The sequence below is a fragment of the Firmicutes bacterium HGW-Firmicutes-1 genome, from assembly GCA_002841625.1.
In the GTDB taxonomy this organism is placed as follows: domain Bacteria; phylum Bacillota; class Clostridia; order Lachnospirales; family Vallitaleaceae; genus HGW-1.
Window position 1 is genome coordinate 1 of record PHAG01000005.1, and the last position, 57,671, is coordinate 57,671.

Below are 57,671 nucleotides of genomic sequence, written 5' to 3' on the forward strand. Positions count from 1 at the left end.
CATGTGGAGACCTGTTGTCTGTTGAAACGTTTATAAACACTGGAGTTGAGTTGGTACGCAGTATTACGATTTCAAGGGTTCGGAAACATAAATAAAGAATGCATCCTTACTCAGTGAGGCAAGGATACGTTCTTTTTTTTGAGACGCTTTCGTTAGTTTTTATCATTAAAAAGAGGCTTTAACTTTTGATATTATTGTTGGTGTGATATAATTTTAGATATAGAAAACGTTAGTTGAGAGGTAGTCATGAAAGGGGGAAGTTAATGATGAAATTTTTGAATGATGAGATAATTTATCTGAATATTAAACAAGCTGTTGAATCTGCTCAACAAAAAGTATATGCTACAGTTAATTTTGTTATGGTAGTAACATATTGGAACATTGGTAAACAGATTTACGAAGCACAGGGAGAAAATGAGCGAGCGGAGTATGGAATAGGGTTATTGAAATACTTATCAGAAAAATTGACTGAGGAATTTGGGAAAGGTTATAATGTGACAAACCTAAAATATATGAGGCAGTTTTATAGTGCTTTTCAAAATTGTCACGCACTGAGTGACCAATTAAGTTGGACTCATTATAGATTAATACTAAAGGTTGAAGATGAAGTAGCACGTGCATTCTATTTGGATGAATGTGTAATATCAAATTGGAGTACCAGACAATTAGGAAAAAATGTTTTTGTAGTTGTCTGACTATGAGGTATACATTAATGGATATAAACAGCAATTTTAACTAATTTTTTATTAGAGGGGAGTAAATAATGAATGAGATTAGAAGTATCAGGAAAATAATAACAGGAAAAAATGGAATGGACTGCGCAGGTGTTAGACTTGTCAGAGTGTTAGGAAATAATGATGTTTCTGACTTTGACCCGTTTCTTTTGATGGATGCATTTGACGAGCACAGTTAGAATAAGGCGTGAGAGCGATGCTTTCACGTCTTTTATAGATAGGAAAAAATTCGATGGACAACCCATTCTTTATAAATGAGGAAGGTATTAATAGTTTTATAATGCTTGACAATTAGATTGGGATATGATATACATATCGTACAATACGAACTACGTAATATACGAAAGGAGAAATAATGAGCATAAAAGAAAGTGTACTGATAAGAAAATCGGTCAGAAGGTATAAGGATACATGTATAGAAAGTAATATTCTAATAGAAATACAGAAGGATAAGGTATAAGGATACATGTATAGAAAGTAATATTCTAATAGAAATACAGAAGGATTTGGAGAAATACACACCTAAATTCGGCACTTCTAGGGTGAGATTTGAAGTCTTGACGGCTGAAGATGAAACAGAAGTTGCTAAACTAGGTTTTTTATGGGGAGTTGGTAAGATTAACGCACCATATTGCATAATCGGAATATGTGAAGATGACCAAGGAATGCAAGAACTAGGATTTGCATTGGAACCTGAAGTGCTGAAACTTACATCAGCTGGATATGGAACTTGCTGGATAGGTACTTTTGACAGAAAGGCATTGAATTTAAAAATTAATATTAAGGAAAATGAACGGATTGGTGTAGCAATAGCATTTGGCGTAGCGCAGAATGAAGGATTTTTAAATAACAATTTTAGAAAGATAGCTGGAAGCACAAAAAGGAAAGATATTAAAGAAATCTGTATGAATTACCCTGAAGTGAAAGCGGATGAAGAAATTGCCGTTTTAGTAAAAATGTCTATTTTGGCACCGTCATCCAATAATGGACAACCAGTAAGAATTATTATTAAAGAGAAAAGAGCAGATTTTTTTCTGGTAGGTAACAGTAGAATTGATGCTGGAATTTTTATGTCGCATTTCTATCTATGTGCAAGTGAAATCAGTGATACTGTCGATATTTCGATTGAGAGCCACCCTCTTGAATGTTATAATCAAGAAAAAGCAACAAAATATATAGCAAGTATATTTTTTTAGAAAGGAAAAAGTATGATAAGTAAAAACGAGAATTCGGAGCAGTTGGCACAGTTATGGCACAAGATAATGATAAGTGGCGATATAACGGTGTGTACAGAGAAATTAAAAGGTGCATCGATAATTGATGTAAATATACTTAGATTATTGGAAGAAAATGAAACAATGATATTGAGAGATATTGGAACTAAGCTTTCTGTTAGCCCAAGTACATTGAGTAGTGCAATTAAGAGAATGGAAAAGAACGGACTGATTGAGAGAGTTATCTGTAAGGAAGATTTAAGATCTTTTTCTATAACATTGACAGATGATGGTAAGCAGACAATTAATGAGCATTATGAACTAGAACTAAAGATCATGGATATGTTGTTAGGTCGTTTGGATTCGGAAAACGAGAGAAAAGAATTTCTAAAGATGTTGAAAAAGCTAATAGGATAGAAAATACTTCTCCGCTAAGGCCCTGCCAGGTTCAACTGTCATCTTTTTTGTATCCTCAAGGCATTGTGAGACGGTGGTTAAGCTGGAAAGACTTTAGCGAGCAATACCAAATGATAAAAGCCCTTGAGTGACTTTAATGCGCTCAAGGGCTTTTTGAATTTGGGGACATATCTACGGGATATAGTAAGTCGATAGCTTTTATCCATAATACATTTATTTAGATAGGGACTAAAAAGTGCAATTTTCGGTCTGATTTATAGGACATTCTATAGATGACTTCTTGTCGCTACAATGAAATGGCTATTTCAATGCGTTCGTAAATAGATTAAAGCTAAATTTTAAGAATTCATCCTCATCCATCGAAAGAGCCTGCCAAATGCTTTTATCCGTGAAGGCGACGGTAAAAAGCAGACTGAAAGCAGAAAAGAAACCGAAAAACATCGCTTTCTGCATGTCCAGGTTTGGGTTAATACTGCCGTCAGATAAAGCAGCTTCACTCAGAGAAGCGAGAGATCTCATCCGAGCGGCATCTATCTGCTTGATCTCCTGATAATGAGGGCTGGCTTCGATGTTTTGTTGGTTGGCCGGCAGGTAGTTCAAAATGCGAAATGAGTCCGGATACTCCTTGTAAAAGGAAAGATGGGCGAGATTGGCTAGGTGAATCTTATCCCTCACATTTTCGCCGCGTTCAAGGGCATCGAAGGAGGCCTTGGCAAGCAGACGTGCACCACTTAGCGCAACGGCGTAGTAGAGATCTTCCTTGCTCTGAAAATATTGATACAGTGTACGTTTTGTAAGACCGGCTTTTTTAACCACCTCATCAATAGAAGTGTTTTCAAAGCCCTTTTCTGCAAATAACTTTTCTGCCGCGTCAAGAAAGGTTTCTTTTTTATGGATTTTATTCGCTTCACGCTTCGATAAATTTTCTTTCATTTTTTAAATTCTCCTATTGACACAAAAGTAAACTGGCGTTATACTAATCTCAAAAGTAAACTGGCGGTATACTAATCGAATATAGAATACCATAGTTTAACGAAAATGTATAGGGGATTTGTATATGGAAATCGCAATAATATCATACTCACCGACAGGCAATAACGAAGCCTTGGCAGGCCGTGTCGCCACTTAGGGCGTCATTTCGGTGAGTTGAAGGCGAAATACTTGAAATATGCGTATGTGTCGATCAGCGGAGTGGCGCGTCAGGTACCTAGCAGAACTGCAACCAAAACGGCCGAGACCGACCATAAAGGATACAAGCACTTACCGCGTAACGTTCCCTGCAATGATCGCAGGAGCGTCTATTCCATTGTCACCATGATGCTGTTTGTTGTTTTTGGCGTATTGGCTGGAATGGAACAACCCAACTATGAATTAAACCTACCGACACCAATGATGGGCATTTTTGAGCGCATTAATATTTACGGATACATGTTATGGATTATAGTATTCTCCAAAGCACAATTACAGTTGAGTAAGAGTAAATTATGAGCATGGTGAATTTATAAAAAATGCATAGACATTTCATTAATTAAGCTTTTATGGAGGTGAATTTACGATGAAAAATGAAAGAGTTGCTTCTCAAACGGCCATGCTTATTGCCTCTCTGCGAGCACTGGCTTGTTATGAGGAAGACGCGAAGATCCGGGGCGGAGACACTCTGGCTGAGCTGTTCTTGCCAGACGATAAACGTAAGCCGCTTCAATTCCGCGATCTTCGTAACCAGATCAAAAAGATGATTCCCGAAGGTTTGTATGAGTATGTCATAGCGCGAACAAAATATTTTGACGAATTATTTCAGCTATGCCTGTGTGACGGATTTTCTCAAATCGTGCTACTGGGCGCGGGATATGACAGCCGTGCTTATCGGTTTGCCGGTCTGAGCTGTGGCGCCGTCATTTTCGATACGGACACAGTCATAACGCAGCAGGAAAAGTGCTGGAAGCTGATGGAAGGCAACGTGACAATTCCAGAAAATGTAATTTTTGTCCCAATCGATTTCAATCATGATGACCTGTTCGAAATACTTGGTAAAGCAGGATATGACGAGGCTTTACCAACGCTGTTTATCTGGGAAGGCGTAACTTTTTACTTGAATCCGCAAGCAGTAGATACAATGCTTAAGACAATCAGCAATCACGCCAGTCGCGGAAGTCTGCTCAGCTTCGACTTCCAGCACACGGATAGGGAATACACACTTATCGACACGCAGCTAAAAGACGAGCAGATTAAATTTGGTATGGATACTGAAAGGTGTGCCGAGTATCTGGGCGGGTTTGGCTTCACTTTGCGGGAAAAGCTGGATGCACAGAGCTTGGAAAGCCGTTATCTTATAACATCGGGTGGCATTCCGTTTGGGAAAATCAATCCGATCATGCATCTAGTTACAGCAGAACTATAACACTAAAAATCAAAAAAGATTATAGAATTCGATATGATCCACTTGCCAGTCTGGATGAAAAATCTGTATTTCATTATATTGGGATCGTGATGGTATAAATGAGTTCATCGTAAACATTGTTTATAGGTAAAGTAAACAATGATTATTCGAATTGTTGAAGGGAGTATGATTATGAATAACATAAGCGTCGTTTATGCAACAAAAACACAACATTCAAAAAAGCTTGCAGAGGCAATAGGGAAAGAATTAAACATTGAAGCAAAAAACATCTCTGAATATCCTCAGCTCCAAAAGGCTAGCCTGTTCTTTCTTGTCGGGGGTATTTATGCCGGCAAGAGTAATTCCGAGCTTTTATCTTACGCCGAAAAGCTTGATGCTTCCATTGCCAGCAAGGTTGTACTTGTGACTAGTAGCGTGTCAACCAGCCATCGTACTCAAAGAGATATTCGTGCACTGCTTGTAGAAAAAGGCATCGACGTTGTCGATGAGATAACATGCACAGGCGCATTACTGTTTGTCAAATTAGGCCATCCGAATAAGAAAGAGATCCAAGCCGTTGCAGAAAGAGCTAAAGATATATCGAAAAGAGTGATGGAAGTATAGATTTCAAGGAGTTTCGGAATTCCAAGAGTTCTGTTGTATCGAAGGGTATTTGGCAAGTGACATCTTTTTTGTAGGGGACTCAGCAGGTGCAGGTATAGAGTTGGCAACAATGTTGAAAATCAAAGATGAAGGGGGCATGCTACCAGCTGGATGTGTAGCCTTTTCCCCGTGTACAGATATGACACTCTCCAGCGATTCACTTAGAACAAGAGCTAAGGCAGACCCATGTACGCCCAAAGGGGCAAATGAAACGTATACAAGCTATTATGTGGGTGATGGGGATTCAACGCATCCATATGCCTCCCCACTTTTTGGAGATCTAAACGGGCTACCACCAATCATGATTCATGTTGGAAATGATGAGACGCTTTTAGACGATTCGGTAAGATTTGCAGAAAAGGCGAGTAAAGCTGGCGTTGAGATGCATTTAAAGGTATGGAAAGGGATGTTTCATTGTTTCCCATTGCTTGCACCGATGTTTGTAGAAGCGACAAAGGCGCTCGATGAGGCCTGCCTGTTTATAAGAGAAAAAATGTTTTATGAAGAAAGAATGTAACCAGATTGTATATATTCCAAAGCAAAGGGACAACAGCCAGCGCTTCCCAGAGGTCAAGAACTGGTAGTATCTTCCTTGATTTGTTAGATATCAAACCTTTGTAAACCTACAAAAAGCTCACGTCAGTCTATTTTTAGTGTGTAGAGTTAATTCACCCACTTTTGTTCTACGCATCTATTAAAATATAATTTAGCTGAGAGTTGCGCTCGAATAAATTGAAAATAAAAATTAAGTGAGTAATATAAAGAAAATTAGAAAATATTAAGGGGGTAAAAAATGGAGTTTACAGAGGTAATAAGCAAGAGAAGAACCGTTAGAGATTTTTTACAGGAGAAAGTAACACCTGAGATCATTGAAAAGGCACTAGAGGCTGGACTTAAAGCTCCAAGTTATAATCATCTTAAAGAATGGGATTTTATTTTAGTAAAAGACGTTAATACACGTTTTACTTTGATTCAAACAGAGAAGATGATTGAAGAGGCTACAGATGAGCTAAAGCAAAATCTTCAGGGTTATGAAGCACTTGTTAAGAGTATGTATATGGATGCGGTGCCAAAGCAAAAAAAGATGATATTAAGTGCACCTGAATTACTGGTAGTGGTATACAAACCCAAAACACTAGTGAGTGTTAGCGAGAAGGTGTATGATTTGAATTGCCTTGCTTCTGTATGGTGCTGTATTGAAAATATCCTACTAAGTCTTGCTGATAGCGAAGTGTACGGCGTTACATTTATTCCTCAGAACACTTGTGAGATAAAGAAAATTTTAAATGTTCCAGAGGAACTAGAGGTAGCGGCGATCATTCCATTTGGATATAAGGCAATAGATGCTAAAATTTATCCTCAGAAGGAAGTTAAGTTAGTTGATAGGCTACATGTTGACACCTGGTAAGATTTCTATTTGCCACAGTTCAATAATGCAAACGCCATCTTTTCAATGTCTGCGAGGTTTTTCAACCTTTCAACTATTGGCGACGATAACATTAGTGATTCAGTTGTGAAAATTGACTGGGTCATTAGTTTTGAAGAAATATTATGAAAGTCAAGGCGCGAGGGAACCACTTTTCGGCGTTACAACAGGTGACTTGAAGCCAATTGCTAAAAGAATAAAGAAAAACCAACAACTTGTTGAGGAACTATATGCAACTGGAAACTATGATGCGATGTATCTAGCTGGAATGTTAGCAGACCCTAAAAAGATGACTCCCGTAGATTTTGATTATTGGATTGATAAGGCGTACTATCATATGATTTCAGACTTTATTGTCGATGTAACACTTGCTGAAACCGATTTTGCTCAGGAGGTAGCGGATAAATTTATTGCAAGCGGGGATGAATTAATTATGTCTGCAGGATGGAGCTGTTACGAATGGTTGATCGGCTCTTATGACTATTTAATGATTTCTAACTGCTTCGCTTGTAGGATTGCATCCAAAGCGTTATTTACCTCTAATTTCTTATAGATAAGTTTGGTGTGGGTTCTGATAGTGTTTAAACTAAGACCTGTAAGTTCAACTATTTCAGCGTTATTATAACCTTTGGCAAGGAGCTCTAAAACATATTTTTGCTTGGGAGAAAGTGAAACCTTAACGAAATCAGTGCTATGGGTTAGTCCCTTAAAATATTTTGATTGTTCGTAGGCCACTATGTATACCTTTTTCACATATTTATGCAGGTCGTCTGGTTGCCCCGGTTCCTTTTCCAATTTTTTTGTAATGGAGGAAAGAATAGGCAAAACGGCATTACCTTCATTGGCAATCACACGTATAAAGCCATATGGTTGCAAAGATTCCAATACTTGACGAAGCCTATTTTGGGCTTCTTTCTTTTTGCCTGTCACCCAATCTATTATGGACAACAGAACATCAGCTTCTGCAATGTCAAGAAGCCTGCTATATTTTTCAGAAAGCGCCTTGAGTTGATGTAATGCGTTGTATGCTTTATCCATTTGGTTAAGCACTATATAAGCTCTAACAGTTGTGTAATTGCGATATATCTTGTAAAACTCATTAAAAGAATGGTCATTAATATAATAACATTTCAGCCAATGATCAGCGGCTGCTTTTTCACCGTTTAATAGAGCTCTTCTCGATTCGTACGCGGATAAATTTTTTAAAAGGTATTGGCTGGAACTTATCGAAATATATCCCTTTACTTCCTTCATAGTGGTTTCGTATTTCGCCTGTTTGTTTTGCAATAAATAAAGCTCAGCAATTAAAACATAAATGGCATATACAAACTCAGGACTCATACTATCGTTGATTGTGCTTTTTAAATAAAGGGCAAGATCAAGTGCTTCATGCAGTTCGTTTTTTTCCATCAAAAGTCCTGATTCAGCACCTTTAAACATAATTTCTAGATTTTCCTTTATTATGTTTTCTGAAAAGGTACTTACATTATTCATAGCATGAGGATCTAATATTTCATAAAAATCCCTGGCGCATCTGTGCAAAAACGGAAGCTGAAAGGTAAAGGTGGGAGATTGTAAAGAGGTATGCGTATGTTGAACTGTTGGGATTTTTGCAATGTACTTATCTAGTTCGGAAAGCTTTATTCGGCAATCCATCAAAAGGATACTTGTAGCATTTTCCAAGGATTCAGGATATTTCTCTGCAATTAACGTAAGTAAAGGAAAGAGCTTGTCAAACAAATGTTTTAAAACATCGACATCCCCATTTAAGTATGCAAAAAATATTCGTGCGAGGTAGAGTAAGGGCGCTTTATCACAAATCACATCTGGAATGTTATGTAAGTTATATAGCTTGTGGAAGTCCACATATTCATCGAGTGAAAAAGTCTTTATACTGTAAAAGCTACGAATTGTCTGTGAAATGGTCAACATATCACCACTTTTCATGGCATAATTCTTAGCTGCCAAGAAATCACCTGTATTCAAATAGTAATCAGCTACCTTTTTATTAAGCGTGGCCTTATCCAAGTTGCTTTGACTTAATTTATCGCGTAGGAAGTCTAGAAATAGGTTATGGTATCTGAACTGTGAGCCCATAAGCGAAATATGGGCGTTATCGCTCACTAAAACATCCAGTGTTTCTTTACAATGATCGGCCTCTGTCAAATATTCACAAAGTTCTAAAGAAAATCTATCAGGAACAGATGTTTTCACTAAAAAGTTGCGCATAGGATCATCCAAACGGGCCCATATATTTTCAAAAAAGCTATTAATGGATAATTTCTGGCTTTCATGTGATACGTCAATGATACCGCTCATTGCCATCGTGTTAATTGCAATTACCCAACCTTCTGTATACTCCTTAATGCCCATCGACTCATCCTTGGTTATAAACCTACCGTAGCTCGCAAAATGTTTTCTAATCTCATCGTCTGAAAAGGATAATTCATGGATTCCAATCTGAGAAATATTTTCTTGTCCATACAAAGAAATCTCAGCTTCTGGAAGATTCTTTCTACTTAAAATGACAGCCGTAAAAACAATGGGAAGTCGCTTTAAGATATAAGGTAGCGATTTTTTTATTTCTTCGTTTTGTATGAAATGAAAATCATCCAGTATAAGGGCATATTTTTGGCCTTCATATAAAAGCTGTGACATCAAATCAATGGTACATTCAATCGGCGTTGCGTTAAAGGCAGGTGATTTTAAAAGATTGGAAACTTCCTGGTCATATGGAATAACGTTTAGCAAGCTCATGCAAAAAAGCTTATAAAACAATAAAGGTGTGTTATCATAAGTATCCAGTGAAATCCAGATGGTTTTACAATCAGTTTTTTTAAGCCATAAAAGTGTCGAAATGGTTTTCCCGTAGCCGGCAGGAGCCTGAACATATATGTACTTATTTTTAGCTGCTCGCTCAAAAGTGCGTAACAATTCGGGGCGAGGGGCACAAATTTCCGGCAGGGATGCCGGTGTTTGTTTGGATGTCTGTAAATGATTCATATTGGTTCCACCTCCATCATTACTTACAATATATCATTTAAAATTCAAATTAACAATAATAATGTGCCATTTTATTGAATATTTACTTGTTTTCCTGTCATAAGCGCTTCGCATAACAAAAAATATTTTTCTAAACATCACATCGATGGGATTGTGGTTTTTAAGTAAACATATAGAATAGAATAAAGATTAATTAGGAGAGGAGCATCCTTTATGAATGAACTTTTAGCTAAAGCCTTCGATTTTGGGATACGCATTGTTGAACTATCTAATTATCTCGATGAAGAAAAGAAGCAATTCCCTTTAATCGAGAGACTGCTAGAATGTGGTACAAGCATTGGTGTTCATCTGCGTATATCAAAAGAATATGCTAAAAACCAGACGGGAAGCTATGTAACAGCTTATGAGTTGTCACTAGAAACGGAGTATTTACTAGAATTGCTTGTAAAAACAGGTTTTCTCCACGAGAACCAAAGCATACCCATACTAAATGATTGTAAATTGATTAAGGATGAAACTGCAAAACTATTAACAAAAAACCAAATAAGGAGTGAATGAAATGAAAAAAATTAAGTTAAGAAGGGGTTCAATGTTATTCGCATTACTAATGGTATTTAGTTTACTTATTCCGATGGCTACTCCTGTTACTGCCGAATCGACGCCTCCAACGACAATCAGTGCACCGGAAAACTTTGCCGCTTCTAATTACAGGGGCACATCTGTTTATTGCACCTTGAGTGCTCCAGATGATTTACGAGAGCTCATTAACAAGACCAATGCGGAACGTGGATATGGTATGAAAATACTGGCTCAGGTAGATTTTAAGACGGATAGTGGAAACTGGCATTATGCTTCAGATTGGGATGATGGGGCTACATTTACAAAATATACACTGAATTACTACAATAGTTTGACAGGTGGTGATAAAGGTTTTTATTTAGGACATCAACAACTTGCCTTCAAAAACATGTTTCCTACTGATACAAATGTACCAGTTGAAGCGGCATTTACTAGTTGGGATTGGTATAAAAGCCACTCAATGACGCTTAGATCCCGATTTGCAATTGATTTTGGTAATAATAACATAGTATTTTCCGATTGGTCGAATGAATATGTCTTGTCTAATGGCAATAAAATGGACTACATGAAAATTTTAAATCAAAATGCACCCAAAATTCTGTCCTCCAAAATAGAAACATTGGGAGTCAATAAGGTTCCTTGGGTTATACTACAGCTTGATCAACATCCTGATGCAATACAAATGTTTAATGCTGCCTCGGGTAATTCCATGTGGACTGAAATCTGGCTTAGAAAAAAGGGGGATCAGGAGTTCAAAAATATTGGGACTGCCTCCTTTACACAGGAAAATATCTATCTAGATGTAAGCGCTTATTTTGAGAAAAAATTAGACAATTATGACGCTCAGGCTTATGAAGTCAAGGTACGCTACAAAATTGATGAACGAGCATATCAGCAATCGGGAGCAACTGAATACAAGTTGCTGTACAGTCCATTCTCCAACATCCTTTCCTACGGTATGCCTGAGTGGAGTGGTAACTCAACCTGGGCAACACCAGAGTTAGAAAAAGCTTCAAAGTTAGGGTTGATTCCAGATATCCTTAAAGGTGCTGACATGACGAAAAACATCACTCGGGAAGAATTTGCTGAAGTTGCTCTTTTAATGTATGAAAAGGCATCAGGTATAACCACTACTACACCTATTTCACCAAATCCATTTGTTGATACGACCAACCCTCAGATATTGAAAGCGTTTCAGTTGGGTATTGTAAAGGGTTATAATGACACCGAGTTTAGACCTAAGGAATTTATCAACAGAGAGCAAGTAGCATCTATGCTAACACGCGCCATAAAATTGATTGCACCGAACGCAGACTATTCTATTGAAGGAGCACCTATATTTACTGACAATAAGGATATTTCAGGATGGGCATTAAACGACTGTCTATATATTGCTAAGACCGGTATAATAAAGGGTTCGGATGGCAAGTTTATGCCAAGAGCTATAACTGATGCTCAAAAAGCAGTAGGTTATGCAAACAACTCCAGAGAGCAGGCTCTGGCAATGAGTGTTCGTACAGTTGAGGAATTAGCTGGTCAAAAATAATACAAATGAAAAATCCTTTCTGGGTATAAGTGATTTTTTCCAGAAAGGATTTTTTTACCCTTTTACATAATTTCTGTGTACACAGCCAGGTTAGCATAGCTCGAGAGGGGTATAGTGAGAAGAATATTCCCTAAATTATGCGAACAAATAGTTTCTGTGACTCCACACCCCACACATGTGGAAGGTGTTTTGAGACTGGTAAAAGTACATTTATAAACGGCATCAGTGGCTGAGTATTGCTTGTAAGAATACCCCTCACATTCTGATTTGTAGGGCTGCTTAGAACTATTTAAAGACTTATTATTATATAGCTATAAAAACTGATTTCAACTCTTGAGATCAGTTTTTCTTAAGGTGTCACTGTTCATATGAATCTGTTCCTTAAAAGTTTTTGAGTTCATAAAGAAACTCACTTGACAATAACTTCCACAGGTGATAAAATTAAATCACAACAGACCGACCGTCGGTCTTCGTGAATTCAAACTAAGAATAGGTGATTGTATGACATTAAAAGATAAGATTGTAGATGCAGCTTATGAATTATTTGGATTAAAAGGATACGAGCATACGTCAGTAGCAGAGATTATTGAGAAAGCTGGTGCTTCTAAAGGTGGTTTCTATCATCATTTTAAGTCAAAAGAGGAAATTCTTGAGACCATTACATTCAATTATATTGACATGATTAGAGTTCAATATGATGGTATACTTGCAGATCGGACGTTGACGGTGATAGAGAAATTTGTGGAATCTTACTATCGATTGAACGCAATGAAAGTTGAATCTGTCAAAGATTGGGATAAGATCAGGAACCTCTATACATTTAAAGACAACCATATCTTATTAAAAAAAATGGGTGAGGCATTTGAGAAAGAAACGGCTAGATACTTTAAGGCATTGATTGAACAAGGTAATAAACTGGGGGTCTTTGATGTAACATCACCTAAAGCGTTGGCTGCATTATGGGCAAGAGAAGTCATTAGATTCCAACAGATGACTAGATATGTCCTGTTTCGTAAGAATCTTACAGAGGAAGACTATTTTGAAACATTGGTGTTTAATGAACAATTGATTAATCATCAACTTGGCTTAGAGAAAAATACCATTCAGTTAAGAGCGATGGCAGATTCTTTTCTCGCTTCAATGAAGGAGCAAATGGAAGGTAAGGTGAAATAGATGATTAAGTGGTTTGAGGAAATACGAGAAGAGGATTTTCAATTAGTTGGTGGTAAAGGTGCCAACTTGGCCAAAATGTACCAGACTGGATTAAATGTACCCAATGGCTTTGTTATCCTTTCATCTAGTTATGATCAATATATAGAGGACAACCAACTGGGTAAGTTAATCAATGAGATTATGGCACAAGATATATCGATCAAAGAAAAATCAAGTCAAATTCAGAGTCGGTTCAATATTGATAAAACATCAGAAGAACTTATAGCACAGATTAAACATGGATTTGCATTAATCGAAAGTGGTAGAGTTGCCGTTAGAAGTAGCTCAACAGCAGAAGATTTACCGGGTATGAGTTTTGCAGGTCAGTATAGTTCATATCTGAATGTTACTGAAGAGGATTTGCTAGAGAAAGTAATCTTATGCTGGCAATCACTATGGCATGTACGCGCCATGGATTACAGAGATAGACAAGGCATTACGAGAGATTTTAGCCATGGCGTTGTTGTCCAAGAGATGGTCAATAGCCATATTTCAGGGGTCGTGTTCACAGCCAATCCTATAAATGGTCTACGCAATCAAATGGTGGTGAATGCTTCTTGGGGACTTGGAGAAGCGATAGTTAGTGGTGAAGTAAATCCAGATCAATATGTGGTTGACCGAGTGACTGGTGAAGTGATTGATGAGCAGATTCAAGATAAATTGATTCAATATAGATATGGACAGGAAGGTATAGAGAAAGTTGAGTTATCAAGGGAAGTATCAAACATAACGTCATTGAACAAAACTCAACTTGAACGTTTACTTAAGGTATGTGATGAAGCAGAGAACTATTTTGGAACACCTCAAGACATGGAGTTTGCCATTGACGAAGAAGGGGTGCTATATGTAGTACAGTCTAGAGATATCACAACTTTATATCCTATTGAGAATCTAGTTCACGATGGGAAACTAAGACCTTATATGAGTGCTAGTACAGTATTACTTGGTGTGAGAGAACCTTTTACACCACTTGGTTTTGATTTGATGAGTCAGATGTTTCCAACGATTATTAACGTTATGACTGCTAGAAAGAAGAAGCCCTTAACAAATAGTTTTGTTGCTTACTCAGGTCAAAGAATATACGTGGACATGTCCTATCTTTTATCTAATAGTCTAGTAGCAAAACAATTTGCAAATGCGTTCTCCGGTAATGACTTGCCTCTTAAAGGTGTCATGTTACAGCTGATTGAGGATTATGGCAGACAGCTGAGAAAACAAGGCATACGATTTAAGCTACCACTGGGCTTTGTTAAATATGGTTTATCCATTACATCTAAGATGAGGGCTATTGGTAAAATACCAAACAGCCAACGTTATGATGCTATGAAGCTTGAAGGGGACCGCTGGTTTGCTAAGATTGTTAAAGATTATGAACGAGCTGACACAACCGAGGAAAGGCTAGAATTTGCAAATAAAGCTCTTGTAGAAGCATTTAAGTTATCTCAAGTAGAAGCATTTTATTGTATTGATGTAAACAATTATATCAAGATTGAGAAGATACTGAAGAAGCATTTTGGTAATACCTATAAGGTGGAAACATTGGCTCAGTCATTGCCAGGATGCTTTACACAAACAATGACAATACGACTGAATGAATACGCTAAATCCTGCACAGTTAAGGGTATTGAACCCTCAGTTGATGACCCTGACTTTCAAGATCTAGTTAAAGATTATGGACATCGTGCCAACATAGAATTAGACTTTGGTACAGTAAGATGGCGTGAAGATCCTACCTATCTATTAGACTTAGTTAAGAGTTATATGGTGGATGATATGTTTGAACGTAATCTACAAGACCATAAAGATAAACGACAAGAAGCTGAAGATATGATTGAGGAAGTGGCGGAGAAGTTATCATCTATCATTGGCAAAAATCGAGCAGAAAAATTCAGAACGTATATGATCAACTATCGATATGGTGCGGCTATGAGAGAATATCCTAAATCAGATATAGTAAGGTTTATAGAACTTGCTAGAAAATCAGTTCAAGTTATTGGTCAACGGCTAGTTGAAGAAGGTAAGTTAGACTACCCAGAAGATGTATTCTATCTACGTCATGACGAAATCTTTAGAGGTGTTAACCTTAAAGAGCTTGTAATTAAAGCCAAAGAGGCATACAACAAAGAAATGAACAGAAAAAGCATACCTAGAATGTTATTGAACAATGGGCACACGTACTATTCAACAACGAAAGTAACGCCAGGTGCCAATACATTAGTTGGATTACCGTTATCTGCGGGTGTATACGAAGGTGTGATAAAGGTGGTATATGATCCTCTGAATCATACCCTAAAAGAAGGGGAGATTATGGTGACCGAAAGCACCAATCCATCCTGGACACCACTTTTTGCCACAGCAGGTGCACTGATTATGGAGTATGGTGGACCAATGAGTCATGGTGGAATTGTTGCAAGAGAATATGGGATTCCAGCAGTAGTTGGGATTTCTGCAGCGATGGATGTGCTTAAAGATGGTCAACACGTAAGAGTCAATGGTGAATCAGGTGTTATTGAGTTATTAGAATAATAGAAGATCAATAAGGAGTAGTGGCGAATACACACTGCTTTTTCTACGCCTTTATTGTAAAAATAGAGTGAAGTATTCACTTACGGCTATATGGAAATACATTATCTATCAATTTATTTTGGTCTTACAAATACATGGTGAACCGTATCATAAATGAATTTGTCAGCCACACAAATTGAGAGTTGACAGCGTAACAAAATAATTGTTTTCTCTGACTTCGGTCAGAGACAAGCTACCTAGAAGTTAAACTTTTTATTCTGAAAAGTGCTTCTAGTCCCTTGCTTCGCAAGAAAAATCAAAAGAATTTTGTCATCAAAAATAAAAAAATGAATAAATAGTTTTTCACAAACCCTCTATTCGGCGTCTGAGTAGAGGGCTTTTTTTGCTTGAAAATATTTAACATTCATATAAAAATGTGCGGAAAAACTTGGACAGCACCCCTTTATTTTGCCTTAAGAAGTAGAGGGGTGTTTTTGTGCATAAACCACGTTGCTCACACTTTTAAATCGGTTTAATGCATGAGAAGACGGATGTCATTTTAAAAATGTAATACAAAGCGACGAATAGAAATATTACAGTTTCATTACAAATTGTCAAAAAGTTCGTCCACCTACCCCTGTTTTTCGGCTTATAAGTAAGAGGAGTTTTACTTAACTGGTTAATTTGCAAAATAAGGAGTGTGCAGACATGGGATTTTTGAACGCGGAACATGAAAACAAGTTAATGGAATTAATTCAGAGGGATGGAACACATCCCAAGGATAAAGAAAGAATTTCTCTTTTCTATAATCTGTCTGGTAATGCTGATCTGTATGCAAAATCTGACTTTATCTATGATTTTAAGAATCACCAGATTGAACTGGATTGTTTGCTGGACAGTAGAGTTGATTTTTACAGTAGTTCCAGAGCATTGATTAGGCTTGCCTATAACCTGTACAACGGTTATCAAGATGATATGACAACACCTATTGATCTATTATCAGGTTTAGATGCTGACAATTATCTGTTGGCACTTGAAAGTATTGATATCCGATTGGGCTATTCAAAGCAAGTACAAGCGTCGCTAGATGATGAGGAATTGGAACTTTGAAAGGAAGGTGAAGATTATGAGAGATGAATATATTGGATTTAAAGTGACACAGCAGGAGAATGAACACATAAGAAAAAAGGCAGTTAAGGCAAAGATGATGTTATCCGAATATGTTCGAGTGTCCGCACTGGAAAAGACATTAAGGTCATTGATGGTTTGCGTGAGATGATTACTGAGCTGAATGCCATTGGCAACAACCTGAATCAGGTGACTGTCATGCTTCGCTTGGGTCATATTCATAATCCTAATCTTGATCACATCAAGAAACAATTTGTTGAGTTTGTAGATGCTGCCAAGTCTGCTTTGGAAGGTAAGTGATCTAATGGCAATTATTAAAATGCAAAGTGTAAAGGCAGGTAAGCCATACGGTTTAAAAGCGGTTGTAGATTATATCCAGAACCCTGATAAAACTGAAAAAGGAAGATTGATATCAGCTAAGGATTGCTTGTTGGAAAGTGCCTATGAACAAATGCACATGGTAAAGCAGGAATATCAGCAGATAAAAGGACGGCAGTATGTCCATATCATTCAATCCTTTAGTTTGTCTGATGATTTGACCGGTGAGACAGCCAGTGAAATCGGGCAGATGTTGTTGGCAACTTTTGATGGCTTTCAAGGCGTTGTAGCAACCCATACGGATCGGCAGCATATCCATAACCATATAGTGCTGAATTCAGTGAATTATAAGACCGGTCTGAAATGGCAGCAGTCAAAGAAAGACCTTCAGTTGTTGAAGGATAAATCAGATCAGCAATGTCGTGATTATGGTCTGTCCGTCATAGAAAAAGGCAACGGTTGGAAGAGTATGGTGAAAATCGAGCGAATTTTTCTGGTGGCAGTTGGAAGAGAAGCCTAGTTGAAACGATTGCTGAAGTCATTGGAAAAAGTAATACCAGAGAAGAATTTATTCATTATCTCAATACCGAAGGTATTGAAGCTAACTTTCTTTCAAATAAGGTTTTATTTACATTAAATGACGGCAAAAAATGCGGCAGTGACAAGTTACTGGCTTATGGGGATTTCACCAAAGAAAACATGAATAATGTCATTCGGTATAATGACTTAACCTTCAGGGATGCTCACAATAATCCAAGATTGATGTATGAGGCTGTACTACTTGCGGTTGATTTACTGGACTATGAGGATAAGAGTGATTTTGAAAGAAAGTACCTTCATCATATACCACTATCAGCACTAGAAGGTGAAGCGCTGAAAAAGGCCATCAAAGAACTGAAAAAAGGTGGCGTTTATACACCAAATAAAACAATGCCAGATAATCATAAATCAAACAAACAACCGTATCTATTGATGACCGTAGAAACAGCATTAGAGGTGTTGCTGGAAGAAAAAAGCCGTGAAAGACAGTATGAATTGTTAAGACAACAATATATGGATGAAGAAGAATTAGAAATGTAGGAAAGGAGGTTGCAAGATGGAGAATTCATATAAACAACAGCCAATTGAAACTAAAGAAAATCAAGCAATAACAAAGCAAAGTGAAACTAAGATTGAAAATAATCTCTATCTTGTGACTTCACATTATTTAGGGACTAGCACCCTTGAAGAATCAATACTTCACGCCATCAATCGTGAAGCAGTGAATACGGAAACTCATAAAACAGATGAAAAACCGTCATGTTTAGGTTATAATGGTAACAGCAATATTTACAGTCGCTGATATTGCTGTTGGAAAGGATTTATATGCAATTAGAATATAGAAATTTACAACAAGACTATGCAGCGGCAGTTTATTGTAGGTTATCCAGAGACGACGGGACGGAAAGCGAAAGCAATAGTATTCAGACACAAAAGCAAATGTTAAGAAGATATGCCAGTGAGAATGGCTTCTCGATCTATGATGAGTATGTAGATGACGGTTACAGTGGTACAACCTTTGGAAAGACCAGAATTTAAGCGTATGATGCATGATATAGAGCAAGGGCGCATTAATGTCATACTTACCAAGGATTTATCAAGGCTTGGTAGAAACAATGCATTGATAGCCCATTACACGGAAATCTTCTTCCCTGAAAATGATGTAAGGTACATTGCGGTCAACGACGGTATTGATACCTTCTGTGGCGACAATGAGATTATGCCTTTCAAAAGCATTGTGAATGAGTACTATGCCAAGGATATCTCCAAGAAGATAAGGTCTTCTTTTGTTACTAAATCACAGAACGGAGAATTCATTGGTAGTAAACCGCCCTATGGTTACCAGAAAGATCAAAATAATAAGAATAGACTGATTCCAGATGAAATTACTTCTGTTCATGCTAAAGCAATCTTTGAAATGATTGTATCAGGGCATAGTCCTTATTCAATAACCAAGTATTTCTTGAAGAATAAGGTATTAAAGCCAAGATGCTATGATGATATCAAAGAAGGAAGAAAAGTTCTTGAAGAACTTATTAATCCCTATAAGTGGCATGAATCTAGTGTCGTAAAAATAGTGAAGAATCCAGTTTATTTAGGTCATATGGTCAATCATAAAAACGTCACTCGGTCCTACAAGATTAAGAAACGAATTGATATACCCATTGAAAACCAAATCGTTGTTGAGAACACTCATGAACCGTTGGTTGATACTTCTACTTTTGAAATAGCAGGTAAAATGGTGAAAGTCAAAAAGAAGAAAGATAAAACCGGTCAGGTACATATATTCACAGGATTACTAAAATGTGATACTTGTGGAAAGAGTATGGCTTTTACCAATCCAAGGTCAGAGAAGAATCCCCATGCCTTCTATGCTTGTTCCAATGCAAAAAGGAATGGCAAAGATGCCTGTACCTATCACTACACAAGGTATGATCACTTGTATGAACTGGTGGTGGATGATATTAGGAAGCAAGTGAAACTAGCAAAGCTTGGTGATGAGGAGTTTATTCAGTATCTGACGAAAGCCAATCAGCAAAGGCAAAATACCAAGGTCAAGAAGATGACCATGGAAAGAGCCAAAAGCAACAAACGATTTGTAGAGCTTGATCTAATCATCAAAAGGCTTTATGAAGACAATGTATTGGGTAAAATCTCTGATGAACGGTTTATGACTTTGACTAAGAGTTATGAAAAAGAGCAAAGTGATTTAAAGGAAACACTTGAAAATCTAGATGAGCAATTGGCGGAGATAGAGATTCAGAACTTGAATTCTTCCCAGTTCACCAAGCTAATCAGGAAGTATGCCGAAATCACAGAGCTAACTGCTCCATTGCTCGAGGAACTCATAGACAAGATTGTCATTCATCAAGTAGAGAAGATTAATGGGAAACGTACACAACGAATTGATATTTATTACAGATTCATCGGCACGATATAGTGCCGAGAATCTGTCTCAAAAAATACTCCACCCATGTGGAGACGGTGGTACTGCTATATCGCGAGCAAAATTAAGAAGATTATATTAAGTCTTTCATTGAATGGAAGGCTTTTTATATTAGTGAAATTTGTGATATATTGGTGAAAAGTGGGATGAGAACGCAAGTTTTAAGAAGGAGGAGAATATGGGGAAGTGGAAATTTTTTTATGATGAATCGTTTCATGATCGAGCAATATCAGACATATAGAAGACCAACGTTTTTTAATAAACTCTTTTCATATGATTATGAACCTGAGGAAATAAAAGAAGAACTAATAAATATGCTAAGTAGTGTAATTGATAACACAGATAATGTGAAGAAAAAGAAATATGAGAGAATTGCACTTATTAGCATGAGAGATGTTTTGAACTCAGTAAAGTTAAAAGAAAATCGAAAAGAGAAATATCTTTGGGAGTATGATAATATTTTCGAGGGGTTTGATTTGTTTTTAGATGATTTGAACATTAATGCGTATGATGTAAAGATCTTTATTGACAACGATGAACAAACATACGCGACAGCAAAAAAAGAAATAAGTATAAGGTATTCAATATTGATTCAAAAGAGTCAATGGGAATTAGAATATCGGACTTTTTAGCTAATTTAATCGGCAGATTAGTGAAGAAAACTGGCTTTCGAATTCATCTACTGACATATCTCAATATCGAGTAGCGGTTTCTCGATTGATATTTAGTTGTTTAGCTGTTTTGGATTTGGAAAAACCAAGTTCTTTCAGCTGTCTTATTTGTCTATACATCTTAAACCCCTTCATGACTTTCATACCTTCCTGTATTTTTGATAACGAAATTGTATACTAACAGATGAAAGGAAATAGATGATTGTTAAACTTTTGTTTAGGATTTGTTTAATACTTTTCCATTTATTATTTATCCACGTGAGTTAAGCTTGGTAATATCAACATAACAATAAACAATTTCAAAAACAAACGGAGGTAATTATGTGAGAAAAATTAAGAAAGAAGGTTTTACAGATGAACATTAAAAAATTGTCTGTGGAGTTTTGAAAATGGATTTATTTTTAATGTTATCTCAGGAATCATGTTGTATAATAATTTTAATAACAAGTTATCAACAGAAAAAGAAGAAAGTTAAAAGAGTGTGTTTCACAGGGAAGAAACATTGACGATTTTCTCTGTGACACCTATTACGAGGAGGAGGACGATGAATAAGGAAAAGCAGACTGTGAAACGCAGAATTTTTATTTCTAATACCAGAATGGTACTTGTAACTTTAAGTCTATTTCTTTTCGTTAATATGTTTGTAATAAATTTATATGAGAGCACATATAAAAAGAGCATGATTGGTTCGTCTGAGTTAGCAGATAATACCGAACAAATAAGAAATATCCTGACAGATTGGAATCCATCCCCAAAAGAAGAGGCGATAAACAATCTTGCAACAAAACTGAATAGGTATGGATTTTCTATTTGCGTTGAAATAGATAGTGAAGTGATTTACTCAAATACTGATTTTCCTGTGAGTGAGCTTATAAATGAAATTGGAGATTATTTGGAAACAGATGGAAAGGTGCATATTTATGTACAAGACTATATGACTGTGCTAACACAAAATGATACGAATGAGAAAATAAAAGTGTTTGCAATTGCAGGAGAATATCATGAATTCTGGTCTCGAAAAAATAGTTTGACTACTATGCTTATACTATTGCTGATTGATGGTATATTTTGCATAGGTGCCTTACTCATAATTAGTCAGATTTTTACTAAGAGACTTATAGAACATATCACAAATCCTTTAGATGCATTGTCAGAAGGAGCAAAAAGAATGAAAGAAGGAAATTTTTCTGAACCTGTTAAATACAAGGGAGATATTGAATTTGAATATGTCTGTGACGCATTTAATGAAATGCAGGAACATATAACGGAAGCTAATGCGGAAAAGGAGTCTTATGAAAAGGTGAGAGTTGAAATGGTGGCGGGAATTTCTCATGACTTAAGGACTCCATTAACGGCAATTAGAGGAACAATAAAAGGTCTCAAGGATGGGGTTGCTACAACACCTGAATCAAGAGAAAAATTTCTTGATACAGCTTATAGACGAACGATAGAAATGGATCGGCTCTTGGAAAGGTTATTTTATTTCTCAAAACTTGAAACAGGTAATATGCCACTGTTTTTTGAAAAGACAGAGTGGAGTGAGTATCTGGAAGCCTATGTGAAAAGATACGAATTATTGATAGAGAATGAATCTATAAAAATTAAAATAAAAGATGTAAAAAAAGGTTTGTTTTCAAATGTTGACCGAGAACAAATGAAACGAATACTTGATAATATACTGGAAAACAGTAAAAAATATGCAGAAACAGATAAGCTTGAAATTACCATTAATATTTTTGAAGAACATGCATATGTAGTTCTTGAGATCTCTGATAATGGCTGTGGAGTTTCAGAAGATAAGATTCCCCATATTTTTGAACAGTTTTTTCGAGGTGATGAGTCAAGGAATATAAAAGAAGGGAATGGTCTAGGTCTTTATATTGTAAAATATCTAGTGGATGCTATGGGAGGCTCAGTTGATGCAGAAAACAGCAACGGTCTTACTATTCGAATAAGACTACCAATTTTGTATGAATGAGGTGATTTAGATGAATGCAAAATATAGAATTCTAATTGTCGAAGACGATGATGATATCAGTATGATAGAACAGGCTTATCTGGAAGCTAGTGGGTTTGAAACATTCATTGTAAGTGATGGAGATAAAGTACTTCCACTTCTGCATGTGGAAAAATTTGACTTAATACTACTGGATCTTATGCTTCCCGGGAAGAATGGTTATGAGATATGCAAAGAGATAAGAGGTGAACTTAATATTCCGATTCTCATGGTAACGGCAAGGACGGAATCTGTTGATAAAATTCGTGGTCTGGGACTTGGTGCAGATGATTATATTGCTAAACCTTTTGATCCCGCTGAGCTTGTAGCAAGAGTAAATGCAAATATAAGACAGTATAGTCGATTAACAGAAGCCAATCAGATAGAGTTGGATGAGAAGGGCGATGAGATACTAATAGGTAATATTCGAGTTCTTCTGCATGGATGGAAGGTCTATAAGGGTGAGCAAGAAATTCGTTTTCCTAACCGAGAATTTCAATTATTAAAATTTATGGCTGAAAATCCTAATATTGTTTTCTCGAAGGAACAATTGTTTGAAAAAATATGGGGATATGATTATGTTGGGGATAGCGCGACGGTTATGGTGCATATCAATCGTATTCGTGAAAAAATTGAGGATGACAGTAAAACCCCAAAAATCTTAGAGACAGTATGGGGTGCGGGATACCGGTTGAATAGATAAGATAAAATTATATGGTTATCAGGTTATTCAATGGAAGATAGAGGCTTCGATAAGTATCCTCTTGAAAAAAAATAAGGAAGATAGCAGTAAAAGCTCGAAATGCTTGTTAGAGTAGCAAATTATAATTATTAATTAAATTGAAAAAGAAAGAGTTTAGGATTTGTTTAATTTTTACCTCCTGTTTGTTTAATGTGATTTGATATTATTATCACATAAATAAACAGGAGGTATTTTTGTGAAGATTTTAATTACTACAGATTGGTATTATCCTGCAATAAATGAAACGGATATCGGGATAAAACCTTTCTGGCAACCAAAAGCCCCATATGGATTATCACCCAGCATGCTGATTGCAACAACTATACTGAAATCGGTAGATGTAAACCAAACCAAATATACGGAGGTCATGTAATGAATATTAATACTAAGAAATTAGCAAAAACGACCATTCCTTTTTTTCTAATAATATTCCCGATTGTTTTTAGTTACCTTATTGAGGAGACTTTCGAAAATGCAGTTCAATTTAGCATTATGGCAGTTCTAATAATATTTATTTTGTTTGCCATTATCTTCAAAAGAAGCTTTTGTGGTTTTTTGTGCATGGTGGGGGCGCTGCAAAGGGTTATTGGATATATAGGATTCAAGCTATTAAAAAAAAGGGTCACAGTTCCTGCAACACTCGATAAATATCTTAGAGCAGCGAAATACATCATACTTACAGGTATTGTAGCATTATCCATTGCAAGCGGCAAGTTTCTGCTACTAGTCAGTGTTGACGATGTGTTTGAGCAATATAGCATAATATTGCCTGGATTAGCCTGGATAAGTATAATGTTGATGTTTGTAACAATTATTGGCTCATTCTTTATTGATAATTTCTTCTGCAAATATATCTGCATACAGGGTGCAATCGCCGGAGTTGCAGGTCGGTTTAGCCCCAGTGGTATCGTCCGATGCGAAGATAAGTGCATCAATTGCACGTTATGTACAAAGATATGTCCCTCAAATATAGAGGTGCATAAAATGAAGAAGGTAATATCGGCTGAATGTTTTAACTGCCAAAACTGCATTGTTGTATGTCCAAAGAAAGGGGCGTTAACTAATAGTTTTGCAGGCAGAAAAATCCCGTTAGTTTTATTTGTAGCAATGGCAGGAATGTTTTACATATTGTTAACCTTTTTAATACCGCTATTTTTATAGATGGTGCTATGTGCAGGTGTCGACCTATTTCTTTAACAATTAAGAATGATAGAAGCAAAAGGACTAAAACCACGAGGGTTCGAGCCAACCTCTTCACTTGACCCGGAAATGGTAGGTAAGGTTCTAGACCTTATTAAGCAAGTTATCGTAACTCATGAAATGGGATTTGCAAAAGAAGTTGCTACAAGAGTTTTATTTATGGATGAAGGAAAGATTCTGGAAGAAAACATACCGGAGGAAATCTTCTTACGTCCTAAAAACGCCAGAACCAAAGAATTTTTATCAAAAGTATTATAAATAATTAATAATTGTTTCTATCATTATAAATATGATTCGGGTCATTAAGGCAGTACAAATGTCTGCTACTCCCACTCCACGCATGTGGAGACATGTTGTCTATTGAAACGCCTATAAATACTGGGGATATTGGTTATTGTATACCGTACTGTATATTTAGATAATGGTTAAATTGCAAATTACAATAGCAAAAATGGAGCGCGGCACCCTCTAAATACTCCGTGAATATACTATATAAAAACTCGATGGAGTTATCAAAACATGATTGTGACATTTTTTATAGATTTATTACGCGTTATGCTTTTCAATCTACTACTTAGCATAGATAACATCAGTATAATCGCATTATCTGTAAAAGACTTTCCAGATAAAATGGCAAAAAGAATATCTTTAATAAGCATGAGCATTGGTATAGTACTTAAAATATTCATTTCCACATTATTAATTAATATTTTTATGATTAGCTGGCTTCCCGTCCGTCTTATAGGTGGTATCATTTTGCTCGTCATTACTTGGAATCTACTAAGAACTCAAGACCATACTAATTCGATTTCCGAGACCAAGAAGCAGCCCTTAATTACTATTTGGAAAGCACTGATATATACTGTACTAGCAGATATGGGCATGAGTTTTGAAAATTTGTTAGCTATTACAGTTACCGCTAATGGTAAAATATCCATTATCATTTTAGCCCTTGTACTTAGTCTCCCAATTTTGCTTTTTGGTTGTTGTATCATTGAATACTTAATGAAGAAGTATAATATTATTGTCTATTTGGGCATTGCAGTCCTTGCATATACCTCCCTCATAATGGTATTAGAGGATAAATTTATTGTAGATTATATCCCAACAATAATCTCTAATTTGATCTCCATTGCAATAGCAGCTCTTGTAGTTATCTATGGTATTTACTCTATAGAAACAACTGCTTCAAAGGCAAAAGGCAGTGAAATCCAATAGATATATCATGTTATTGCCTAATGTATAAACAACGCTATCTAGACATAAGTATATTGTAATTACATAATAGCGTGGTATTACAAATGCTCATATCCTATATTCTTTTTGCTCTAGGCCTCATATTTATGATTAAAGGAGGAGATTTTTTTGTAGATGAAGCTACATGGTTTGCTAGGCTAACAGGATTACCTGAAGTACTTATTGGTGCTACGATTGTAAGTTTAGCTACTACTTCTCCTGAAACTACGGTATCTATTCTAGCAACATTACAAAACTATCCCTCAGTAGCAATCGGTAATGCTATAGGTTCCATTATATGCAATACGGGTTTAATTCTGGGCTTATACCATTTAATAAGACCCAATCGTATTGATTCACGTATTTTTAAATATAAAGGTTTGATGATGCTAGGGTATATCTGTTTTTTTTGGTTGTCTGCTAGGAAAGGTTATATAGACCATCTATCTGGTCTTGGATTACTCCTGTTGCTTATTGTCTATATAATATTTAATTTAGCAATAGTGAAGTATAAAAGATCAAAAAAAAGAAAGGTAAGAATACCTTCAAAATATTCTAAGAAAGAAGCCAGCAAACATTTTCTTCTATTTGTATTTGGTGTGGGTCTTATTCTTATAGGGGCAAATCTTTTAGTTACTTATGGTGTAAAAATTGCAAATAGTTGGGGTGTACCAGAAGCAGTGATCAGCTTGTCTATGATTGCTTTAGGCACATCACTTCCTGAATTAACGACAGCAATAACTGCGTTAGTTAAAGGACACGACGAACTTGCTCTTGGAAATGTTTTAGGTGCTAACATATTAAATATCGCTATGGTCATTGGTTTATCCGCCAGTATTCGACCACTGATCATACAACCGAATATCTTTTTAATTGATATACCAGTCGCACTCGTTTTAGGAAGCATACTTGTTGTTCCAACGATTATAACAAAACGTATTAATCGTATTCAAGCATTTCTACTTCTGAGTGGTTATGCGGCCTATATTCTAGCACTATTTCTCTTTATTAAATATTAGGATCTTTAATATGCCATTTATACGCTAGGAAAGTAGGAGAGCTTGCAGTTAATCCGCATGAAAGAAAGACAGGCGCATTAGCTGCAGCAACTTCACCGAATCCATTTACTGATACAATTTTTGTTGATCTTTAAATATATAGCTAATGATATGCATATTGCAGTTATTTTATCTATTGACGTCCATTATTATAGGCATAATTAATGGATTTCTTTTGATCTCTTTCCATAAAAATTCACTCATATCATCTTTTATCGTATTCTTAATCTTACTCCAATCCAATGTGTTTTTCTCAACACATTTCTCAACACTTTTTCTAGCTACTTGCTTGACTTTTAACATTAATTCATCGGATTCCCTCACATAAACAAACCCTCTAGAGACAACGTCTGGCCCGGAAACAACTCGATTACTCGATTTTTCAATTCCAACAATTACTATAATTAACCCGTTTTCTGATAAGATTTGTCTATCTCTAATAACGATATTACCAACATCACCAACACCTAGACCATCTACAAAGATTTCTCTTGCTTTGACTTGTCCCACAATTCCACCTTTTTTTTCTGATAATTCCAATACGTTTCCAGCCTTTAATACGAAAATGTTTTTCTTTTCTATTCCCATAGATTCTGCTAGTTTTTCTTGTGCTTTAAGGTGCTTGAATTCTCCGTGAACAGGAATTACATATTGTGGTTTAACCAATGAATAAATGAGTTTTAATTCTTCTTGGCAAGCGTGACCAGAAACATGCGTATCTTGATAAATAACTTCCGCACCTTTCATAGATAACTCATTGATCACTTTCGAAATGGCTTTCTCATTGCCTGGTATTGGAGTTGAACTAAAAACAATTTTATCTCCAGGGTTAATAGAAATACTCCTATGAGTAGAATCTGCCATTCTCGAAAGTGCTGCCATAGATTCTCCCTGACTACCTGTTGTAATGAGGACTAGTTTTTGATCTGGATAATTCTTCATTTGTTCAACTTCAATGATAGTATCCTCTGGTATTTTGATATATCCTAGTTCAGAAGCAACATTAATAACATTCACCATACTCCTACCTTGAATGACTACCTTTCTTTCAAATTTAAATGCAGTATTAATAATTTGCTGAACCCGATCCACATTAGAAGCAAAGGTAGCAACAATCATTCTGTTTGTATTATTTTCTGAAAAAAGAGTATCAAAAGTACGTGCTACTAATTTTTCGGACACCGTAAATCCTGGTCGTTGTGCATTCGTACTATCACACATAAGAGCTAAAACACCCCTTTTACCAAGTTCAGCAAACCTTGGCAAATCTATCGTATCTCCAAATAAAGGTGTATAGTCTATTTTAAAATCCCCTGTATGAATGATAATTCCCGCAGGTGAATAAATTGCTAAAGCTGACGCATCTGCAATACTATGATTGGTTTTTATAAACTCTATTTGAAAAGCACCAAGGGTTATATATTGCCCGTGCTTTACCACTTTTCTTTTTGTTTTATCTAATAAATTATGTTCCTTTAATTTTAGATCGATTAATCCTTGTGTTAACTGAGTGGCATATACTGGTACATTCAAATCTTTCAATACATAGGGCAATGCTCCAATATGATCTTCATGTCCATGCGTAATAAAAAACCCTTTTACCTTAGTAATATTGTCCATTAAATAGGAAACATCCGGGATCACTAAATCTATGCCAAGCATATCGTCTTCGGGAAAAGATATGCCACAATCTACAACAATAATACTGTCTTCATATTCAAAAGCAGTAATGTTCATGCCGATTTTTTCCAGTCCTCCAAGTGGAATAATCTTAACTTTCTTATCATTTAAATCTTTTCTTTCTTTCATTTAAAGCCTTCCTTTCTGCGCATTTTGCGCTTTATCTTGTCATTTTAGTTTGTATCTTTTTTGAAATGAATACTTTTTAACTGTATATTAAACGCTAACTAGAAAAACGGTTAAATCTTTTTTTCATAATCGTTACCGTATTGGTATGCTAAATCCACGAAACATACAACTATTTATATTATAGCATATTTTGTAATGCTTGGAAATTTTCAAGCTGTGCAACGCTATATATTCATAAATATATGCATTATAAACTAAATAACTTTCTTTGGCAACAATTATGTCAACTTTTTTTATGGTGTTTATGATGTTGAGTTATATTCAGCCATAATAAGCATTGATTAATTATAAATAATACTGTATACTTCATGCTGAGTAATAATTAGGAACAGCTTAATCTTAGGAGGGTAAACAGTCAAATGAATTCAAATCATTCAAATCAAGATGAAATTATGACAATTGCTGAGGTCGCTGAATATTTAAAAATCAGTGAAATTACAACATATAAATTTGTACAGGAAGGTAAAATACCTGGTTTTAAAATAGGACGACATTGGCGTGTGAAAAGAGAAGATCTTGTGAACTTAATTGAACAATTAAAAAAGGGAGAACGCATATAAGCTTATTAGCATTATCCTAAAGAGTTAATTGGTCAAAAATAGAATTACAACATAGAATGATGAAAGGGAAAGTCATGGCAATTATAAAACATAAAGATTATAAACACGAGGTAAATAATCTCAAATATACAATTGATTATATGAGTGAAGTGATAGAAACAACAGAGGCTAATATGCTGACTTATAAGGATAATATAAAAGAAGCGTTTGTTAACTTAGATTATCTAGATAGTAGTAATAGTTATATCGAAATCATTATGAATACAAATTATATGGAAGTAGCTATGAAAAATCATAATAGCTATAAAAAGTCCATTAAGAAACCTTATTTTTCAAGGATTGATATTAAGTTCCAAGATGAAAGTAGTGGGGAAATTCACACTTTTTATATTGGGAAAACATCATTACTTAGAAAAGAAGATAAGCATCCTCTTATTCTCGACTGGAGGTCACCGCTTGCATCTGTTTATTATGACGGTAGACTGGGAAATGTAACCTATGAAACAGTTATAGGGGAGCAATCAGTGGATCTTTTGTTAAAAAGACAGTTTACAATAGACAACCAAGAACTTATTCATTTCATAGATGTGGACATCACTACAAATGATAGTTTTTTACAGGCATCTTTAGAAGCTACTGCTGATGATAAGTTAAAAGATATTGCCTCAACAATACAATTAGAGCAAAATAACATCATAAGAGCAGAGTTGGCAAAACCACTCATTGTTCAAGGTGTTGCAGGTAGTGGGAAGACGACAATTGCGCTTCATCGATTAGCCTACTTAATTTACACGTATGAAGAAACATTTGATCCTGATAATTTTATCGTTATTGCACCAAATAAAATGTTTGTCAGTTATATTTCTAATGTGCTACCAGAACTTGGAGTAGAAGAAGTTAAGCAAACGACCTTTGTTGATTTGATGACAGAGCTGATTGGAACTGTATATAAACAAGAAAGCCTTGTTATGAATATGAAACGATTCATACAAAAACAAAAAGATGATGATGAAGCCTTACTAAGATGGCTGCTGTCCTATAAAGGGTCTATCGAATGTAAAGAAATGATCGATCGATATTTAGAAGACATTGAAAAAAGTTTTATTCCGAACATCGATTTTTGTTTACAAGAACATGTAATCATGACTTCAGAAGAAATAGAACAAATCTTTTTGAAGGATTTATTTTTCCTTCCATTTCATAAAAGGATTGATGAAATACAAAAAAATCTAAAACTCAAAATAAAAAATTCTAAAGATAAAATTCTAAAAAGTGTAGAAGCGCAATACGATAAAAAGTTAGAATACCTTCGGAGCTCTGTTGAAAATTCAGAAGAACGACAATTAAAGTTAGTAAACCTAATGGACGAACGAGATGAGAAACTAAAGAGTTTGAAAAGAGATGTGACTACAGTTGTCAAAAAATATATCAAACAATTGCCACAAAAAAAGCTATTTGAGTATTACTCAGATCTATTCGCTGAGGAAAAGAAAATCCTCCACTATGGACGTTTATCTGATCAAAAAGCTCTTTATCTAACACAGCATACGAAGCAAAAAATAAGTCATAAAGTATTAGATTTAGAAGATTATACAGCATTGGTTTATTTAAGATATGCGCTTTTTGGATTCGACCAAAAGCTCAATATCAAAAATGTCGTAATTGATGAAGCTCAGGACTATAGCACATTTCAATTGATTACCTTAAAAAAGATTTTCAATACAAACATGTTTACCCTTTTGGGAGATCTATCTCAAGGCATCTATGCGTATAGAGGTATTCGTTCATGGGACAAAATGATTAAAGAAGTTTTTCCGGATACGACCTGTAATTATATGACATTGGTTCAGAGTTACCGTACCACAATTGAAATTATGAACCTTGCCAATAAAGTCATTCAATATTTAGACGAACCGGTTGACTTAGCTATACCTGTTATTCGTCATGGAACGCAGCCATATATAGAAAGTTTTGACGATGAGAAAGCATTATTAGATACGGTAAAAGATCAATTAGATGTATTGCAAGAAAAAAATTACAGTTCAATAGCCATCATCTGTAAAACAACAGAAGAATGTCAAATAATCAGAAAAAGTCTAGAGAGTAGAGCTGTTAAAGATGTTACCATACTTGAAGAAAACCAAGAGTCTTATGGAGCAGGTATTATTTTAGTACCTTCCTATTTAGCTAAGGGATTGGAATTTGATGCTGTCATTATAGTTGCACTAAAAAATAAATATACTATGGATTCGATGGATATAAAACTTCTTTATGTAGCCATGACAAGAGCTCTTCATCGTTTGATTATCTGCTATAAAAAAGGGCACATTTTACAATTAGATTAAAATAGTAAAATTGTTATTAACAATATAAACCGCTTAATGAGCACCATTAAACATGCTGATTCAGCAATGTACTCGCTTATTGCCAATGGTAGGACAGGAGAATTAGTATGAATAACATATGTAAGATATGTGGCGCAAATACAAGAGAGATGATACATGTACGCTTTGACTTAAAGTATTATTATTGCGATCTCTGCGAATTTGTTTCAAAAGATGAGAAGTCTATTATAACGGCAGTAGAAGAATTGGAAGGGTACAATACCCATAATAATTCAATTGAAGACCCACGTTATGTGGCTTATTTTATGAAGTTTATAGAAAATGCAGTCTTAAAGTATTGTGATCGAAACATAAGCGGACTTGACTTTGGAAGTGGACCATCGCCTGTGCTAGCTATGATTTTTGAAAGAGATTATAATATTTCTATGGATATTTATGATTTATATTATTCCCCAAATAAAATTTATGAGAATAAAAAATATGGCATCATTACTTCTACTGAGGTTGTGGAGCATTTAAAAAATCCGCTGGGGTATTTTAGATTATTTAAGGTGTTGCTTGAAGAAGAAGGCATATTGTCGATCATGACTTTATTCCATTCTAAAAAGGAAGCTGAATTTTTAGAATGGCACTATATAAGAGACATGAGCCACATCTCATTTTATACACCTAAAACAATGAAAATCATAGCAGAGAAAGTTGGATTAAAAGTCATTTATTCAGATGATAATCGATATACAACTTTTAGAAATTTATCTTAATAAGCCGCTGGCAGCAATAAATGCGCCTGTAAAGAGTAGATTCGTTGTTGACGCTGTAGTTACTCAAAAGGGAGATTAAAGTGAAAAGAAAACAATAATGCTACCGCCCATAAACACAAAAGTTACTTATATCATCGATTTCATTATAATACCTGCAAACATAAACCTGAATTTTACTAAAAGTTGATTAGCAAGGCCAGGAACAACAATGACCTTTTTACTTTTTAAAGCGGTAATTGACTCATCTACTAGTTCACCAGTTGTCATAGTGAATATTTTGGGATAGTTATTCTTTACTCCTTTGAATTCTTCTGTAGAATGAAAATTTGTAATAGTATATCCGGGATTTAGTGCTTGAACTTTGATGTTTTTACCTTTCAATTCCATCTGAAGATTTTGTGAAAACCTATTTAAATATGCTTTTGTAGCGTAATGTACAACATTACTATTCAACGTCATTAAAGACAGTAATGAGGAAACATTAATAATAATCCCTCTGTTATTTATAATCATTTTGGGAATTGCTGCACGAGTTAAGCGAGTACTCGCTACAATATGTACTTGAATCATAGATAATTGTTTTAGAGGGTCCTGTTTGACAAATTGATTTCTTAAAGCAAACCCGGCACAATTAACAAGGACTGTCAAATTATCTTTATAGAATACCTTGTGATAGATGAAGATGATGGTAATTTACCTTGGGAGGAAGAGCCTGAGGTTGTACTAATATAAAATTGAGTAGCAATGGAAGCGAATTAGAATTTATTGGAATTAAAATATGAAGATGTTTTAAAGTGCATTTTATTTGTTCTTTTTTAAAAAATGGTCAGTGTAAGGCGTAAATAAGGTGTATAATACAATTAGGACAACAAATAATTAGGAGGATTTTTTATGAACATGATGCAGTTAGAACGAATGAAAAATGATAATGGTTTTATTGCAGCACTTGATCAAAGCGGAGGCAGCACACCCAAAGCGCTGGCAATTTATGGAATTCCAAAAGAAGCTTATGCGGATGAAGCTGAGATGTTTCAATTGGTTCACGAAATGAGATCAAGGATTATGAAAAGCCCGTCTTTTACCAAAGAAAGAATTCTTGCTGCTATCCTATTTGAAAATACAATGGATTTAAAAGTGGATGGGAAATACACGGCAGATTATCTTTGGGAAACGAAAGGAATTTTATCAGTTCTAAAAGTGGATAGGGGGTTAATGGATTTAGATAATGGTGTTCAATTGATGAAACCTATTCCTAATCTTGATGAATTGCTAGTCCGTGCAAAAAAACGTCATATCTTTGGTACTAAAATGCGTTCAGTAATAAAAGAGGTAAATGAACTAGGAATAAAAGCAATTGTTGACCAACAGTTTGAAATTGGTAAAGCAATCGCAGCGGCAGGATTTGTTCCTATTATAGAACCTGAGGTAGATATTAATATACCAAATAAGCAAGCTGCAGAAGTGATTCTCAAACAAGAGCTACTAGAGCACTTGAAAACATTGGACACTAACTGTCAAATAATGCTTAAACTTACCATTCCAAATGTTGATAATTTCTATGAAGAGATCATAAAGCATCCTAATGTAGTAAGAGTTGTTGCTTTATCGGGAGGATATTCCAGAAAAGAGGCAAATGAAAAACTAGCCAGGAATCATAAACTGATTGCAAGTTTCTCAAGAGCACTTACGGAAGGGCTAAATGTTAACCAAAGTGAAGCAGAGTTTAACAACATGTTAGATGAATCTATACAGTCAATTTGTGAGGCATCAATAACATAAAAACCCGTTACTTTAGTGAAAAAATCAAGGGTTTTCGAGTGTTGAGTCTATTTAACCAGTTAGTGGTTGATGGATGAAATGTTTGGAGATCCTTTTTTTGCGGTTGAGAAACATATCGAAGAGGTGAAAAATGATAGGGTTGAGGAGACAATTTAGATAACGGCAATTTTTTATAGATTGAGGAGACAGAATAGATATTTTGAGAAAAAGGAAAGGCACCTATATCGTAGCGAATTTGTGTTGATACCTAGCTGACGTGAGATATCGATAGGTCTTAATGCCAGTTACAACCCCTCTCAATTTCGATACAACATTATACCTTATAGCTAAGTCTTATTCAGCCACAAAAATGTTTTGATGACCTGTGTTGTAGACATATGATAATTTGAAGGATAAATATTTATAAAATTAATTTTATATGATAGACTATGTGGAAGAGTGAAAAAGGAGATAAATATATGGAACATGAGTATATTAAAATAATAGGTGCGCGTGCCAATAACTTAAAGAATATCAGTTTGAAGATACCTAAAAAGAAGATAACTATTTTTACCGGTGTATCGGGGTCAGGGAAATCATCTATCGTTTTTGAAACCATAGCTCAAGAAGCGGGACGACAGTTGAATGAGACCTTCAGCAAATTTATACAAGGATTTATGCCTAAATATAGTCATCCAGATGTGGATGCCATTGAAAATTTATCGTTGGGTATTATCGTTGATCAAAAGAGGATCGGCGGTAACTCGCGCTCCACACTTGGCACAATAACGGATATTAACCCATTAATCAGACTTTTGTTTTCACGAATTGGACAACCCCATATAGGTCCTTCCCATTATTTTTCGTTTAATGACCCAAACGGCATGTGTAAAACTTGCGAAGGTATTGGCAGGATTGTTACATTGGATATGGACAAGACTTTGGATAAAGAAAAATCATTGAACGAGGGTGCAATTTTACTCCCGGGTTTTAAAGTAGGAGGTTGGCAGTGGAAAGGGTATGCTTCAACAGGGTTTTTTGATTGTGATAAAAAAATTAAAGATTATACGAAAGAGGAATACGACAAGCTCGTATTTTGCAAAGAAGAAAAAATAAAATCCGCTTTAATTGAGGACATGAATACGACCTATTTAGGTCTAGTTGAGCGATTTATCAGGCAAAACATTAAAACTGGGTTTGAGAAGTCAGAAGCATCCAAAGAGAAAATTGCCCCTTTTACAACGGAAGAACAATGCCATGATTGTTGTGGAAAAAGATATAATGAAACGGTATTGTCATCGAAAATTATGGGATATAACATTGCAGATTTGACTGCTATGCAAGTGGACTCCCTCCTTGAATTTGTACAAAAGCTTCAGGATAAAAATATAAAACCAATTATTCACAACCTTTCTGAGAGATTGAACGATTTAATTCACATCGGGCTTGATTATGTAAGCTTAGATAGAGAAACTTCGACGTTATCTGGTGGAGAGTCGCAACGTGTAAAAATGGTTAAGCACCTTACAAGTAGCTTGATGGATGTTATGTATATATTTGATGAACCAAGCATCGGCTTACATCCTAGAGATGTTCATAGGCTTAATGAATTGTTGATCAAGTTAAGAGATAAAAGCAATACAGTCATTGTAGTTGAGCATGACCCTGATGTTATAAAGATTGCTGATTATATCGTTGACGTTGGACCGAAGGCGGGAAATAAGGGTGGAAGTATTGTGTTTGAGGGCTCTTATGGCGATCTTTTAAAATCAAACACAATAACAGGAGAATATATAGGTAGGAGCTTGCCAATCAAGAGTAGTCCAAGGACTTGGAATGATTGTTATGAAACTAGGAAGAGTAGCTTGCATAATTTGAAAAATGTCAGTTTAAAAATACCTAAGGGCATCTTTACTGTTGTTACAGGCGTAGCCGGATCCGGTAAATCTTCGCTTGTTAATGGGGTATTTGCCAAGGAATACAAAGATGCCATCATTATCGACCAGTCAGCAGTCAGTGCAAACTTACGATCTAATCCTGCAACCTTTACTGGCATCATGGATGTAATTAGAAAATTGTTTGCTAATGAAAACAAGGTAAGTATAGGGTTGTTCAGCTATAATTCTGAAGGTGCATGTGAGGCATGTAAAGGAAGAGGCTATATTGAAACCGATCTTTCCTTTATGGATGCTGTCGAAACCATTTGTGATGAATGTGGTGGTAAAAGGTTTAAGAGCGAGGTGCTAGAGTACCTTTATAATGGTAAGTCGATTGTAGAGGTGCTTGCAATGACAGTAGCAGAAGCTGTTGACTTTTTTACACAAAAGGAAATAATTAATAAGCTGAAGCATATCGCAGATGTCGGTCTTCATTATATGACACTGGGACAACCCTTAGATACCTTATCTGGTGGAGAATGTCAGCGCTTAAAGCTTGCTAAAGAATTAAGTAAAAAGGGTAATATCTATATAATGGATGAGCCTACTACGGGACTCCATATGTCGGATATTACGAGCATTTTGACAATCATAAACCATCTTGTAGAGAAGGGTAACACGGTGATTGTCATAGAACACAACCTCGATGTCATTCGTAACGCTGATTGGATTATTGATGTGGGTGTTGAGGGAGGCAGTGGCGGTGGTGAAATTCTTTTTGAAGGAACTCCGGACAACTTAAGAAAATGCAAGGAGTCAATTACTGCAAAATACTTGTAAAGATCAATACAGTTAGACTACCTGCCGAATGTGCTCGACGAAATGATGAAAGCATTTAAATTATAACAATAGCAGAAAAGGACGATAATGGAGGTTACTTAAATAGTAATCTTAGAACGCGGACAAATTAGATAGCATAAAAACACGTGAGGTGAATAAAATTGGCAAATAGAATAAATAGAACTAAAAAAACAACGAATAAAAGATCTACAAAAAATTCATCTGGTTTATGTATAGACTGTGGAAAACCACATCAGACGGGTTATTTAAGATGTTCAGATTGTCTAGATATACAAGCTGAGATAGCTAGGCAGAAAAGATTAAATAGTTAATTCTGGATCTACATATCAGGTATTGGCAATCCTGGAAGATTTGAATCGTGATGGAATGACGATTATGACAGTTACTCATGATCAGCGTGTTGCTGCCAAGGCAAGGAAAGTACTCTATATCTTAGATGGACTGATTGCCGCCTGTAAGGAATTCTCGGTGAGTGCAGACCGCGAAATGGAACTGGATGAGTGGTTAAAAGGATTTCAATTAAAGGCATAACATCATTATTACTACCTTTTGTCTGCCACTCCCAGTCGTGAGGTGACAATTTAGATAACGGATATTTTTGACGTGGAGTTAATATAGCAGTTTTGAGAAAAGAAAAGGTACCTACGATCGGTACCTTTATGAGAATGATTTCTTAATTTCAAGTTAGGGAATGCATTCTTTTTTGTTCGTTAGACCGAACAAGAATATTATACTAAAATCTGTAGTAGACAAAAGATTTGTTGCAACACTCATTCTAAATTCCTACATATTTAGAGGATACATTAATAGGTGCTACAATAGATATAGCATGCAAGACTCGATGGATGTTGAAAACAAATGTTATGCTGGCTTCATTAATTGGAGCGATACTTAGTGGAATTATAGTAATTGGTATTCTAACACAGGAGCTGTAGAGGATAAAACTTTTGTTATATCATTTAATACTATATCCCGCTATTATTTCATTTACAGAATTCTTGACGGAGAGATATAAATTTGCTATAGAAGGCTCAGATACTAACGAACCGATTAGATAAATATTACTAACCTTTTGTCTTTCGCCAATGTCCTGATAAAAATTTTGGGTCAGATTATATTCCTTCAAATGTGGAAATATATGCCATTGTTTAGTTGTTATCAAATGTTTTACATGGATTCCTAATTTTTGAATATCATCTGTTATTCCATTAATTAAATCCTTTTGGACGGTTCCGTATGCATAGGCGACAAGTATGATTCTGTTGTTTTGTTTAAAAGTATGGAAAAACTGGATTTTATCTTTTTTGCCTAGATTGGTTTTATAATAAGTTGTTACTAAGTTTTTATTGCTTACTTCATATACACATGTGAAATATGGATTTGTATCAATTTTCTTCATATATTGATTATATAAATCATCCTTAATGACATCTCTTGGCAGTTTTGTAGTAATAAGCACTTTGTCGTAATGGTCAGAACCAAAGGTAGTTTCAACTTTTACTTTGTTACCTATCACTTCTACGTTATTCACTTCAATAGAATACCTTATATCAGAAATATTTTGACTAAGATTTTTAATGAGTTCTGAGGTACCTTTTTTAATGAACAAAAGCTTATCTCCTTGAATAAAAGAGTATATGGTATCTGCGCTAAAAACCTTAAAGGCATAATAAGTCTGGATATTACATATATCTCCAAACCCATAGGAGGAGAGGTGAGGTGCAATGACCTGACTGATAATATTCAGATTATGATTTTTGAGGAATGTGCTTAATGGAATCATTAAATCCTCATGAATATATCCGTAATTTACAGTATGAAGTGATGCGGAGTATCTTTCTAAAATCACTTTAAGCTTAGCCAGTTCATCCATTAGTAGGTTCACATCTTCGCTTGACATATGTTCTACATTATTAAAATTTTCATCAACAAAGTTTCTATAAGTAAAACGTTCCGTATAGTCAACTTGTAGTTCGATTAATAACTCCTTAATTTGATTCGAGAAAGAGAAAACAGTTCCAAGTTCAGTGTATACGTCTTTGCTTACAAGCGTTCTACAATGACCGCCGATATATTCCAGTTTTTCATATAAAGTAACGTCTATTCCGTTTTTTTCTAATAAATATGCTGCAAGCATTCCGCTAAAACCGGCTCCAATAATTGCTACCTTCATATAATCTCCTTTAGTATTGCCGATCAATATATGCCCATAAAGGCAAGATAAGTTGATTATTCGTTAACTTGTTATGATATTCAACAGGAGAACATATTTCATGATCATATGTTATTTTACGACTTATATTGTATGCTCTCATGTTTTTTTGGAACTGTATTTTAAGGTCCTTAAATGAAATACCTTCATGAATTAGGGGCATTAGAAATGATAGACAACCTTCTGTATATTGCTTTCTTAATTCATCAATCTTAGGGAAAGGATCATTTGATTTAAGAATATGTATTTTTACATCAAGTCCATTATCTTGAACTATTTTACTAATCGTTGAGTTCAAGTTATTTATGGTTTGTTTTGTGATTTTTGAATCTTGAAAAAAGCATAAATACTTCGTGCTAAAGTTTAGCGTTTGTGCTACTGGTAGAGCTACAGCAGTTAACAGATTTTCAAAAATAGTAAAAGATATATCATGATACAACCTTGTACACGCTATTCTACTCTTAAAATCAAAAATCGTATATTCATAGATGTTACCTATGTTTTCAAAATATCCATAATCTGTTATCCAGAATATCCAGCATTCTCCGCTGTTTAGTTCACTTAAAGGAGGAAGGATGGCAGTGATATTATTCTCCTTCTTTTTTGAAAATCTAAGTCTACTTTCCTTATTGGTTAGATTATGCCTTCTCATGACATTAAAAACTGCTGATTCACTTATATTATATCCGATTTCCGCCAATAAGTATTTAATCGCTTTAGGCCCATAATGAGGATATGTCTTAATAAGACGAAACAACGCATTTTCTATTTCAGTGCTTGTTTTATTTGTTGGTGAAAAATCTTTCCTAATATCATCCAGACCTTCAATTCCCCGAGTTTTATATCTTTTTAACCAACGATAATAAATAGTCCTAGAAATGTTATATTTTAAACAAGTCGCACTTACACCGTTTATTTGTCCTTCTGATATGATGTTAAACTTAAGATTTTTGTGCATATAAGTCACCACCATTATTTGAGAATTGATTATTTTTATAGGAAATATTGACTATTATATTTTACCATTCTAAGGGGGGTCTTTCAATAGTTAAATAATAACGATACATATAAAAAAGCCTATTCAAACCTTATTTATAAAAAAAATTACTTTGGTTTTCTGTTTACAATTTGCCCGCGAAAAACAATCAATAACAACCTGATTATTTCGGGGTTACAATAATCTTTGACTTGTAAACACTTTGGTAAAGTAATTGCTTGAAAAATTTGCAGAAAACTCGAGGTTGTTGAGTCATATTTCTCTTGCTATAATCAAGTTATAATCAGTTATTGGAGGTCTAAAATGAATGAATTAAAAGTTTTCACAATCAAGAAAAATATCCATGAAAATAACGCTAAAGTTGCTGAAGCGACAAGAAATGAATTAAAGAAACAAGGTACTTATCTCATTAATATTATGTCATCACCAGGTAGTGGAAAGACAATGACACTTGTAAGTACGATTAAAGCATTAAAGGATGAGATGAAAATCGGTGTTATGGAAGCGGATGTCGACTCGGATGTGGATGCTAAAACTGTTCAAGCGGCAGGAGCAAAAGCCATTCAATTGCATACAGGCGGGATGTGCCATTTAGATGCTACGATGACAAAGCAAGGTATTGATGAATTAGGTGTAGAAGAGTTGGATGTAGTTTTTTTAGAAAATATTGGAAATCTAATATGTCCAGCAGGATATGATACAGGAGCAATGAAAAATGTAGCCATATTAAGTGTTCCGGAAGGTGATGATAAACCTTTAAAATATCCTAAGATATTCGGAGTAGTGGATGTATTGATTGTCAGTAAAATAGATACGATCGAACATTTTGATTTTAGAATGGATTTACTTGAAGAAAGAGTAAGAAAGCTAAATAAAGATATTATTATCTTTCCTATGTCGGCTAAAACCGGTGAAGGTGTAGATGAATGGGCAAATTGGATTAGAAAAGAACTAAGAAAAAGGGGATAGAATCAATGCCAAAAAAACAAACAAAAACAAACTTTAACAAGTCAGAACGATTTAATTTTGCTTTAACTTGGGGAGATGTGGATGGTAGAGAATATAGGCAAGAAATAGTGGATCTCGCAAACAAGATCGGAAGAACAAAGGCAGGAACGAGTAGAGAGGCAATTCCCTTTGGCCCTGAATATTATGCGCTTGCACCAATACTTGATGAATATCAAGCGAAAATGGCAATACATTTGGAATTCCGTAAAAAACTGAGTGCAGAAGATGTTGCAAAAGCATCAGGGGAGCCATACGAAAAGGTAAAAGAAACATTGGATTATATCGCTTGGGCCGGTGTTGCCTTTGTTAATACAATAGATGGAGTAGATATGTATTGGCAAGATATTTTTGTTCCGGGCCACTTGGAACTGATTAACAACAACAAAGAACTGGTTGCTAAGCATCCAGAAGTAGCGGAAGCCTTCTATTATTTTGGAAGCAAAAAAGGACCTATGGCAGCAGGTATAATGCCTGTTGGTGGAGGACCTATGCGTGTACTGCCTATTGAAAGGTCCATCGATGGGAATTCAAGAAAAGCTTCTTATGAAGAACTGTCAAAACACTTAAACGAAGCTGAGGTATTTTCAGTGTCAGATTGTTCCTGTAGAACCTCTCGTGAGGAAATGGGAGAAGGCTGTGGACACTTAAAAGAAGATATGTGTGTTCAATTAGGACATGCGGCTGAGTACTACATCAAAACAGGACGTGGACGGGAAATCACCAGAGAAGAAGCGTTTGAGATTATTAAAAGAGCAGAAGACAATGGTTTGATGCACTCAATTCCAAACTTGGATGAGCCGGGACACACCCACGCTATTTGTAACTGTTGTGGATGTGGTTGCTATGCGATGAGACTTGCAAATGAATTTGTGAATAATGATATTGTAAGATCAAATTACAAATCGGTGGTTGATGAAGATAAATGTGTTGCTTGTGGTGAGTGTGTGGATGTTTGTCCAACAAATGCGTTAAGACTTGGTCAAAAACTATGTTCAAAAGAACCAATCGATGAAAAGATGATTAAAACAACACCAAGAAATACAGAGTGGACCCAGGATAAATGGAACAGCGATTATAGAGTGAACAGAAAGAACACGTTAGACTCTGGTACGGCCCCTTGTATTACCAATTGTCCTGCACATATTCCGGTACAGGGTTATGTAAAGCTGGCTTCTCAAGGAAGATATACGGAAGCTTTGGAATTGATTAAAAAGCATAATCCCTTTCCAGCAGTTTGTGGACGCGTTTGCCCAAGATTATGTGAGGAAGACTGTACACGTGGAGATATTGATGAAGCTGTAGCAGTTGATGATATCAAAAAGTTTATTGCAGAGCAGGATTTAAACAAAGATGTTCGATACATACCGAGAATAAGGCATGATTACAGTGATAAGAAGATTGCCATGATCGGCGGAGGTCCTTCAGGGTTAACATGTGCTTATGATCTAGCCATTGACGGGTACGATGTAACCGTATTTGAAAAAGAAAACAAGCTAGGTGGCATGCTGACATTTGGAATACCATCCTACAGACTGGAAAAAGATGTTATAGAAGCAGAAATCGCCGTACTAAGGGAGATGGGCATTCAGTTTGAAACCGGTGTTGAAGTTGGAAAAGATGTATCAATCCAAGAACTTAGAGATAAAGGGTTTCATGCATTCTATGTCGCTATTGGTGCCGGGTCCGGTAGAAAACTAAGGTTAGAAGGGGAAGAAGCCAGTGAAGTATTAAGTGGTGTAGATTTCCTTCGAACAATTAATTTATCTGAACCAACCAACGTGAAAGGTAAAGTAGTTGTCATCGGTGGAGGTAACGTTGCCATTGATGTTGCTAGATCTGCTGTAAGACTTGATAGAGTTGTGCAAACAGATATTTTCTGTTTGGAAGCAAGAGAGAATATGCCTGCACATGCTGAGGAAGTAGAAGAGGCATTAGAAGAAGATGTGAAGATCAACAATTCTTGGGGACCAACAAGGATTATAACAGAAAACGGAAAAGTCACAGGAGTTGAATTCAAACGTTGTCTTTTCGTATTCGATGCAGATGGCAGATTCAATCCACAGTTTGATGCAGATGATAAAAAGATCGTTGAATGTGACTACGTTTTATTATCAGTAGGACAAACATTCAATTATGGAAATCTGCTAGAAGGCGAAGGTGTAAAGTTAACCAAGAGGAATACGATTGAAGTTGATCATGTGAGCCTTCAAAGTTCAAAAGCCGATATTTTTGCAGGAGGAGATGTTGCTAGTGGGCCAAGACTTGCCATTGATGCTATAGCAGCAGGTAAAGAGGCGGCTGTCTCCATTCACAGATTTGTGCAAAAAGGGCAGTCATTGGTATTTGGTAGAGATACACATTCTTATAAGGTTCTTGATAAAGATAACCTGACTGAAAACCAAGGATATGATGGTACTGTAAGACAAAGAACGAAGCATATTAATGGTAAGGAATCAAGAACAACATTTAAAGACTTAAGAGGAACCTTAACAGAAGAGCAGATTAAGAAGGAAACGGCAAGATGTCTAGGTTGTGGAGCCACTAAAACGGAGGAATACTTATGCGTAGGATGTGGAGCATGTACACTAAAGTGTAAATTTGAAGCGATTAAACTTGAGAAGATTTATGATGTAAAAGGTTATGAAATTGATGACTTGCCAAAGGCTGTCATCAAGAAAGCAGCAAGTAGAAAAGCCAAAATAATGGCAAACAAAATCAATCCGTTTACAAAAACAAGATAAATTTGACCCGTAGAAATTGAGGTAAAGTGTCATGCATGAACTAGGTATTGTTTATGAAGTTATTAAGATCGTGGATGGATTTGCTAGGGAAAATCAACTGACAAGAGTAGATAAAATTGTTCTGGAGGTTGGACAATTATCCCAAGCAATTCCCAGATTTCTTGAAGAGTGTTATCCTGCAGCGGTTAGTGAAACCGCCTATGAAGACACGAAATTGGAGATCATTGTACTTCCGGCCAATGGAAAATGTAAGAATTGCAATGAAGTCTATAATATTGTAGAGAATAGGAAGATTTGTCCTGAATGTCATGGGGATAAATATGAGTTAATCTCAGGTCAAGAATTTAATATTAAAGAAGTTGTAGCATTTTAACAAATGAACAAAGTGCTTAAAAAATTTTAAATATTATAAAAGGAGTTTTTATCATGGGATTACTATTTCAAGGTTTCACATTTGGAAGTCTTATTGTACTTGTTTTATTTGTAGCCGTATTGGTGGGAGTGAATGAAGCTACAAGAAGATCAAAAGTATTATCCATAGTGGGGTATTGTGCCCTTCCTGTAGCATTGGGGGTATTTGTATTCTTAGATGTGCTAGGTTCACCAACTGGAAATACATGGTTTGGTTGGGTTAAGGTTGTATCAGCATTACTAGGCGTTTACGGCTTTATGTTGATCAGATTCACCAAACTGGGCGAAAGAAGATTTGCTGCCATATTCCCAGTAACCATTTTATCATTAAACATTGCAGAAGCGGTTTATAGAGAATTTGAAGTATTTTCAACCTATAAAGTATTGGAAGTCGATCCAGGAGGAATACTGATCCTTGGTGGAGTCTGGAATATTTTAAATGCAGTAGCAGGGATTTTATGTATAGTAACTTTAACAGGATTTGTTGGCATCAAAGTATCAAGAGATCAATCAAGAGATATGGTTTGGCCGGATATGACCTGGATGTACATCATCGGTTATACATTATGGAATTTTGCCTATGTTTACAATTGTATTTCAACAAGGTCAATGTATGCCGGATTCGGTATCTTAACAGCGGCACTCATTGCAGAATATGTATTCAAAAGAGGTGTGTGGCTTCAGCACAGAGCTCAAATTTTATCCTTGTATGCCCTGTTCTCGCTGTCCTTTGATTTTCAGCAAAGTGAATATTTTCAGATACTTCCTACATATACCGAAAGTGGGATGATGGCCATCAGTATTATTTCATTCATATTTAATGTAGGCGTATTTGCTTATATGATCTACACAATCATGAGGGACAAAAAGAACCCACTAAAAGAAGAAATTTATTCTCATACAAAAAGCTATAAGAAAAATTTATCGGCAAATAATCTGTAAGAACGATTACAAACGCTTAAACTGTAGAAGAGTAAACAATGAAATATGAATCATTAGACTTGAATAATGAAGTGCCGCACACCAATTGACAGATAATTTTGTATAGCTTGGTGTTCGGCACTTTGGTAATAAGAGATGCTGGAAAATAATCAAGATGCTAATAGGAGAAATATTAATTATGGAAGTAAAAGGACCAGAACTTTGATGAATATAAATAAAGCGAATACTTATATTTTTACCACAACATATATCCCTATCTGGGGCATATGTTGTGGTAAAATAAATAAATTAGAGTTATAATATCTAATAAAATAGTGGGGGAAATGCCCGATTTTGAAGAAAATGCGCATTATATATCCCCCTGTGCTGGCTTGTAATACAACAAAAATTTTAAAAAATTGAGGGAAAAAAATGAAAAAAACGATTACACTCATTATTACAATTTGTATTTTGACTATGTTAGCAGCAGGTTGCCAAAAGGCAAAGGTTGAGAATACACCGAATACAAAAAGTGAAACGATTAAGGTTATAGATTCAAGAGGAATAGAAGTTGAAGTAAACTATCCAGCCAAAAGGATTGTATGTCTTTTAAACAGTGGCCTTAATGATTTGTACATGCTAGGTGCAAAAGACCAAGTAATTGCAATTGATAAATGGACTTATGATACGAAAGAAGTTTACGATCTTACAGCCCAAATTGATGAAAGAGTAAAGAATAGAACCCTACCTGCAATTGATAAAAATATTGAAGATATTGTAGGTATGGGACCTGATGTAGTAATAATGTGGGCTGGTCAAAAGGATGATATTAAAATACTTGAAGATAAAGGTATTAAAGTAATAGGAATACAAGTTGATAACTTTGATCAAGTGTATGCGAAAATGGATATATTAGGTAAGCTTTCTGGAAAAGAAAAAAGAGCAGCTGAAATTATCGATTACACGAAAAAAGAACTTCAAAACGTAGATGACAAATTGAAGAATATAGACCAAACAAAAAAACCTTCTGCAATGTTTGTGTGGGGACCTTCAAAGCTTGATATAGCAGGCAGTAATAGTACGGGCGATAGTATTTTGAAAATGAGTGGAGCTGAGAATTCTGCTGCGGAGGTAAAAGAAGAGCATATTGTTGCTAAAATGGAAGATGTTATAAAGTGGAATCCAGAGGCTATTTTAATGTGGAATATCAATGATTTGAATCCTGAAGACTATTTTAAGGATTCTCAATGGAGCAATGTAAAGGCAGTAAAAGACAAAAATGTTGTTGAACTACCCCATCCCTTCTATTGTGACCTTTGGACAGTGAAGTATGTTTATTCAGTTAACTTTATGGTAAAAACACTTTATCCAGATTTGTTTAAGGATGTTGACCTAGAAAAATCAAAAACGGATATGTTGAAAGAGCTATATAATATTGATTTTGAGTGATTTAAATTTGCTACTTAAGGGTGGGTTATATGAAAAAAATTGCAGAAAAAATTGTTATGCTTTTACCTATTCCTGTTTTCATAATCACTTTGTGTGTCGGTTCTTATTATATTCCTATTGAAAAAGTAGTTGATTTGATAGCTTATAAGATAAGTGGATATAACTTTTTCGATTCTGTAATTGACATAAATAGTTTAAATGTATTATTTGAAATCAGGCTCCCTAGGGTTCTTCTTTCAATGCTTGTTGGTGCAAGTCTATCTGTTGCGGGGACTTCATTCCAAGCCGTATTAAAGAACCCTCTTGTTGAGCCATATACGCTTGGGTTATCCTCAGGGGCAGCTTTTGGAGCTGCCCTAGCATTATCTTTTCTGAATATTCCTGTTCAAATTTCTTCTTTCTTTTTTGCTTGCATTAGTGTTGCTATTTGCTATTTAGTTGCTACTAAAGATGGAGATACATCTGTGATATCTCTTATTTTATCAGGTGTTGTAATATCTTCATTATTTACTTCGTTTCTATCAATATTGCAAATAATGATTGATCCTATGAAGCTTCAAGGGTTGATATATTGGATTATGGGAAGTCTCCATACTTCAAGCTGGGAGAAAGTTTATTCAGTCCTTCCTTATATGTTTGTAGGCTTCTCGTTGACATATATTTTCAGGTGGAAGCTAAACATATTAGCACTAGGTGAAAAAGATGCTATCATTTTAGGAGTGAATCCTCAAAAATATAAGATCATTTTTATTTTTGCAGCTACACTATTAGCTTCTTCGGCAGTATCTGTTTCTGGAATAATTAGTTTAGTTGGCCTAATGATTCCCCATATGTTAAGAATTGTTTTTGGTCCTGATAATCGTAAAATGATTCCCATGTCATTTTGTTTAGGAGCTTCTTATCTGGCAATTGTAGACTGTTTTTCAAGAAACTTGTGGTCTTTTGAAATACCTATTGGAATTCTAACAACCATTATAGGTGCTCCATATTTTATATTTCTCATCAGAAAGACGAAGGCAGGTGGATGGCTGTGATAAAGCTTGAAGAAGTTACAATTGCTTATCAAAAGCAAACTGTACTGAAAAATGTGAACTTAAACATTGAAAAAGGGCTTATAACTACTTTTTTAGGTCCAAACGGAAGTGGAAAAACATCATTGATGTCCTCCATTAATAGTACATTAAAGCCTGTACATGGGAAAATCTATATAGATGGAAAAGATATTGGAAAGCTTAAGGCAAAGAATCTTTCAAAAATCGTGGCCACCGTTCCACAGCTCTACAACTCTCACTTTAATTATTCGGTTTTTGATATGGTTTTACTAGGAAGATCTCCACATATAGGATATATGCCTAAAAAAGAGGATGATCTAAAGGTAGAAGAAGCAATCAGTCATATAGGCATTGAACATTTAAAGAATAAAGAGTTCAATAGACTAAGTGGTGGGGAAAGACAGATGGTTATGATAGCACGGGCTATTGCACAAGATACACAGGTTATTTTACTGGATGAGCCTACCTCTTATCTGGATTTAAAGAATCAACTTAAAGTCTTGAGTATGGTAAAAGAAATCAACCGATTAAAAAAAGTTACATGTATTATGACACTGCACGATCCGAATCATGCACTCATGTATTCTGATAAAATTGTAATGTTTCATAATGGGACTGTTGAAACAGGTACCATTGATAGTATGATTAATGCGAAGAATATTTTTGATGTTTATGGGGTTAAAGCAGAGGTGATGAACATCAATGATAAAAGATATGTGATATCGGATTATTAATAAATAATGCAGAGGTGACTAGAATGAAGAGAGTTTTTGAATCTCATATACACTTTCCAATTGATATGTATGAGGCTGAGTTTACTGAAAAGATTGATGATGAAACTACAAGGTTAACAGAGAATCTAGTTGACAACCTTGTTAAAGCAAAGGTAGTTAAGGCATCCTTGCTTGGAGGACGTGGAAAAGTAAATGAAATGGTGAAGGAGGCAATCCAAAGATACCCAGAATTGTTTATTGGGTTAGCCTACATAGATATTGACAAAGACAATCCGGAAATATTGAATTATTATAAGGATTCAGGGTTTAAGGGTATAAAAATAATTTGCCCCAATAATGAGTATGATGAAGAAAAATATGATCCTTTTTATGAATTAGCTGAAAAGTTGAATATGGTAGCATTATTTCATACGGGAGTAATTGGTAATGCAGTTGACTACCTAGTAGAATCTCCATTTGATAAAAGGCTTATAGAAACTTCAAGGGAATTTGAGAGTAAAATAAAACGATTCAATTCTTCTTCTCGGTTTATGTTACCCATATACTTGGATAATATAGCACTAAAATTTCCAGAATTGAAGATTATAGGAGCGCATTTGGGATATGGAATGTACGACGTAGCTTGTGCAATTGCACGATTTAGGAGAAATGTATTTTTCGACTTATCTGGCGGTGATGTAATCAGAAGACATATTACGGAGAAAAAGCTCATTGGGAAAGAAATTTCTTCCTATAAATTATTATATGCTTCAGACGGCTTGCCTGAAAATGTTTATAAGGACGTGAAGATATGGGAAGAAGAGCTTTATAGGTATGGACTGAGTGACAAGGAAATGGATAATATCATGTATTTAAATGCAGCTAGAATTTATGGGGTAGAGGAACTTGAAGGATAATATGTGAATGCGTGCATAAGAGTGTAATGAAAAATTAAGATGAATTTAATATAGATTTAAGATAAATCACAGCCTCATTTAAGTATTCCTTGTTATAGTAATAACAAGGGGTACGAAATGGGGCTGTTTGACCTTTCTTGTACCGAATAAAAATGGATTGGATCAAGAAAGGAAAATTAAAAATGAATATTCATAACATGAAAAAGTTTGAAAATAGAGGTGCCTTATGTATTGCAGAATAATCCGCAATGACATTGTAAAGAGCAAAGCGATAACGCTGACAACAATAATATTTGTCGCTGCCGCGGCTATGCTTGTTTCCCTTGGGATGATACTCGTTGTAAATCTTTCCGGCGCGATAAATACTCTTATGACACAGGCTAAAACTCCTCATTTTATGCAAATGCATTCGGGTGAAATTGATACTGCGAGGCTTGAAGCTTTTGCCGAGAATAGCAATGTCGATGCATTTCAGGTGCTTGAATTTCTCAACATTGACGGAGCGCGGATTGTATTTAAAGAAAGTTCTCTATCTGATAGTGTTCAGGATAACGGTTTCTCAGTGCAGAGCGGAAAATTCGATTATCTTCTTGACCTTGACGGAAATGTCATAAGTGTATACGACGGAGAGTTATATGTTCCAATATGCTATATGAGAGACAACACTGCAAAGGTCGGTGACATGGTAGTAATATATGGAAAGGAATTTACTGTTGCAGGATTTCTCCGTGATTCCCAGATGAATTCCATGCTAGCTGGCTCAAAGAGGTTTCTTGTCAGTGAAAATGATTATGCACAAATAAAAAGCCTTGGAAGTACGGAGTATTTGATTGAGTTCAGATTAAAGGATTTGTCGGAGCTTGGCGCATTTAAAAACGCTTATACCTCAGCAGGACTTGAAGCAAACGGACCGACGATAACATATCCCCTTTTCATAACCATTAATGCTATTTCTGACGGGATGATGATTGCGGTTATACTTCTTGTAAGCGCTCTTGTCGTAGCAATTGCATTTATGTGCATACGCTTTACGCTCCTTGCGAAAATCGAAGACGACTACCGCGAAATAGGGGTTATGAAAGCAATTGGGCTGCGTGTTTCTGACATAAAGAAGATTTATCTTATGAAATACGCTGTGATTTCGGTGGTAGGCGGTATTTTCGGATTTGCACTTTCGTTTGTGTTCAGAGGCATGCTTCTTGAAAATATACGGCTTTATATGGGTGAAAGTCAAAATTCTTCTTTTGCTTTATTATTCGGAATAATTGGCGTACTGCTTGTATTCCTTGCAATGATTGCCTATGTAAGTAGTGTGCTGAAACGATTTCGGAAAATATCTGCCGCTGGGGCAATAAGCTTTGGCACCTCACAGGAAAAATCTGTAGGCGCAAAGCGTTTTTGCCTGAGCGGAAACAAGCTATTTGACACGAATATATTTCTCGGCATCAAAGATGTTCTCGTGAGGAAAAAACTTTATGCCACAATGCTTGCGGTGCTTGTAATTTCAACGTTTATAACTATTGTTCCCCAGAACCTATACAACACGATTTCCTCAAAAAGCTTCAGTACATATATGGGGATAGGAAGCTGCGATATGCGCATTGATATTCAGCAGACCAACAATATTTCTGAGAAAGCCGTTGAAATATTAAATACGATGAACAAGGATAGTAGCATTATAAAGTATGTCTTGCTTACAACAAAAACATTCAAAGCGAAAAGGGCGGACAGATCGGAGGAAAGTATAAAAATTGAACTTGGCGATCATTCGATATTTCCTGTAGGATATTCCGAGGGCAGAGCACCTGCCCAGGAAAACGAAATTGCCCTTTCAGTTATGAATGCCGATGAGCTGGGCAATAAGCTGGGCGATGTCATTACGCTGGTGATGCAGGGGAAGGAGAAAAATCTCACGGTATGCGGAATTTATTCTGACATTACCAATGGCGGAAAAACCGCGAAGGCTGTTTTCACTGATAATTCTGCGGATATTATGAAGAGCATTATCTGCGCAGAGCTTTCGGATCAATCTCTTGTGGCTGGAAAGTCTTCGGAATATGCTAAAAGGTTTGATTTTGGAAAGATTTCGGGTATTGATGAATATATTACACAGACATTTGGCTCCACAATAAACTCTGTTGGAAAGGCTTCCAGCGCTGCAATTGCTGTTGCGCTGATGATTACAATACTTGTTACACTGTTGTTTATGAAAATGCTTATCGCAAAGGACAGACATTCCATTGCAGTCATGAAAGCGTTCGGTTTTACAAATTTGGATATTAGATTGCAGTATATTTCCCGTTCGGTATTCGTTCTAATTGTCGGAATTGTTCTAGGTACACTGCTGGCAAATACTCTCGGAGAGGTACTTGCGGGTATAGTCATCTCCTCGTTTGGAGCTTCCTCGTTTAAATTTGTGGTCAATCCGCTTTCAGCGTATTTACTTTGTCCGCTGATGATGGTTTGTTCGGTTCTGATCGCAACAATGATCGGCACATCGGGTGTGGGACAAATAAAAATATACGAAAATATAAAGGAGTAAATAATGAAGAAGATTATTATGGGTGAAAATATAGTAAAATCGTTTGGTGAGGGCGATGAAAAGTGCTATGCTCTTGATGGAGTGTCTATTGAAATAAACGAGGGGGAATTCGTTTCGGTAATGGGACCTTCGGGCTCGGGAAAATCCACGCTGATGTTTGCATTGAGTGGAATGGACGGCGTTGACGGTGGAAAGGTTGCTTTTGACGGTAGGGATTTATCAGCACTCAAAGAAAATGAGCTTGCTGACATACGCAGAACAAAAATGGGATTCGTTTTTCAGCAACCGACTTTGCTGAAAAATCTGAATATTCTGGATAATATTATTCTTCCATCAATGCGTAGCAATAGAAAAAACACCGCTAAGATTACCGAAAAAGCAAGAATGCTTATGAAAAAGGTGGGCATTGGGGAGCTGGAAAAGCGTGATATTACACAAGTTTCGGGAGGACAGCTTCAGCGTGCGGGAATATGCCGCGCACTCATGAGCAATCAGAAAATTATATTCGGTGATGAGCCGACGGGTGCACTTAACTCTAAATCCGCACAGGAGATTATGAACATCTTTACTGAAATCAATGCGGACGGTACTGCGGTTATGCTTGTAACGCACGATGCTAATGTGGCAGCGCGGACAGAGCGTATTATGTTTATGTGCGACGGAAAAATCGTTAGCGAAATGAGGCTTCCGAAATTCAGCGGCATAGATATTGAGGACAGGATAAAAAAAGTCACGGCTAGAATGCAGGAAATAGGAATATAATCACATTATGAGGCTATAGTTTTATGGAGAATGCATCCTGATTAAATCAATTGAGGATGCATTCTCTTTTTTGACATTAGTAATTGTGGTTCTCTTCAGCAGCTTCTGCAATAGCTTTTGTTTCATGAACTGTACCGCGAGGATGCTGAGGGGGTGCATAAATAGAGTATAATTTAAGTGGTTTATTGCCTGTGTTGATTAGATTATGCCATTTACCAGCAGGTATGATGAATGCAAAACCATCATAGACTTTTTCTTGAAAATACAACCGATTTTTTCTATCACCCATTTTAACAATTCCTTGGCCTTCTTCAATGCGTAGGAATTGATCAAGGTTGGGGTGGATTTCTAATCCGATGTCTTCACCTACATTAATACTCATCAAGGTCAGTTGTAAATGGCTTCCAGTCCATAAAGCGGTGCGAAAAGTATCGTTTTGCTTCGTAGCAGCATCAATATTAATGACGAAGGGTTCTGGTCCATAATCCATTAACTGAATGAAACAATGATCTTCTGATATATGAGAGCAAGGTATATACTGATTAGTGTACTGCTTTGAAAATTCTAAGTCATAAATTGGAGGGGTAACGTCATAAGGGTATGGATACATTATAGAATCATTATACATATTGTCTGGGTTATGCATTGTTGGTTTAACGTAATAAGGACGAGGATACGTTTTATACATTTTGCTCTTTCACTCCATAGGTTTATAACATTATCATATGTTTTATGTTTTGCAGATGTGCTCTGATTAAAAGAATGCTATGATTCTCGGGTTATAAGTGAAAAGATGACCAAGGGTCACATGACCATTCATTTACGTATATTTTCAGTTTAAAACTTAATTGCATACATTTTCGTTTATGCGCATAGTTATACTTTGTCTTCATTTTTCGGAGACTTCCCTGACACCATAGGAGAATCACTCCACACATGGCTGATTGTATCTAAATAATCAGCAGAGGTATGACATTTTCTTAGGTTTTTCATGAGTTTGCCATCCTTGTCGGTGTGAACCGACATGTAAGTCCAGAATTCATTCATTTTGTCACATAAATGCTTATCCCCATGAAGTATATTTTTATAATGAGTATAAATCTCATCGTGAAAATCTTTAACCATACTGATTTTATCGGCTGGCGGAATGATTTGCCCTTTGATCATAGATGGCAGGAAAGGATCCCTAAGAGCTCCTCTACCTAACATGAAGCTTTTTATTGAAGGAAAACTTAGTTGGATACGCATGAAGTCATCATAGGTAAATATATCGCCATTATAGGTTACCTCATGTTTGCAAGCGGTATTGAGCACTTCAAATGAATCCAGATCAACGTTACCGGTGTACATTTGTACACCGGTGCGAGCATGTATAATGACGCCACTCAAGGGATATTCATTGAGCAATTTAATCACACGTATGCCTTCTTCAGGATCATGAAGTCCAAGCCTCATCTTCGCGGTTATTGTATAATTGCTATCTGCACAAGCAATATCAAGAAATTCTTTGAGCATATCCGAATATGGTAAGATACCAGAACCTTTTTTCTTATTTGTAACCATGGGAAATGGGCATCCAATGTTCCAATTGATTTCATTGTAGCCCATATCAACTAGTGCGGAAGCAAAAAGCCTAAAATCAGCTCCATTGTTGCTAAGAAGTTGAGGAACAATTTTGATTGCAGCATCATTACGTTCAGGTAGAAGATCCTTAAACAGTAAATGGCTTGACTTTTTCTTTTCTGTAGTGGTAATAAAGGGTGCATAATACGCGTCAATACCACCAAAGATTTTGGCAAATGCATTTCTGTAACAAGATATAGTCATACCCTGAATTGGGGCCAAAAAAAGATTCATATATTTGCTCTCCATTTCTATTTACTAAAATTATTTTTAAAGTTTCCACTAGTTTATTTGTACCGATCGCATACTTTAGTTTAACTGATGATGGGCAGTTGGTAAAGATATGAATGGAACTTGAACAAAAAATAAAATATTGATTTAATTTTGGGCTAACTTTTTATAAAGCATCAACCGATAAAATAAATGTAGGGATGCTAAATTTGCAAAAGGATTTGTAATTTGGGAGAGATGAAAATGCATTCAAAAGCACTAGAGATTGGACAGTATATTCCCATTCATTATCATTTTCAAATGTTATCAGATTCAGATAGAATGAACTCATTTAAGACTGCAATTGACATGGCTGTTAAACCGGGCTACAAGGTTGCTGAATTGGGTTGTGGAACAGGTGTAATGTCCTACTTGGCAGCAAGTAAAGGCGCACAAGTATGGTCTGTTGAGTATAATCCAGAACTTGTATCTGCAAGCCGCAAATTTATTAGTGAAAACAATATGTCGGATAAAGTGAAAATATATCATGGTGATGCAACGAACTGGCTTCCCCCAGAACCAGTTGATCTTGTTATATGTGAAATGCTTCATAGTGCACTGCTTCGTGAAAAACAGGTAAAGGTTATTGAAGCATTTAGAAAAGCACATCATGCCCGCTTTGGAAGTATTCCGAAGTTCATGCCAAATGCCACCCTACTTGCAGTACAGCCTGTGAATCAACTTTACGATTTCTATGGGTATTATGCACCAGTACCATTCTTTCAATCAGCCTATCACAACGCTGTTGATTGCGAGGCACTTGGTGATCCAGCAGTCTATAAGATTGTGGACTATGATAATGCTTCTGAAGAAAGTTATAAATCTAAAGTTTCGATTGTTGTAAACCAAGATTCAGAATTAAATGCGCTTCGTTTTATAACAAAAAGCCTAATGTCTATGGACTTCAAAACTGGAAAAACGGTAGATTGGCATAATCAACACCTTGTATTGCCACTTCCATATACATATAACGTAAAAGCAGGCCAGAGTATCAATTTGAGTTTTGATTACCGGCCAGGAGATTCTATTGATATATTACAGAACTCGCTCAGTATCAAACTTAAAAATCCTGCTTCAACTGAAAAAGAATTCCTTATAGCTTAATATCTAAATAGGCTGGGTTTTAGTAGATGTCTAGTATTAGTAATTGAAAAGTGTGGAAATATAAAAGGAGAATGCACCCTTAGTAAAATATGATAAGGATACATTCTCCTTTTTTGGAATCTCTGCTATAATATGTGTAAATAAGTTAATAGGGGCACAATTTATGTTTTGATGAACTAGAAGGAATTGACTGGAGGATGCTATGAGACGCATAACGTTTCTAATTACGATGTTTTTTACTTATCTATTTGGTATGTTTTTATTACCAGTGGCTTTGGTTTTGGGTTTGTTCGATAAAAAGTTACAGGTACAGATTGCCTATGCCTTTAATCGTTTTATAGCGATACTGTCTATAAAAATCAGCGGAGCCAAGTTAGAAATGAAAGGTCTAGATCATATACCAAAAAACCAAGCTGTTTTATATGTAGGCAACCATAGAAGTATGTTTGATATCTTGCTATTGATGAAACTCATAAGAACGCCGCTGATTTTTGTTGGGAAGAAGAGTGTAATGAAATGGCCGGTAATAAGCTGGTGGATGAGAGCGCAAAAAACACTATTTATTGATCGAGATAATTTAAGAGAAGGCCTTAAAGTCATTATAAAGGGCATCGAATTATTGAAAGATGGTGATAGCATCGTAATATTTCCAGAAGGGACAAGAAGTAAAACGGATGAAATGTTACCCTTTAAAAAAGGCAGTTTTAAGCTTGCAACAAAGAGCGGTGTTCCTGTGATTCCATTTGCGATTAAAGGAACAGATGATGTATTTGAAAATAATAAATTTAATTTGAAACCTAAAACCATTTATATCACCGTAGGCAAACCTATTTTATTGAGTGAAGTTGAAGATACAAATAAGGACAATCATACACAGTTTATTAGAGGCATCATTGAAAATATGTACAATGAAATACATAATCAAAATTGATTGGGTTACATCTCAAGAAAGAGGCTAAAGATTATGTAGAGTGATATAAACTCAGGGGTCTTTTAAATAATAAGGCTATATTTTCAATTTTACTTATGGTATGATTCAATAGGGGATTTTACTTACCGCGTATAAATTGAATTGATTAGGAATATAATTTATAGCTTCAGTTAAATCGCTGCGTTTAAATAATGGAAATTAAAAGTTACATCATGAATCAATTTTTATAAGTTGACAAATTTACGTTTATACTATAATTTATAATTATGCAAATAAAAGCATATAATGTAAATTATATTCAATAATAATTTTAAGGAGAAATAAACCATGAAAAAAATCATTTCACTCATTCTTGCAATAACAATGCTGATGGTTGGTAGCTTAGCACTTACGGGTTGCAACTCAGACAGTGAAGGTACATACAAAGAAAGCTCGGTTGTTAAAGTAATCGATATTCCACTGACTGAAGAGGAATATGCTTTTGGCGTAGATAAAAATCAACCGGAACTTCTTACAGAGGTAAACAAATTCATAGCACAGATCCAAGCTGATGGAACATTTGAACAAATCTGTAACAATTACTTTGGTGACGGAAAACCCGTAGCAGTTACATCTGCTAAACTTGATAGCACGAAAGATCAACTTGTTGTAGCTACCAATGCAGGGTTTGAACCTTTTGAATATACTGTTGGAGACCAATACTACGGTATTGATATGGAAATTGCAGCTCGTCTTGCAGAATATCTTGGAAAAGAACTTGTAATCAACAATATGGATTTTGATGCAGTTTGTCTCTCTGTAGGTGAGGGCAAATGTGATATTGCAATGGCTGGACTTACAATCAAAGAGGATAGAAAAGAATATGTTGCATTCACAGATAAATACTATGATGCAGCTCAGAAAATCATCGTTAAGACAACTGATACAACATTTGATAATACCAAGGTAGTAGCTGATGTAGAGGCGATTCTTTCTG

50 protein-coding genes and 1 pseudogene (1 of these 51 running past the window's edge) are annotated in these 57,671 nt (G+C 35.6%); 43 read left to right on the plus strand and 8 right to left on the minus strand.

The genetic code is table 11. From position 1 onward, the window contains the following. Nucleotides 1–263 precede the first annotated feature (263 nt). The 3 genes from CVU84_06745 to CVU84_06755 all read left to right on the plus strand — a co-directional run bounded on the left by CVU84_06745 (nt 264) and on the right by CVU84_06755 (nt 2,365). Nucleotides 264–695 (plus strand): hypothetical protein, encoded by a 432-nt coding sequence (locus tag CVU84_06745; protein ID PKM95014.1) that lies wholly within the window; start codon nt 264–266, stop codon nt 693–695. 488 nt (nt 696–1,183) lie between these two features. Beyond that, complete coding sequence (locus tag CVU84_06750) at nt 1,184–1,930, plus strand: hypothetical protein (GenBank protein ID PKM95015.1); 747 nt, start codon at nt 1,184–1,186, stop codon at nt 1,928–1,930. A gap of 12 nt (nt 1,931–1,942) precedes the next feature. Beyond that, entirely contained in the window at nt 1,943–2,365 is a 423-nt protein-coding gene (locus CVU84_06755; protein ID PKM95016.1) for a hypothetical protein, read from the plus strand. Nucleotides 2,366–2,665: 300 nt separating this feature from the next. Here the strand turns inward: CVU84_06755 and CVU84_06760 are convergent, their stop codons facing one another. After that, nucleotides 2,666–3,298: a hypothetical protein gene (locus CVU84_06760; GenBank protein PKM95017.1), complete on the minus strand. Its 633-nt coding sequence runs from the start codon at nt 3,296–3,298 to the stop codon at nt 2,666–2,668. Nucleotides 3,299–3,920: 622 nt separating this feature from the next. On the opposite strand from CVU84_06760, the gene CVU84_06765 reads away from it, so the two are divergent. The 5 genes from CVU84_06765 (at nt 3,921) to CVU84_06785 (ending at nt 7,384) form a co-directional block, all read left to right on the plus strand. Further along, on the plus strand, nt 3,921–4,763 hold the full coding sequence (locus CVU84_06765) for a hypothetical protein (protein ID PKM95018.1): 843 nt from the start codon (nt 3,921–3,923) through the stop codon (nt 4,761–4,763). A gap of 138 nt (nt 4,764–4,901) precedes the next feature. Continuing rightward, nucleotides 4,902–5,366 carry a hypothetical protein gene (locus tag CVU84_06770; GenBank protein PKM95019.1) on the plus strand — a complete coding sequence of 155 codons (465 nt, stop codon included), beginning with the start codon at nt 4,902–4,904 and terminating at the stop codon, nt 5,364–5,366. Between the two features lie 37 nt (nt 5,367–5,403). Next, a complete protein-coding gene (locus CVU84_06775) occupies nt 5,404–5,922 on the plus strand; it encodes a hypothetical protein (GenBank protein PKM95020.1) in 519 nt (172 codons plus the stop codon). Nucleotides 5,923–6,198: 276 nt separating this feature from the next. Continuing rightward, nucleotides 6,199–6,813 (plus strand): hypothetical protein, encoded by a 615-nt coding sequence (locus CVU84_06780; GenBank protein PKM95021.1) that lies wholly within the window; start codon nt 6,199–6,201, stop codon nt 6,811–6,813. Between the two features lie 112 nt (nt 6,814–6,925). Then, nucleotides 6,926–7,384 (plus strand): hypothetical protein, encoded by a 459-nt coding sequence (locus CVU84_06785; GenBank protein ID PKM95022.1) that lies wholly within the window; start codon nt 6,926–6,928, stop codon nt 7,382–7,384. Here CVU84_06785 and CVU84_06790 read toward each other — a convergent pair. Beyond that, a complete protein-coding gene (locus CVU84_06790) occupies nt 7,312–9,834 on the minus strand; it encodes a hypothetical protein (protein PKM95023.1) in 2,523 nt (840 codons plus the stop codon). The genes CVU84_06785 and CVU84_06790 overlap by 73 nt on opposite strands. 213 nt (nt 9,835–10,047) lie before the next feature. On the opposite strand from CVU84_06790, the gene CVU84_06795 reads away from it, so the two are divergent. From CVU84_06795 to CVU84_06875, 17 genes and pseudogenes are all read left to right on the plus strand, one after another. After that, nucleotides 10,048–10,392 carry a four helix bundle protein gene (locus tag CVU84_06795; protein PKM95024.1) on the plus strand — a complete coding sequence of 115 codons (345 nt, stop codon included), beginning with the start codon at nt 10,048–10,050 and terminating at the stop codon, nt 10,390–10,392. A gap of 1 nt (nt 10,393) precedes the next feature. Further along, on the plus strand, nt 10,394–11,959 hold the full coding sequence (locus tag CVU84_06800; GenBank protein PKM95025.1) for a hypothetical protein: 1,566 nt from the start codon (nt 10,394–10,396) through the stop codon (nt 11,957–11,959). Nucleotides 11,960–12,460: 501 nt separating this feature from the next. Beyond that, the gene (locus CVU84_06805) at nt 12,461–13,132 is read left to right on the plus strand and encodes a hypothetical protein (protein PKM95026.1); all 672 of its coding nucleotides are present in this window, start codon (nt 12,461–12,463) and stop codon (nt 13,130–13,132) included. After that, on the plus strand, nt 13,133–15,697 hold the full coding sequence (locus CVU84_06810; GenBank protein PKM95027.1) for a hypothetical protein: 2,565 nt from the start codon (nt 13,133–13,135) through the stop codon (nt 15,695–15,697). It abuts the gene before it with no gap. A gap of 687 nt (nt 15,698–16,384) precedes the next feature. Next, nucleotides 16,385–16,786, plus strand: a complete 402-nt coding sequence (locus tag CVU84_06815) for a hypothetical protein (GenBank protein PKM95028.1) — start codon at nt 16,385–16,387, stop codon at nt 16,784–16,786. Between the two features lie 286 nt (nt 16,787–17,072). Continuing rightward, a complete protein-coding gene (locus tag CVU84_06820) occupies nt 17,073–17,642 on the plus strand; it encodes a hypothetical protein (GenBank protein PKM95029.1) in 570 nt (189 codons plus the stop codon). Further along, the gene (locus CVU84_06825; GenBank protein PKM95030.1) at nt 17,582–18,202 is read left to right on the plus strand and encodes a hypothetical protein; all 621 of its coding nucleotides are present in this window, start codon (nt 17,582–17,584) and stop codon (nt 18,200–18,202) included. Before CVU84_06820 ends, CVU84_06825 begins: the two co-directional genes overlap by 61 nt. Before the next feature lie 16 nt (nt 18,203–18,218). Next, the gene (locus tag CVU84_06830) at nt 18,219–18,464 is read left to right on the plus strand and encodes a hypothetical protein (GenBank protein PKM95031.1); all 246 of its coding nucleotides are present in this window, start codon (nt 18,219–18,221) and stop codon (nt 18,462–18,464) included. A 23-nt stretch (nt 18,465–18,487) separates the two neighbouring features. Further along, nucleotides 18,488–18,700 (plus strand): hypothetical protein, encoded by a 213-nt coding sequence (locus CVU84_06835; GenBank protein ID PKM95032.1) that lies wholly within the window; start codon nt 18,488–18,490, stop codon nt 18,698–18,700. After that, nucleotides 18,657–20,102 (plus strand): recombinase, encoded by a 1,446-nt coding sequence (locus CVU84_06840; GenBank protein PKM95033.1) that lies wholly within the window; start codon nt 18,657–18,659, stop codon nt 20,100–20,102. The genes CVU84_06835 and CVU84_06840 overlap by 44 nt, the downstream gene beginning before the upstream one ends. Nucleotides 20,103–20,308: 206 nt before the next feature. Beyond that, nucleotides 20,309–20,740, plus strand: a complete 432-nt coding sequence (locus CVU84_06845; GenBank protein PKM95034.1) for a hypothetical protein — start codon at nt 20,309–20,311, stop codon at nt 20,738–20,740. Between the two features lie 583 nt (nt 20,741–21,323). Continuing rightward, on the plus strand, nt 21,324–22,757 hold the full coding sequence (locus CVU84_06850) for a sensor histidine kinase (protein ID PKM95035.1): 1,434 nt from the start codon (nt 21,324–21,326) through the stop codon (nt 22,755–22,757). 10 nt (nt 22,758–22,767) lie between these two features. After that, nucleotides 22,768–23,478, plus strand: a complete 711-nt coding sequence (locus CVU84_06855) for a DNA-binding response regulator (GenBank protein ID PKM95036.1) — start codon at nt 22,768–22,770, stop codon at nt 23,476–23,478. A 411-nt stretch (nt 23,479–23,889) separates the two neighbouring features. Further along, nucleotides 23,890–24,678, plus strand: coding sequence for a hypothetical protein (locus CVU84_06860; protein PKM95037.1), 789 nt, complete (start codon nt 23,890–23,892; stop codon nt 24,676–24,678). Nucleotides 24,679–24,759: 81 nt separating this feature from the next. After that, nucleotides 24,760–24,975 (plus strand): annotated as a pseudogene (locus CVU84_06865) (amino acid ABC transporter ATP-binding protein). A 261-nt stretch (nt 24,976–25,236) separates the two neighbouring features. After that, nucleotides 25,237–25,935 carry a hypothetical protein gene (locus CVU84_06870; GenBank protein ID PKM95038.1) on the plus strand — a complete coding sequence of 233 codons (699 nt, stop codon included), beginning with the start codon at nt 25,237–25,239 and terminating at the stop codon, nt 25,933–25,935. Nucleotides 25,936–26,018: 83 nt separating this feature from the next. Continuing rightward, on the plus strand, nt 26,019–26,972 hold the full coding sequence (locus CVU84_06875; protein ID PKM95039.1) for a hypothetical protein: 954 nt from the start codon (nt 26,019–26,021) through the stop codon (nt 26,970–26,972). 168 nt (nt 26,973–27,140) lie between these two features. On the opposite strand, the gene CVU84_06880 is transcribed toward CVU84_06875, so the two are convergent. After that, nucleotides 27,141–28,820, minus strand: a complete 1,680-nt coding sequence (locus CVU84_06880) for a ribonuclease J (protein PKM95040.1) — start codon at nt 28,818–28,820, stop codon at nt 27,141–27,143. Between the two features lie 419 nt (nt 28,821–29,239). Here CVU84_06880 and CVU84_06885 point away from each other — a divergent pair, with 419 nt between their 5' ends. From CVU84_06885 to CVU84_06895, 3 genes are all read left to right on the plus strand, one after another. Next, complete coding sequence (locus CVU84_06885) at nt 29,240–29,440, plus strand: DNA-binding protein (GenBank protein ID PKM95041.1); 201 nt, start codon at nt 29,240–29,242, stop codon at nt 29,438–29,440. A 56-nt stretch (nt 29,441–29,496) separates the two neighbouring features. Then, nucleotides 29,497–31,785, plus strand: a complete 2,289-nt coding sequence (locus CVU84_06890; GenBank protein PKM95042.1) for a DNA helicase — start codon at nt 29,497–29,499, stop codon at nt 31,783–31,785. A gap of 107 nt (nt 31,786–31,892) precedes the next feature. Continuing rightward, entirely contained in the window at nt 31,893–32,546 is a 654-nt protein-coding gene (locus CVU84_06895) for a class I SAM-dependent methyltransferase (GenBank protein ID PKM95043.1), read from the plus strand. A gap of 126 nt (nt 32,547–32,672) precedes the next feature. Here CVU84_06895 and CVU84_06900 read toward each other — a convergent pair whose 3' ends face one another. Beyond that, nucleotides 32,673–33,239, minus strand: coding sequence for a hypothetical protein (locus CVU84_06900; GenBank protein ID PKM95044.1), 567 nt, complete (start codon nt 33,237–33,239; stop codon nt 32,673–32,675). 198 nt (nt 33,240–33,437) lie between these two features. Between CVU84_06900 and CVU84_06905 the strand changes: the two genes are divergently transcribed. Continuing rightward, entirely contained in the window at nt 33,438–34,325 is an 888-nt protein-coding gene (locus tag CVU84_06905; protein ID PKM95045.1) for a fructose bisphosphate aldolase, read from the plus strand. 458 nt (nt 34,326–34,783) lie between these two features. Continuing rightward, entirely contained in the window at nt 34,784–37,021 is a 2,238-nt protein-coding gene (locus CVU84_06910; protein ID PKM95046.1) for a daunorubicin resistance protein DrrC, read from the plus strand. 976 nt (nt 37,022–37,997) lie between these two features. On the opposite strand, the gene CVU84_06915 is transcribed toward CVU84_06910, so the two are convergent. Both CVU84_06915 and CVU84_06920 read right to left on the minus strand, forming a co-directional pair. Continuing rightward, nucleotides 37,998–39,215, minus strand: coding sequence for a hypothetical protein (locus tag CVU84_06915; GenBank protein PKM95047.1), 1,218 nt, complete (start codon nt 39,213–39,215; stop codon nt 37,998–38,000). Between the two features lie 10 nt (nt 39,216–39,225). Further along, nucleotides 39,226–40,227, minus strand: coding sequence for a hypothetical protein (locus CVU84_06920; GenBank protein PKM95048.1), 1,002 nt, complete (start codon nt 40,225–40,227; stop codon nt 39,226–39,228). Nucleotides 40,228–40,554: 327 nt separating this feature from the next. Between CVU84_06920 and hypB the strand changes: the two genes are divergently transcribed. From hypB to CVU84_06970, 10 genes are all read left to right on the plus strand, one after another. Next, complete coding sequence (hypB, locus tag CVU84_06925; GenBank protein PKM95049.1) at nt 40,555–41,220, plus strand: hydrogenase accessory protein HypB; 666 nt, start codon at nt 40,555–40,557, stop codon at nt 41,218–41,220. Nucleotides 41,221–41,225: 5 nt separating this feature from the next. Continuing rightward, nucleotides 41,226–44,000, plus strand: a complete 2,775-nt coding sequence (locus CVU84_06930) for a pyridine nucleotide-disulfide oxidoreductase (GenBank protein PKM95050.1) — start codon at nt 41,226–41,228, stop codon at nt 43,998–44,000. 31 nt (nt 44,001–44,031) lie between these two features. Further along, nucleotides 44,032–44,373, plus strand: a complete 342-nt coding sequence (locus CVU84_06935) for a hydrogenase nickel incorporation protein HypA (GenBank protein ID PKM95051.1) — start codon at nt 44,032–44,034, stop codon at nt 44,371–44,373. Between the two features lie 53 nt (nt 44,374–44,426). After that, on the plus strand, nt 44,427–45,353 hold the full coding sequence (locus CVU84_06940) for a hypothetical protein (protein ID PKM95052.1): 927 nt from the start codon (nt 44,427–44,429) through the stop codon (nt 45,351–45,353). A gap of 411 nt (nt 45,354–45,764) precedes the next feature. Beyond that, nucleotides 45,765–46,781 carry a hypothetical protein gene (locus tag CVU84_06945; protein ID PKM95053.1) on the plus strand — a complete coding sequence of 339 codons (1,017 nt, stop codon included), beginning with the start codon at nt 45,765–45,767 and terminating at the stop codon, nt 46,779–46,781. Nucleotides 46,782–46,810: 29 nt separating this feature from the next. Continuing rightward, the gene (locus tag CVU84_06950) at nt 46,811–47,815 is read left to right on the plus strand and encodes an iron transporter (protein PKM95054.1); all 1,005 of its coding nucleotides are present in this window, start codon (nt 46,811–46,813) and stop codon (nt 47,813–47,815) included. Next, nucleotides 47,806–48,567, plus strand: coding sequence for an ABC transporter ATP-binding protein (locus tag CVU84_06955; GenBank protein ID PKM95055.1), 762 nt, complete (start codon nt 47,806–47,808; stop codon nt 48,565–48,567). Before CVU84_06950 ends, CVU84_06955 begins: the two co-directional genes overlap by 10 nt. 23 nt (nt 48,568–48,590) lie before the next feature. Beyond that, a complete protein-coding gene (locus CVU84_06960; protein PKM95056.1) occupies nt 48,591–49,463 on the plus strand; it encodes a hypothetical protein in 873 nt (290 codons plus the stop codon). A gap of 226 nt (nt 49,464–49,689) precedes the next feature. After that, the gene (locus tag CVU84_06965) at nt 49,690–52,005 is read left to right on the plus strand and encodes an ABC transporter permease (protein PKM95057.1); all 2,316 of its coding nucleotides are present in this window, start codon (nt 49,690–49,692) and stop codon (nt 52,003–52,005) included. Between the two features lie 3 nt (nt 52,006–52,008). Then, nucleotides 52,009–52,767 carry an ABC transporter ATP-binding protein gene (locus CVU84_06970; GenBank protein PKM95058.1) on the plus strand — a complete coding sequence of 253 codons (759 nt, stop codon included), beginning with the start codon at nt 52,009–52,011 and terminating at the stop codon, nt 52,765–52,767. Nucleotides 52,768–52,843: 76 nt separating this feature from the next. Here CVU84_06970 and CVU84_06975 read toward each other — a convergent pair whose 3' ends face one another. Continuing rightward, entirely contained in the window at nt 52,844–53,413 is a 570-nt protein-coding gene (locus CVU84_06975) for a cupin domain-containing protein (protein ID PKM95183.1), read from the minus strand. A gap of 230 nt (nt 53,414–53,643) precedes the next feature. After that, nucleotides 53,644–54,624, minus strand: a complete 981-nt coding sequence (locus CVU84_06980) for a dihydrouridine synthase (GenBank protein PKM95059.1) — start codon at nt 54,622–54,624, stop codon at nt 53,644–53,646. Between the two features lie 225 nt (nt 54,625–54,849). Here CVU84_06980 and CVU84_06985 point away from each other — a divergent pair, with 225 nt between their 5' ends. The 3 genes from CVU84_06985 to CVU84_06995 all read left to right on the plus strand — a co-directional run. Further along, a complete protein-coding gene (locus CVU84_06985) occupies nt 54,850–55,764 on the plus strand; it encodes a methyltransferase type 12 (protein ID PKM95060.1) in 915 nt (304 codons plus the stop codon). Between the two features lie 202 nt (nt 55,765–55,966). Continuing rightward, nucleotides 55,967–56,695: a 1-acyl-sn-glycerol-3-phosphate acyltransferase gene (locus CVU84_06990; GenBank protein PKM95061.1), complete on the plus strand. Its 729-nt coding sequence runs from the start codon at nt 55,967–55,969 to the stop codon at nt 56,693–56,695. A 327-nt stretch (nt 56,696–57,022) separates the two neighbouring features. Continuing rightward, nucleotides 57,023–57,671: the 5' portion of an amino acid ABC transporter substrate-binding protein gene (locus CVU84_06995; protein ID PKM95062.1), read on the plus strand. 224 nt of this gene lie beyond the right edge of the window; 649 of the gene's 873 nt are visible here — the first part of the coding sequence; its start codon is at nt 57,023–57,025; the stop codon falls past the right edge of the window.

Excerpts from the sequence above, each read along its gene's own strand:
- CVU84_06880 (PKM95040.1), bottom strand. The coding sequence starts at position 28,820 with ATGAAAGAAAGAAAAGATTTAAATGATAAGAAAGTTAAGATTATTCCA.
- CVU84_06875 (PKM95039.1), top strand. The coding sequence starts at position 26,019 with ATGCTCATATCCTATATTCTTTTTGCTCTAGGCCTCATATTTATGATT.
- CVU84_06870 (PKM95038.1), top strand. The coding sequence starts at position 25,237 with ATGATTGTGACATTTTTTATAGATTTATTACGCGTTATGCTTTTCAAT.
- CVU84_06960 (PKM95056.1), top strand. The coding sequence starts at position 48,591 with ATGAAGAGAGTTTTTGAATCTCATATACACTTTCCAATTGATATGTAT.
- CVU84_06895 (PKM95043.1), top strand. The coding sequence starts at position 31,893 with ATGAATAACATATGTAAGATATGTGGCGCAAATACAAGAGAGATGATA.
- CVU84_06950 (PKM95054.1), top strand. The coding sequence starts at position 46,811 with ATGAAAAAAATTGCAGAAAAAATTGTTATGCTTTTACCTATTCCTGTT.
- CVU84_06955 (PKM95055.1), top strand. The coding sequence starts at position 47,806 with ATGGCTGTGATAAAGCTTGAAGAAGTTACAATTGCTTATCAAAAGCAA.
- CVU84_06765 (PKM95018.1), top strand. The coding sequence starts at position 3,921 with ATGAAAAATGAAAGAGTTGCTTCTCAAACGGCCATGCTTATTGCCTCT.
- CVU84_06790 (PKM95023.1), bottom strand. The coding sequence starts at position 9,834 with ATGAATCATTTACAGACATCCAAACAAACACCGGCATCCCTGCCGGAA.
- CVU84_06795 (PKM95024.1), top strand. The coding sequence starts at position 10,048 with ATGAATGAACTTTTAGCTAAAGCCTTCGATTTTGGGATACGCATTGTT.
- CVU84_06800 (PKM95025.1), top strand. The coding sequence starts at position 10,394 with ATGAAAAAAATTAAGTTAAGAAGGGGTTCAATGTTATTCGCATTACTA.
- CVU84_06930 (PKM95050.1), top strand. The coding sequence starts at position 41,226 with ATGCCAAAAAAACAAACAAAAACAAACTTTAACAAGTCAGAACGATTT.
- CVU84_06770 (PKM95019.1), top strand. The coding sequence starts at position 4,902 with ATGATTATTCGAATTGTTGAAGGGAGTATGATTATGAATAACATAAGC.
- CVU84_06830 (PKM95031.1), top strand. The coding sequence starts at position 18,219 with ATGGAGAATTCATATAAACAACAGCCAATTGAAACTAAAGAAAATCAA.
- hypB (PKM95049.1), top strand. The coding sequence starts at position 40,555 with ATGAATGAATTAAAAGTTTTCACAATCAAGAAAAATATCCATGAAAAT.
- CVU84_06755 (PKM95016.1), top strand. The coding sequence starts at position 1,943 with ATGATAAGTAAAAACGAGAATTCGGAGCAGTTGGCACAGTTATGGCAC.
- CVU84_06840 (PKM95033.1), top strand. The coding sequence starts at position 18,657 with ATGACGGTTACAGTGGTACAACCTTTGGAAAGACCAGAATTTAAGCGT.
- CVU84_06820 (PKM95029.1), top strand. The coding sequence starts at position 17,073 with ATGCTGCCAAGTCTGCTTTGGAAGGTAAGTGATCTAATGGCAATTATT.
- CVU84_06910 (PKM95046.1), top strand. The coding sequence starts at position 34,784 with ATGGAACATGAGTATATTAAAATAATAGGTGCGCGTGCCAATAACTTA.
- CVU84_06980 (PKM95059.1), bottom strand. The coding sequence starts at position 54,624 with ATGAATCTTTTTTTGGCCCCAATTCAGGGTATGACTATATCTTGTTAC.
- CVU84_06855 (PKM95036.1), top strand. The coding sequence starts at position 22,768 with ATGAATGCAAAATATAGAATTCTAATTGTCGAAGACGATGATGATATC.
- CVU84_06815 (PKM95028.1), top strand. The coding sequence starts at position 16,385 with ATGGGATTTTTGAACGCGGAACATGAAAACAAGTTAATGGAATTAATT.
- CVU84_06850 (PKM95035.1), top strand. The coding sequence starts at position 21,324 with ATGAATAAGGAAAAGCAGACTGTGAAACGCAGAATTTTTATTTCTAAT.
- CVU84_06885 (PKM95041.1), top strand. The coding sequence starts at position 29,240 with ATGAATTCAAATCATTCAAATCAAGATGAAATTATGACAATTGCTGAG.
- CVU84_06920 (PKM95048.1), bottom strand. The coding sequence starts at position 40,227 with ATGGTGGTGACTTATATGCACAAAAATCTTAAGTTTAACATCATATCA.
- CVU84_06970 (PKM95058.1), top strand. The coding sequence starts at position 52,009 with ATGAAGAAGATTATTATGGGTGAAAATATAGTAAAATCGTTTGGTGAG.
- CVU84_06845 (PKM95034.1), top strand. The coding sequence starts at position 20,309 with ATGATGAATCGTTTCATGATCGAGCAATATCAGACATATAGAAGACCA.
- CVU84_06890 (PKM95042.1), top strand. The coding sequence starts at position 29,497 with ATGATGAAAGGGAAAGTCATGGCAATTATAAAACATAAAGATTATAAA.
- CVU84_06935 (PKM95051.1), top strand. The coding sequence starts at position 44,032 with ATGCATGAACTAGGTATTGTTTATGAAGTTATTAAGATCGTGGATGGA.
- CVU84_06835 (PKM95032.1), top strand. The coding sequence starts at position 18,488 with ATGCAATTAGAATATAGAAATTTACAACAAGACTATGCAGCGGCAGTT.
- CVU84_06905 (PKM95045.1), top strand. The coding sequence starts at position 33,438 with ATGAACATGATGCAGTTAGAACGAATGAAAAATGATAATGGTTTTATT.
- CVU84_06760 (PKM95017.1), bottom strand. The coding sequence starts at position 3,298 with ATGAAAGAAAATTTATCGAAGCGTGAAGCGAATAAAATCCATAAAAAA.
- CVU84_06940 (PKM95052.1), top strand. The coding sequence starts at position 44,427 with ATGGGATTACTATTTCAAGGTTTCACATTTGGAAGTCTTATTGTACTT.
- CVU84_06805 (PKM95026.1), top strand. The coding sequence starts at position 12,461 with ATGACATTAAAAGATAAGATTGTAGATGCAGCTTATGAATTATTTGGA.
- CVU84_06745 (PKM95014.1), top strand. The coding sequence starts at position 264 with ATGATGAAATTTTTGAATGATGAGATAATTTATCTGAATATTAAACAA.
- CVU84_06965 (PKM95057.1), top strand. The coding sequence starts at position 49,690 with ATGTATTGCAGAATAATCCGCAATGACATTGTAAAGAGCAAAGCGATA.
- CVU84_06990 (PKM95061.1), top strand. The coding sequence starts at position 55,967 with ATGAGACGCATAACGTTTCTAATTACGATGTTTTTTACTTATCTATTT.
- CVU84_06915 (PKM95047.1), bottom strand. The coding sequence starts at position 39,215 with ATGAAGGTAGCAATTATTGGAGCCGGTTTTAGCGGAATGCTTGCAGCA.
- CVU84_06975 (PKM95183.1), bottom strand. The coding sequence starts at position 53,413 with ATGCATAACCCAGACAATATGTATAATGATTCTATAATGTATCCATAC.
- CVU84_06945 (PKM95053.1), top strand. The coding sequence starts at position 45,765 with ATGAAAAAAACGATTACACTCATTATTACAATTTGTATTTTGACTATG.
- CVU84_06780 (PKM95021.1), top strand. The coding sequence starts at position 6,199 with ATGGAGTTTACAGAGGTAATAAGCAAGAGAAGAACCGTTAGAGATTTT.
- CVU84_06860 (PKM95037.1), top strand. The coding sequence starts at position 23,890 with ATGAATATTAATACTAAGAAATTAGCAAAAACGACCATTCCTTTTTTT.
- CVU84_06810 (PKM95027.1), top strand. The coding sequence starts at position 13,133 with ATGATTAAGTGGTTTGAGGAAATACGAGAAGAGGATTTTCAATTAGTT.